A 57,671-nucleotide genomic window follows, 5' to 3' on the forward strand; every position below is an offset into this window, starting at 1 on the left:
TTGTTGGACGGTCATCGTGTGAATGCCGTCCAACTCTTGGTCGGTGGGAAGTTTGCGGTGATCCAATAGCTGGATCCCCACTTGGAGCCCCTGCACGATCACCGCAATCAGTTCCCGACGAACTGCCTCCGTTTGGAGGGAAGTCAACGTCGGGTTGGCACGGGACAGGTGATCTACGAGATCGCTTGCCAGTGGGATGACGTCGTTGACCGCTGTGGAGGCGGGCTTGCCTCCCAACATGAGCGGTCCCGGGTTGTTCAGCAGCGCTGGGGACATGGGTGGCCTCCTCTAGACAGGTGCGTCGCCTGGCACTGGCACCCGGAGGCTCGGCGCGTTACGACGCGGGGTACACGCTGAGGCCTTGTTCGGGGGCATACTCGCCACTGAAATTTGCGGTTCGAATTGCGCCAGGCGTTGTGATTTCTACCACATGAACGATCGTCCAACTGTGAAATGGACAAATGTGAAGATAAGTCCATATGCCCCACGTGCTGCGGACCTAAACAATCGTCCACTTACGGTGTTTTTCGACGTCAGAGCGGAAAACGAATTCGGAGGACGCCACGAGTTCCGTCTGGGATCATTGCCGGCGCCTGCGTTGTCGTCGCGGGCGATTTGCTCGGATCAAGCTCGAGGGCCCTGGGTCCTCGCGGACCCAGGGCCCTCGCGGCCTAGGTATTGATTCGACCAGTCCGATGTACGGGAACCGGTTCAGGGTGAAATCACCCTTTTCTCTGTACTGCTGTCTGTGGTGCGGAAATCTCTAGATGACGCCCAGTGAAATCATGGCGTCGGCCACCTTTACGAAGCCGGCAATGTTCGCGCCGTGCACGTAGTCGCCCGGCTTTCCGTACTCGGCAGCGGTGTTGATGGTGCGCTTGTGGATGCCGCGCATGATTCCGGCGAGACGCTCGTCGGTGTACTCGAAGCTCCAGGAATCACGCGAAGCATTCTGCTGCATTTCGAGAGCGGAGGTTGCAACGCCACCGGCGTTGGCCGCCTTGCCGGGTGCGAAGGCTACGTTCGCGTCACGGAAGAGCTGGATGCCACCGGGGGTGGTGGGCATGTTCGCGCCTTCGGCAACGGCCTGAACGCCGTTGGCGATCAAGGTCTTTGCGGCATCTTCGTCGAGCTCGTTCTGAGTCGCGCAGGGGAGTGCGACGTCGCACGGCACGTCCCAGATGGAACCGTCGGCGATGAACTCGGCATGCGGAACTGCGTCGGCGTACTCGCTGATGCGGCCGCGGCGAACTTCCTTGATCTCCTTGAGGAGGTCGAGATCGATGCCCTTCTTGTCCACGATGTATCCCGAGGAATCCGAGCAGGCGATCGCGACGCCGCCGAGCTGGTGGATCTTCTGGATTGCGTAGATGGCGACATTGCCGGATCCGGAGATCACGACGTTCTTGCCTTCGAGGCCTTCACCCTTTGCCTTGAGCATTTCGGCGACGAAGTACGCGACGCCGTAGCCGGTGGCCTCGGTGCGAACCTGCGATCCGCCCCAGGTGATGCCCTTGCCGGTGAGGACGCCCGACTCGTACGTGTTGGTCAGCCGCTTGTACTGACCGAACAGGTAGCCGATCTCGCGACCGCCGACGCCGATGTCGCCGGCCGGAACGTCGGTGTATTCACCGATGTGACGCTGCAGTTCGGTCATGAAGGACTGACAGAAGCGCATGACCTCTGCGTCGGAGCGGCCCTTGGGATCGAAGTCCGAGCCACCCTTGCCGCCGCCGATGGGCAGGCCGGTGAGTGAGTTCTTGAAGATCTGCTCGAAGCCGAGGAACTTCACGATGCCCAGGTTGACGCTGGGGTGGAAGCGCAGGCCGCCCTTGTAGGGGCCGAGTGCACTGTTGTACTGCACGCGGAAGCCACGGTTGACGTGAACGTTGCCCTGGTCGTCGGTCCACGGCACGCGGAAGATGATCTGGCGTTCCGGCTCGCAGAGCCGCTCGATGAGTCCGGCGTCGGCGTAGCGGGGGTGGCGCTCGAGCACTACGTGAAGAGACTCGAAGACCTCTGCGGCGGCCTGATGGAACTCGGGCTCTCCTGCATTGCGAACCAAAACCTGATCGTAAATCTGCGCTACGCGGTCACGTACGGACACCGCTCACCTACCTCGTTGTGAGAACTCTTTTACATTTCCGTTACATACTAGGCGCCTTTATTGCTGTATCGGACAACTGTCCTGTGAAGGTGAAATCGGACACAGCTGTCACTTGTGTCAGTTGAACGGGCGATTTATAACAATTTGCTCAGCTTTCACTCTCTTAACACAGTCCAAATGGTTTGCTTCTGCGGTCGGGGATCACTGTGCCTGTGGTCCGAACGAGTCGAAAATGATCAGAGGGGCTGCACGTGCGTAATAAACACTCCATGTCGGCGATGTTGTCGATAGGCGTCGTCACGATTGCCGCGACGATTGCCGCAGCACCGTCTGCGTCGGCGATCGGTGGACCGTGTGGTTCGGGAGGAAGTGGTTCCGCCGGATCGATGACGGGTTCGCTCGGCTCGCTGACCGGATCGCTCGGCAGTGGTTCCGCCGGTACCGGCTCCCTCGCCAACGCGCTGCCTTGGATCACCGGCGCCCCCAACGGTGCTCTGCCGGTGCTGACCGGCCGGACCAAGGCGATCGAAATGGTCACTGGCCCAGGCAGTCCCAACAACACCATCGAGCGGTTCAACGTGTCGGGTACCGACCTCGGAATCATGTGGGACAACGGTCTTTCGGGGCCGGATCACGACGTGCTGATGGCATTCGGCGACACGGTGGGCGACTGCGACACCCCGGGTGACGACTGGCGCAGCAACGTATTGTTCCGCAGCAACGACACCGCCATTGCCGACGGGATGAAGATCGACAGTTCTCCTTTGGACGGCCCCAATCATTCCAAGGAGATCATTCCGGGATTCGGCATTCCGGGTGAGTTCACCACCATCCCGACCGCTGGAATCTCTTACGGTGGTGTGCAGTACATCAGATTCATGTCCGTTCGGTCGTGGGACGAACCCGGAGCCTGGACCACCAACTACTCGGCTCTGGCTTTCTCCACGGACAACGGTGAGAACTGGGAACTCGATCCGGCGACAGTTCGCGCCAATACCGAAGGACTTGGCATTCCGGGGATTCCGGCAGTATCGCCGATCAATTCCAACTTCCAGCAGAGCGCCTTCCTCGACGGTCGGGACGGCTACATTTACGAATACGGAACTCCCTCAGGTCGTTTCGGTAAGGCGGTCCTGGCGCGAGTGGCCGGCGCCGACATCAGAAACCTCGGCGCCTACGAATACTGGGACGGCTCCGGTTGGAGTCCGCGAGATACCGATGCCGTTCAGGTCATCAAGGCACCGGTCAGTGAACTCGCAGTGCAGTGGAACGACTACCTGAACAAGTACGTTGCCATGTACACCAGTGCCGAGGGCAACCTGGTGATCCGTCAGGCCGACCAACCGCAAGGCCCGTGGAGTGGTACGCAGACCCTGTTGAGTGGAATCACGTTGCCCGCGTTGTACGGCGGATTCATGCACCCGTGGGCGAGCGGACAGTTCCTCGAATTCGTCGCCACCACGTGGGACCGTTACAACGTCATCTACATGCGGACCGATTTGAACGGACTCCAGATGGCGTCGTCGGATTCGCGCGATCGTCCTGACCCCGCGACCACCGGTGAGGCTCGCGTCCTCGAAGTCACGATGCCGGAAGACCGCTAGCCGAGCAAGATTCGACAACTATGGCCTGCAACTCGATCGAGTTGCAGGCCATAGTTCTGTGGGTAGTGATATTCGGGTGATACTCAGAGAATGAAGAGCATTTCCTGATACGTCGGGAGTGGCCAGTGATCGTCGGCGACGATGGTTTCGAGGAAGTCGGCCGCTGCACGTACCTCTGCCATGGCGGGCAGGAGTGCGTCCTGTGCGTGCTTGGCCTGATCGAATGGCGACTCGCCGGCGTCGGTGTCGATTGCTGCGCGCAGGGCCGCGAGCGCTGTGCGCAGAGCCGCAACGGGCGCCGACACTTCTTCGAGCGGTGCTGAATCCGGTTCGAGGCCGGCAGACTTCAGTGCGACGAAGTTCTGCGCAACTTCCGTCTGGTGGCGCACTGCAGCCGGAAGAATCAGCGTCGTACCGATTTCGGCGGCCAGGCGTGCCTCGACGCCGATGCTCAGTGCGTACTGTTCGAGTCCGACCTCGTAGCGGCTGTGCATCTCCCGGTGGTTGAAGACCTTGTACTTCTCGAAGAGTTCCATCGAGGATTCGGTGATCAGTTCAGGAAGGGCGTCCAGCGTCGTGCGAAGGTTCGGCAGGCCGCGAGACTCGGCCTCGATCTGCCAGTTCTCCGAGTAACCGTCGCCGTTGAAGACAACCGCACCGTGGTTGGTGATGATCTCGGTGAGCAGATTCTGGACGGCGGTGTCGAAATCGGCGCCGTCGGCGACCGCGGCCTCCAGTTCGGTGGCCATGTAGTCCAAGGCCTCGGCCATGATCGTGTTGATGGTGACCATCGGGCCGTTGACTGTTTGCAGCGATCCTGGCGCGCGGAACTCGAAACGGTTGCCGGTGAAGGCAAATGGGCTCGTACGGTTGCGATCGCCCGGGTCGGTCGGTAGGACGGGAAGGGTATCGGCGCCGATCATCATGGTGCCCTTGTCCTTCGACGATGTCGCGGCGCCCTTGGCGATCTGCTCGAAGACGTCGGCCAGTTGATCGCCGAGGAAGATCGAAATGATGGCCGGGGGAGCCTCGTTGGCGCCGAGGCGGTGATCGTTGGTTGCCGATGCGACCGACGCGCGCAGGAGGCCCGCGTATTTGTGGACGGCCCGGATGACTGCGGCGCAGAATACGAGGAACTGGGCATTGTCATGCGGATTGTCGCCGGGGACAAGCAAACTGCCGAGTTCGGAGTTGCCCAGCGAGAAGTTGACGTGCTTGCCGGAGCCGTTGACACCGTCGAACGGCTTCTCGTGGAACAGACATTCCATGCCGTGCTTCTTGGCGATTGTCTTGAAAGTGGTCATCAGCAACTGCTGGTGGTCCGCGGCGATGTTGCCTCGCTCGAACATCGGGGCGATTTCGAACTGGCCGGGCGCAACCTCGTTGTGCCGCGTCTTGGCGGGGATACCGAGTTTGAAAAGTTCCCGCTCGGTGTCCATCATGAATCCGAGCACACGTTCCGGGATCGCCCCGAAGTAGTGGTCGTCGAACTCCTGGCCCTTGGGCGGCTTTGCGCCGAAGAGTGTTCGGCCGGCGTTGAGGAGGTCGGGGCGGGCGAGGAAGAAGTGTCGATCGATCAGGAAGTACTCCTGCTCGGGTCCGCAGAACGACACGATGTGCTCGGGGTCGTCGTGGCCGAACAACTTCAGGATTCTTTCGGCGTGGAAACCCATTGCCTGTTGTGAACGCAGCAGGGGAGTCTTGTGGTCGAGCGCTTCGCCGGTCATCGAAACGAACACGGTCGGGATACACAGTGTGTTGCCGTTGGGGTTTTCGAGAACGTAGGCCGGGCTCGTGACATCCCAGCCGGTGTATCCGCGAGCCTCGAATGTGTTGCGCAGCCCGCCGTTCGGGAAACTCGAAGCGTCGGGTTCACCTTGGATCAAGGTCTTGCCGGCGAACTCCGCCAGTGCACTGCCGTCGCCGACCGGCTCGAGGAAGCTGTCGTGCTTCTCGGCGGTCAACCCGGTAAGCGGATAGAAGACGTGGGCGTAGTGGGTTGCGCCTTTCTCCAACGCCCAGTCCTTCATCGCGGATGCGACCGCGTCGGCGACCATGGGATCGAGCGGTTTGCCTTGCTCGATCGTCGCCATCACCGATTTGTAGACGAGCTTGGGCAGTCGCTTCTGCATGACCACCTTGTTGAAGACGTTGGCTCCGAACACCTCTCCGGGTGTCTCGTCGGTCGTGAAACTGACCACCGGAGGTGTGTAGGCCTCGACGTCCTTGATCGCTTGCAAGCGAACTGCATTTCCACTCATGTGCTTACCCCTCGCCCGGGCCCAGGGCTGCGCTGCTGATTGCGAGCCCGACTTCGGCAAACCCTACGAACCTCCGGTATCGGGGGTGTTTCGTAGATATTGCGCCTGTCCGCAAACTTCGAGTCACAACGGAAATGTCGATCTGTCGGAGGTCTACGGCAGACTTCGAGCCGACGGGCTATTGCAGGACAGTCGAATCGGAGAGTCTTTGTGATCAGGGTGTTGGTGCCAACAACGGTGGAGCAGGGCGATCTCGCGGAAGTGCTTCGGTTGTACGACGAACTTGTCACCGAGACCCGAAAAGAGGACGGCTGCATCAATTACGAGTTACTGCAGCGCACCGAAAATCCCTGCGAGCTCGTGTTGGTGGAGGAATGGGAATCGCAGGAGCACCTCGACGCCCACACCCATACCGAGCACTTCGTCAGGTTGGTTGAGGCGCTGGACAAGCTCGAGACGGCAGCGCCGGCGCAGATCTTCACGAAGGTTCTGTAGCGGCGGAGGCAGGTTTCAGTGCTCGCTAAGGCGTCGAACAAACATTCCGGAGAGCCCCGAGCGTCAACGAGGCGACCCGTTCCGACACACGCGGAAACTGGTTTGCATCGACACGCCAGAATCATCGTAGATCCGTCGAGTCCGATGTAGGACAGCACCTTCGGGCTCCAGCCGGGCGTTGTGCAGGTGTCGGCCGACCTGCACGGGCGCTCTATACGGTGACGTCGGAGTAGGGCATATGCTCTGACACCCAAGGAAATACGAATTCCATGAGTAGCAGCACCACCGCGACCACGAGAACGATCGCCAGCAGGGCCTTCACTGGTCGGGGGCCGGGGAGCGCTCCCCAGAGGTATCCGTACATTCATTGCTCCTGGAATGCCGCGGGAATGGTGCCCGAAGTCTTCGAGATTGTTTCGACGAGAACCGCGTGGACGATCAAGCGTTCGCTGTTCGAGTAGAGCGGATGGCACGTGGTCAGTGTCAACATACTTTCCAGCGTGGCGTCGGGCTCGGCCCAAGGGCTTCCGGGCAGCGGGTTGACGACCGCAACATCCCCGGGCACGGTGATGCGCCGCCCGAGGAGATGGACGTAGTCGCCTTCGGAAACACGATCGGCTTGCTCGGGATTCAAGCAGGCTTTCGCCGCAGCGCGACGTTCGGGCGAGGCCTGGTCGAGTGGGAGCAACCGGTACGTCATCCATTGGAACTCGGTCTCCACGACGACGGCATCGCATGCATCGAGTCGATCCAGGTGCTGGAAGACTGCGCCGGAACCATTGCGGTGCCCGGCGAGCGCGAAGTTTCCGGCTTCGCCGGGCATCTGCGAGTCCGGGTAGTGGCCGGGGCCGGCCCGCAGGTCCTCGTTGCGTGTGCCCTCGACGATTGCGTACGCGGCGCCGAGTGTGGGGAAATGCACGCGCGCGAATCCCTCGCCGAGCACAGGGATCAGCGGGGACACCGGCTGACCATCGATCACTCCTGAGGCTTCGGGGACTTCGGCCCAGGATTCCTCCAGACTGTTGTTGAGCTCGTCCTGCAGCCGCCCCGAGACGATATTGGTCCAGAACGCCTCATAGATGACGAACAGCAGGATGACGACCCCGGCCGTGAGGAGCAGTTCGCCGATTACCTGGCCTGCGCCCGGCCGACGACGCCCTGAAACTTCGGTATCGCTCACGGACCGGGGTCTCCTCTCCACAGATCTACCGAGATAGCTGATGTGTCGAATTGGTGCCGTATCGAACTAGCTGCCCGCGTCGATCGTGGCGCTCCCGGTACCGCCGAGGAGATCGTAAAGGAGTACGGACAGGCGACCGAGGCCGTCGATCGCGGCAGAACCAGTGGTCTCGATGCCTTCGATGACGATCGGGAACGGGAGGAATGACATGGTGTTTCTCCTTCGAGGGGTGGGCCGCGGCGGCGGCCGCGAGATAGATGCGTCGTGACGGTGAAACAGGGCGGGTGCGACCAGGTGTATGTTGCACCCGCCCTGTTTCGGTATTTCTGGTTGGGAGTTACTCCTGGCCGGGTGCGCGCTTGCGGTTACGCAGGGTGAGCCATGCGCCACCGCCGATCAGTGCCAGCGCCAGACCGGCGAGCCAGATGACGTTCGCGCCGGTTACCGGCAGGGACGAGGACTGGTCCGGTTTGGCCTGAGCAGGATTTCCCGGAGCAGGTGTGCCCGGAGCACCGTTGTGTCCACCACCGTTGTTGCCGGGAGTGTTGTTGCCGGGAGTCGAAACGTCAGTGCCTGGTCCTCCGGGTACTTCAGAGCCCGGCCATGTCGGGATTTCCCACGGCGGCAGCGGGATCGGGATCGGGATGATGATCAGCCCATTGCTGCTGGTTTTGTTCTCGAGTCCCAGGACCACCGACTTGTTTGCTTCGCCGGTGAGCTTGACGGAAGTTGCGGTCGGTTCGCCGTCGATCTTCGAGACATCCGCCTTGGCTTCCTTGACGCCCCAGATCACTTCACCCCACTTGACGTTGGTGACGTCGGTGTGAGCACCGGTTTCTGTGAAAGTGATGTCGGTGTTCAGCGGGAACTGGACCCGGCCGTCGATGACGGCTGCGTCGCACTGGGCGGTCGGAGTGACCGAAGCGCCCGGCTTGACATCGAGAACACAAGACCGCGCCTCATTGTCGATGTCCGTCCACGTAGCCGTGACCTGGAAGATCGTGGATCCGTCTTTGGCTACCTGGCTGCCCTTGGGGCCGGTCACGATCTTGTCGATATCCACCTCGGTGGTCGGGATCGGGCGGTTGTGGATCTCCACCACAGCCTTCTCACCCGCCACCGCCTTGACGGTGTCGCGGTAATCGGCGTCACCGGCATCCGCGGAGACGTAGTAGTACGGCCGCGCCCAGTCGATACCGGCCAGTGGCTTGGGGTCGACCTCGGAGAAGGTGATCACGGTGTTCCGCGGCACAACCTCGTCGGACGTCCAGCTCCAGTCGTTTGCGGCATCGAGGGTGATGGTCTGGCCCACTGCCGGGAAATCAGTTCCAGCGGGGAGTGCCGGATCGATCCCGTCGATACGGACCTCGAACGTCGCGCTGTCAGGCAGGTCGGCCTCGGGTGCGCGGACGGGGTTGCCGTCAGCGTCGAGGATGAACTTCGTGAATTCGACCGATCCGAATTTCCACAGCGCCTCGTTCGACAGCGTGATCAGTCGACCGTCGGTCGGGTCGTCGGAGACTATGCCCGTCGCGGTGCCGTCGAGGTTCGAATGCAGCCACGATTCGCCTTCCGGGCTGGTGCCCCAGGAGATCGTGCCCCACTCGACTCCGTCGACATCGGGACGGCCGGTCTCAGTGAAGGTCACCTCGGTGCCGACAGGGAGGTCGACGCCGAGCGGTGTGGTCTGTCCCTGCTTGACGCTCAGCACCTGGGTGCGGTACTCCACACCGTCGCGCCAACGCGCCTCGACCGTGAACTCCACGTCGTCGCCGACGGCCTCGGCGGCCTCACCGCCGACCTGCTTTGCGATGCGCAGAGTGCCGTCGTTGACGTCGACGAAGTTCGACACCTCGATCTTGCGCAGATCCTTGCCGATGGTCACCACGGCTGCGTTGTCCGGACTGATCCTGACATTCCCGGAGTATGCGGGCACGCCATAGGCGAGACCGTCACCGTTTGCCGGAACCAGCTCTGTCAGTGTGACTTCGGTGCCGCCCGGCAGGTTCTCGCCGAACGGAACCGGGGTGCCGTCGGACGGAAGAGACAGCGTCTTGCTCTGCGGGTTGTCGTCCGTATCGAGCCAGGTGGCAATCACGTCGAAGCTCGCCGGTACGGCCTTGTCGGACGCCTTCGGGCCCGTGAGCTTTTTGCTCACTTCGAAGGTGCCTTGCGTGATCGTGGCCTCGTTGGTGACGGAGACCGTGTTCGCCGACGCGTCGGTGCCGATGGTGAGCGTCTTCGGGCTGATCACCGGCAGCGACCACGTCACGAGGTCGGTGTTCGTCGGTTGGACCTCGGTGAAGGTGACTTTCGCTCCGATGGGCAATTTGCCCAGGTCGTAGTGCTGACCGTCCTTCAGGGTGAATTGACGCAGCTCGTTGCCGGCGGCGTCGTCACCGAAGGCGATCTCTGCGTTGACGACGAAAGCCTCGAGCCCCGTGCGCGCTCCGTCACCGATGACGGATTTGGTGATCCTCGCCGATCCCAGGCTCGCTTTGTTGAGCAGTGTGACACCGACATTGCTCTTCGGCGTGATGGTCACCAGCGCCTCGGTGCGGTCCCCGTTGAGCGTCACACCCTCCGACGGGCGGAACGTCCCTCTCTCGAAGTACACACCGTCAACGGTCGGGAGGTTGATCTCGGACAGGCGGATCTGCCAGCCGGTTCCGCGGGGGTTGATCCCACTGACGGGTGTCCCGTCAGCCTTCACCTTGATCTCGTAGGAGCTCACCGGGGCGTCGGTCGCTGGATCTTGCCCGGGGGCGAACTCCTCGACTTTCACAGTGAACTCGGTGTCTTCCGGGAATTTCTCGGAGAAGGGAGCGATCTCCTTCAGAAGCGAGAACGAGCCCCGCGACACACCTTGGCCGGTACCGCCGCCGCCCCATTCCTGCTTGACACTCTGCGTCGACTGAGTCTTGCCGTTGTAGAAGACCGAGTTCCCGTAAACCGTGCCGCGCTGATCCAGCCCACCGCTGCTGGTGCAGAGGGTGTATTCGACGTAATAGCGAGTCTCACGGGTGTAGTCGCCCGCGTCCTTCGGGAGGGTGATGGCAATCCCGTTGTCGCCGCTGCGTGTGACCGTGGTGCCCGCGGTGATGTCCGTCCCGCCCTCTTTTGCAAGGAAGTCGCGCGCGGTGACCTTGAAATTGAGGTCCTTCTTCAGATCGCCGCTGACATCACACACCGCCAAGCTGTCGGAGAACGTGTCGGTGATGACCGCAGGTGCGTCGAGGCCCTCGAGGGTGTGCCCGGAGACCTGCACCTTCCAGTCGATGGTCGTGCCGGCAGGCTGCTTCTCGCCCGCGACGTCCTTCGGTTCGGTGTTGAGCGTGCCGGTCTTGCCGCCCTCGAACTTGGGCCCCGTCACCGAAGCGTCTTTGGAGATGCCGTTGACGACCGCCGTATTGGTGAACACATCAGAGGAGTCCGGCACCTCCTTCTCGATCACACAGGACCGGAACTTCACGTAGTAGTACTGCGTCGAGTCTTGCTTGATCTTTTCCTTCGGCGTGATGGTCATGCTGAAGGATTGGGCACTCGCCGTGGCATCGGAAGCGTCGATGTCGAACTCGGAGGTGACGTTGACGTGGTTGGTTGTTTCACCGTTCAGCCCGGGTAGACGGTTCGCGCGCCAGACCGTCGGGACGAGGCCGCCCTCGCAGACCTCGTGATTGGCGCCGAGAGTCTCCTTGATGATGACTTTCTGGTCGGGGAGGCTCGCGATGAAAGTGCCCGGAACCGTGATGCTCCAGTCGATCTCGCTGTACCGGGTGCCCCCGGCCCAACCGCCGGACTTCGACGGCCCGGTCTCTGGAGCCCAATCCTGGCCGACGCCTTCCGCGCTCACGGTGTTCCCACCGATGGTCACGGAGTTGTCGTAGACAGTGCCCGTGATGTCCACTTCGCCGCTGGTTGTGCACGAGGTGTACTCGATGCGGTAGAGCTTGTTTCTTTCGAAGGGGCCGCCGTTGTCGAGCGCGATGCTGACTGGATCACCAGCGGCACTCTGGGTGACGGTGACGCCGCCTGCGATCGGCTTGAGATCGTTCGGGCGACCGGACAACAGCTTCGCGTCGATCAGGTTACCCGTACACAGCTTCATGTTCTCTGAGAGCGCGTCGCTCAGGGTCACCGAACCGGTGCCGCCCGCGTCCAGTGCGGCCAGATCGGCACCGGGAATGTCGATGGTCCAGCGCACAGACTGCTTGTTGCCCTGGAGTTGGCCGGACTTCTTGGCAGCGCTGATCACGCTGCCGTCGCTGATGCCGCCACCGCCGGGTAGCTCGTGCGTCACGTCGAAACTGCCGTTGATCGTGAAATCAACTTTCTCTTCGGTGGTGTACGCGACAGCCTTGGTGTAGACGAAGAAATCGCCCTTCACCTCGTCCGGGCGATCCGCCACGGCATCGGAGAGAACACACGTCATCAGATTGGTGGAAGCAACCAGATCGCATGTGCCCCAAACCGTCCCGTCGTCGCCCTCGAGCGCGATCGTCGGGTTGGACTGGAGCTTCAACTCGTCAGGGAATCCGATGGTGAACTGGTCGCCCGGTTGCGGGCTCGCGCTTGACGCGTCCCAGGTGCCCTTCACCGTGACGGAGTCCCCGACCGTGATCTGCTGGTCGTTCTTTCCCTCGACCTGGACGTCGGTGATTTTCACATCGATGCCGGGATTGACTCCGCGTGCGGCCAGTCGCTGCGCCGCCACAGAAGTCGTAGACGGGGGCGCCGTGGTTGTGATCGGCGGTTTCGCAGAAGTGGGTGACTCCGACGTGGAAGTAGGCGGCGCCGTCGTTTTCAGTGGCGCCTCCGTCGTAGCCGCGGGCGGCTTCGTTGTGGTCGGAACTGTGGTGGTCGGACCTGTGGTGGTCGAGGTCCCGATGTCATCTGCTGAGGCAACTTGGACGAATGAGAACGACGATATGACCAGCGCCAGGACCGCAACGATCATCCCCAAAGCTGCCCACCGAGACACCACCCCCTCCCCGGCACGGCGTGGGAAGACACGGTTACGCATGACGAACACCTTTCGTTCAGAACACATGGTTTAGGCCCCGTTTCCGGGGCCGTCGAATAGGGAAACGGGACCTTTGAGCCGCTCTGGAGCCTGGTTGCGAGCGTTGGTGATTCTCAGGCGACCTATTGCGGAGCCGAACAGTTGGTAATCGGACCTGGTTGGCGCCAGCGCAGACCGACGGCCGGCTCTGGGTAGGCCAGGAAATTCCAAGAAAAATCGACCGCCGGTATTACCTAACGCGACGACCTACGAGGTACTAAAGGCTGCGGCCGAGGATCTTTCCTGCGCGATTCATTGCAGTTCGAGCATGAGCACCATCCCGGATAGCAAAAGCAACAGTGCGATGGCTCCGAGGGGGGAGTCTTCGTGCTACGTGCTTCGCTGCCGTGACGGTTTTCATGAAATTCCTTTCTTTGGCACAACGTAAAGAAATGTGCGCGGGGCCGTTCGCGAGAAGATGCAAATTCCGCGCAAACAACGCAGAAGGCGCAAACCGGGCGATGCGCAATCAGGAATCTAACACGAGCAAATCGCATAGCTGGACACGCCATGGACGTGCGTCCATGCAAGAAAAACTGCGCTTACCTGGGTATATCTATCTTTCTTTGATTTCTTTCAAGTTAACTGGCTGGTTCATCACAATTCGATCTCGACCATCAGTTGCATGCCTGCCTTGGCACTTGTCGACAATCGGTGAGCGGCCGAGCCGAGTCGGCGCTGCTGTACCGAATGAGCCTTTATGCAGTTCACTGCCCCTTATTTGCTGTCGGAACGACAAGGTGTGGAGCGAATTATCTGTGCACACACGCTCGACATAAATGCAAATCATTTTTCTGTGTATAGGAGCAGGGTGAATTAGGGGGTGAATTCAGTCGCGGGTCATCGAAACCCCTGTTCTGAAATGATCCAGAGATAGGGGTCACATTGGATTCGTTTTTCTTAGCAGATTGGATTCCGGCCTGAGTTAACTGTCGATAATGCTTCGGGGGCCGACATGGCATTTCGAGACAAAGAATCGCCCAGCTTTTCGTAGAAAGCCTTCGGTACGGTTACGTCAGTCCAGCTGATCGCGCGCCGCAGCGACTTTTGGCGACGCTCTTGTGCGCACGGATGAGGCACTGCCTGGGATGTGTGTGGATCTCGGAAAATGCCACGTCGGAGGCTTCTTCGAAGATCGCGAGACCCCACAAGTTCACGTCGTCCTAGCGCACCTCGGGTTCGGTGAAATGGCTTACCTGTCAAGCGCTTTCGAGGTTGGGGGTCGAATCGTGACGGTTGTTGCGTTGCTGCTGGCGGCGGTCGGTATCGGTCGCAGTGATCGATGCGTCAGCATGTGAAGCCTGGCCCGGCGCGGCTGCATTGTTTGCCGCATCCGCTCATGGTTCCGAGGTTGCTGCGCTCGGATAACACGTCGACGACAATCGCGGCCGCAAATCAGGTGGCAGGCGGCACCTCGTCGGGAATATTCGCCTTTGCGGCCGGCGACTTTCTGACGATCAACGTGACGGGTGTCGGCACAACTCCAGGTAAAGGGCTCACTGCCGAACTGAAGGGGCTGTGCTGACGCCTCACATTTACGTTCGGGCAAGTAAAACCGGACCAACACTTCTTGTCGGAGACGACTTTAATCGCGCCGCATCCAACCTTGCGTCACCGTGGATTCGGGCAGTCGACTGGTGCGTCGACAACTATCTGATCACAGCGAGTGGCGCTGTTCAGCGAAGCGGTCCCGGTGGGGCAGATTCCGACAGTGCAGATGGATACATCCACAGCGCTGCATTTCCGGAGCAGAGCCAGATGCGCGAATTCAGATCCTCACCTTTACCGCTACAGGTACCAGCCCCGGTCCGGGCGTCTTCCTAAGGTCGGGCAACCCTAAGGGCACGGTCACTTTAATGGGGCAGATGACCGGCATGCAGTGGCGAATCTTAACGACTGCAGCTTTGGGATCCAACGGGGCAAGAACAGTCCTCGCCAACGGAACCGGAACATTCACGGCGGGGGCTCAGCGCGAGATGACAGCTGTCGGCAACACGGCGACCCTCAAATACAACGGTGTCACGCTAGGTTCGTACACCGGCACTCTGCCAACGGGGCTGTATGGCGGAATTACGACTGGCTCGAGCGACAACCTAATCGACAATTATGCAGCCGGAACACAGTAATCCCTCAAGCGGAACAATCGCAATCGCGCCTGTCTGAATCTGCTCAAAAACGCCCCACCTTGCGAGGTGGGGGCGTTTTTGGTTTCTACCGAATGCGCCGATGGCCAAGCGGAACGCCAAACAGTGGATTCACCAGACAAGAGCTGACTGCAGACCAGAGCAGGGATGCGCCGGCAAACAGCGAGACCGAAAATATTGCAAACTTCTTCAAGGATCCTCCACTCGCAACTTCTCGACAATCACAGATTGCCGCAGCGGGTTTGAAGATTACTACACTTGTGCTTTGGGATTGCTGTGAATCGACTATCTGTATCAGTTCAGATCAAACTTGAACTTATTGCACGTCGAGGTCTCAGAGTCGAAGTTGCTCAATCTTCGCGGATTGCATGCTGCGCGTTGGTGGCGTGGAGCCGTCACCTAGACGAACAACGTCCTCTCACGAATGCTGCCTTGCACCTTGCCTACGAAGAATCCTGCGTGTGTCACCCATTTGCCACGTGGCATCTTCGTGACGGAATGCGGCAAAACCGGATTCAGAAGAGTGAGAGCTGCGATCTCAGTAAGTAGCGCACGCCCGGAAGGCTTCTTGAATCCGTGCCGCTTGTACTTCTTGTGCAGCATGGCTGAAGCGCTGCCGTACATACGCATCTGCTTCCAGGCGCTCGCGATTTCTGACCTGAGTCGGTATGCCACGACAGCTTTGGGCTCGTGCGCAAAAGTCATTCCCGCCATTTGTGCTCGCCAACAGAAGTCGATGTCGTCGCCAGCCGCGGTCATCGATTCGTCACATCCACCGATCGATTGGTACTGGATTTTCCACGCCCCGAAGTTTGCTCCGAATGCGTAGGGGAGGAACGATCCGTAGGAGTGCGGAGTTTCGCTGGGGACGAACTCCCTCCAGCTGTTGACCAGGGGAGTGTTAATCGACGCCGTCTCCAGCCCACCACCGACGACATCGGCGGTTTGAGCGGCGGTCGCCATGTGCTGCAGCCACTCTGGATGGACGCGGTCGTCAGCATCGCAGAAGGCGACGAATTCGCCTGCCGCATGTTCGACCCCGACGTTGCGCGCATGCGAGACGCCGCGCGCCGACGACGAGTCGACCCATCGCAACCGAAGCACTTCACCGAGAGGGTGACTCTCGATGTAGCTGCGTAGGCCATCTGTAGAGCCGTTGTCGCTGACAATGACCTCGAACGCGCCGTTATATTTCTGGGCATCGAGCGCCGCGAGTTGCTCACCGATGAGGTCCACGGCATTGAAAGTGGGGATGACAACGGAGAGAAGACTGATCGTCCGGGACGGTTCGGCTGGCATGCCGTCATCAAACCAGAGAAAACGGTCCCAACGGTCCGGTGGGGTCAAGAAAACGACCGGTCCCTTTCCATGCGATTATGTTCGCATGTCACGAATCCTTGCTGCAGTTCCGGTCTACGGACAGGTCGAGTACACCCACGCACTCGTTCCGGATCTGATTGTGCAAAGCGATGACGCCGACTTCGTGATAATCGACAATCGCGGAGATTACGAGCCACTGGGAGATGAGCGTGTAATTCGGCCAGGAAGGAACCTCGGTTGGGCCGGAGGATCAAACCTGGGTTTTCGAACGGCGTTCAGCGAGGGCTACACGCACGCAATGACGCTGAACAACGACACACGTATCTCAAAGGACTTCTTCAAGGGCCTGCTTGACCCGCGACTGCCCGACGATCTGGGCATAGTGGTGCCTGTATACGACGACGAGATGGCCCATGAAATTGTCAGAACCGACTACCGTGGCCCGGCGGCAGATTACGTTCCCGTGCCGCGATACAGGAAGGCGCCGTATGTCGATGGCACTGCGCTGATTATCACTCGCGCAGCGTGGGTAGCAGCGGGCGACGTGGATACTCGATCCTTCGGAAACTTTGCCTGGGGAGCGGATCAGGATTTGTGCTTTCGGGTGAGACAGGAAGGGTTCAGCGTGTGCATCAGCGAGATGTCCTTCATCAACCATTTCGGACGCAAGACGGCACTCGCAAACCAAAGCCTCCGCTCGTACAAGCGGAAGTCGTCGCGACAATGGGTGCGCGGCATGAAGCGCTTATATGGAAAGAATTGGTTTGACGACAACATGTTTGACCCGACACTGCATGACTTGAGTACCCACGCACTCCTCTAACTGAGCGGCAGATGGACGTGAGCAAAATGCCCCTACAGCCCGGAGGATCTGGGGGTAGGGGCATTTCGTCGTTGCGACCCCCTACGTCACCTTGGGCATCGAAGTACGGCCAGCATTCCCGCCAGAAGTGCTCCGATTCCGATCGGAATACCGAATATCAGCGCGATCCCTACAGTAACCGCCATCACACCAGTGACGAGAGCGAACTGAGCGGGCAGGTGCCACCAGGCTCCGTGCGCGGGCGCACGGGCGGTGTGGCTGCTGATGGGTCTCGGGTTCGAACGTAGACTTTCCAAGTCGACTTCTGAAAATCGATGCAGACGGACAGGTTTCCGAAGATCGTTGCCCCGCTCCCGGCCAGGAGTGGGGCATCTTCGTTCTTGCGGTTCTGATTTTATGTCGCACCACCGCCATCGGCGGTTCGTTGTGGCGCCCTCACTGCCCCGTTGAAAGTTGGTTTCAACGACGTGAATGATGCTCACCGCATGCCCTCTGCCCGGCGGTTGATAGCTTGCAGCCTGCTGCATTGCCTGTCTGGGCAGGTCAAGATCCGCGACACACACCGCTCTGACGTTCTTGACACATACCGTGTCGCGGCGTTGTGGTCGATCGCGACCTCGTCGAACACGACGATGTTGTTGTTGAACTGCGCACCGACGTTGATGTCTGAGACCTCGCGCGCAGAATGGTCCCCACTCCCTTCGCGGGAGTGAGGGCCATTCTTTCTTCTCAGCCTTTGCGTGCCGGCCGACCGCCGTGTCCCGGTCGATCTGCCTGCCATTCGTCGATCGTCTTCTCTGTCCACCCGGCGAATGTTCCGCGAGGTAGAGAACCGTCAGCGTTCACCGGTCCGATCGTCGCATCCGGATCCGGCAGGTTGTACCCGCTCAGCGTCGGATCCTTGGCGCCGATCCGCTCGGCGAATTGACGCTTGGACAGGAAGTGTGCCGACTTACGCTGCGCCATGCCGACGCTTCCACGCCAGTCGACCGTTAAGGCCGATGAACAGCACCAGCAGTGCAACGTAGATTCCGAGCTCGACGCCGCTGCGTCCGTTCCCGATGCCAATCACAAGCGCGATCGCCATGAGAACGACGGCGAGAATGCCGAGGCCTTCCGCTCTGGTCATGAGTTCATCCTTTCCTGTCTGCGTCGATGATGGGATACTGACCGGTGGAACCGGGGGTGCTTCACTCACCCCCGGCTCCGATCAACTACCCATCCTTCCCCTTTCTCCGGTGCTTCCCCGGTAGGGTCTGGCGTTGCAGGTAGAGGCTGTACAGCCCTACGAGAAACGCCACGATGGTGATTCACCGATCAAACCAGTCCACATCATCTCCACTCTGTAATTGTTTGCCTGGCCCCTGTGACCTGACAAGATTTAATATACCGTATCGAACGGATTATTACAACCTTTCTGGACGGATAATTACGAATCGATTGTCAAGTAGCGCAAAAGAATCGGCCCTACCCTCAAAAGGGTAGGGCCGAACTCAACTCGATCGGTGCTGTTTCAGCAACCAGCAGGCTCTGACGGCGCATTCCTGATGACCACCGATACCGGCGTGGTGTTGAGCACGGCCACCGAGAACATGTCGACGCCCGACGCCGTGACCTCGCCTGCCCAGAACCACTCGTACAAGTCATCGAACCTTCGGACATCGCACGGCTTCATTCCATCCACGTCGGAGTTGACGGGCAGACGCGAACCCATCCATTTCGCTGCGTCATCGAGATCCATGCCGGAAAGGTCGAAGCTCACTGAATTTGAGCTAATTTGCTTGCGGTTCCTAGCAGTGCCGGGCACGAGGATCCCGTTCATCCCAGAATCCTGGGTTTCTTCTACCGGCGCGGGCGCAGCGGTCGTGGTCACCTTCGCGCCGCCGTCCGTCTCGCATGCAACGCCATCGCCGTCGCGGTCCCACTCGGCGCGGTAGCTCTGTTCACCTTTGAGGAGGGGAGCGGCGCCGACTTCTCGAGCCTCCGCGCAACTGGCGAAGTTTGACGAATCGACAAGTAGCGCTTGCTTTGACCCATCTTGATCGCTCTCGGCTCTAGAGCATGAAGAAAGGACGAGGGCGGCTGGAATCAGCATTGCCACCAAGGCTCGTTTCATGGTCAGCTCGCGCATTGCTCGGTCCATCCCGTTGTTCCGTCCGTGAACATGGTTGTCCCCGTCTGGTACATCGGGTCAGTCATGCAATGGTCGATCACCTTGCCGGTCAACGGAGCGGGCGCCATTCGGTGCACCCGTATACCCAACGGGGGCATCCGGAGTGCTCTGAACCTTCGGGACTACAACTGTCGTCGGCACATACGGTGCTTCGGTTTGCACCGGTTCAGTTGGAGCTTCGGGACTGACGCGCGGCGCTTCGACGACGATCGACAGATCGGCAACCTGATAACTCGGTCCGCCGAGTGAATACTGCGGACGGTAGATCAATTTGCTCTGCGGATCGGAAACGTCGAGCAGGACCCATCCCTCATATTTTGACGAGGGCGTGAACGGCTGCATGAATTTGTCGCGATCCGCGATGCAGGTGTGGTTGTCGATGCCGACATCCTTCGTGACGCCGGATGATGTCACCTCGGAGAAGTCTCTATCGGTCGTGCGCATGAAGGTTTGCTCGTCGTGGGCTAGCGTCGTCTCGACCCGCAACTGCACTGCCACTGCGGTGCCGTCCGGTTCGGTCGGCGTGCCGTAGCGGGTTGTGCATTCAGGGTCCTTCTCAGCGGCCAGAACCGTCACAGTCCCGAGTGTGGCTCCAACTCTGTCCTCGACCGTGAACGGCGTCCCCATCGATACGACTTCGAGAGCCGGCGCGGCTGTGGTCGTCGCAGATGTGGCGGAGTCGGCTGTGGGCGTCCCGTCCCCGCCTCCGCATGCGGTCAGCAGTAGGGCGCAGATCGCAGATGCAGCAAGCGCTGCCGAGCGGCTCGTCTTCATGCTGGTATCAAACCAGGCCGACTGTTCGCAACGAATGCTGAACAAGGTTTGCGGGGTCCGGCGAGCGTTCCCCCTACCCTTTCCGGGGCGTCATCTTCACTCCGGGCGGCGGAATTGATCGCCCGAACCCGCCGCCTAAACGTTGGACTTTCTGTGGGTTGATGAGCGATGGTTTGTGGGTGCCGCATTGGCCGTTCGTGACGTCGAGAGATGGGGTACTTGGGCCATGAATGAAACCGTGTTCGAAGCGACTGAAATGCAATGCCCGGCGTGCCATGGTGAGTTGGAGTTGGAGCTGGAGACCGACCTTCGACTGGGCGGTTCGGTTGATCGCACACCTAGGGGATACAAGTGCTTGGAGGATGACTGCGGCAGGAAGTTTCACACGAATCAGGTTCCGTAGCGTCCGCCTGGGAGCGCCAACGAAGACTGCTCCCACCCAATGCACGACAAAGCCCCCAACCTCGCGAGGTTGGGGGCTTTTGGTCTTAGTGTCCGAGCACGATCACTTCGAGTCTTTCGCATCCTTGCGTGCAGGTGGAGCGAAGCCAAATGGCTGACGGCGAGTCCTGGCGTAGTACTCCACCGGATCAGTCATCAACAGCTCTATCGCTTTGGGATCCATCGGCTTCCACTTCACTGCCTTCTTCTCAGTCGTGTTGCGCTCCCATCAATCGAGTCCCACACGGAGTGGTCGACTCTGGGTGATGACCCTACTGTAGTCGGTTTCGTGGTCGACGGGTCATGGTTTCGAGGTGTATCACATGCGTAGGTGATGGCGAGAAGTCCTGCGAGTATGGCCATTCGCGGCGTATCCACCTCCTTCTCCAGCTCTCCGGGGTTCAAGCAATCCACGGTCAATGCGCCATAGACTTGGGTCGTTCCCAGCGCAATGGCGGCGGACATATACGTCCCATAGCCAAGCCCCTCATCCGAGACCCTAGCCTCCTGACTCCGCGCTTACTCCGCGCTTTGGTCGAAATAACTTGGCATTTCTCGACATATGTCGAATTGGCGCTAGTCTTTCGGTGCAGGTCAGATGAATATCGTGACCTGCGAGAAGGCAAAGAAAAGTGCCCCCGGCAGGATTCGAACCTGCGACCAAGAGATTAGAAGGCTCTTGCTCTATCCCCTGAGCTACGGAGGCGCGTGGAACATCATACTCGAGGGTTCGGGATGTGACGCGCGCCGCCCAACTCCGACGCGTTGTCGTAGTCGGTTCGCGAAGGTCCTACCCTTGAGGTATGGCTACACCCGACCTCGCGCCGACAGATTCCCCACCGGAGTCCACACAGCACAGCGGTGCACCCGCTTCTTCGACCGCGATATTCGTGGTCAGTGGACTCATCGCAGGGCTCACCGCAGCCATCGTGGTGGGATTCTCCGCGTCGCAGGCACTGACTCTTCTGGGCATCCCGGATCCAGGCCCGATCACCACATACGGCCTGCCCGCGATGCGCGCACTGGGGGAGATCGCCGCGGTCATCGCGATCGGGTCACTGCTTCTGGCCGCGTTCTTCGTGCCGCCGCAGAAGTCGGGTGTCCTCGACGTCGACGGCTATCGGGCAGTCCGAACTGCATCGCACGCCGCGATCGTGTGGGCGATCTGTTCGTTCATGATGGTGCCTCTGACGCTCTCTGACACGTCGGGTCAGCCGTTTGCCGAAGCGATCAAACCGGCGAACCTGTGGTCGGGACTCGATCAGGTCGAGATCGCCGGCGCTTGGCGTTGGACGGCGATCATCGCGGTTGTTCTGGCGATCCTGGCCCGACTGACACTGCGCTGGTGGTGGACTCCGCTCCTGCTGCTGGTCGGTCTCCTCGGACTGATGCCGCTTGCTCTCACCGGTCACTCGTCTTCGGGCGGCTCGCATGACATCGCTACCAATAGTCTGATCCTGCACCTCGTGGCGGCTTCGCTCTGGGCCGGCGGGTTGTTCGCGCTACTGGCACACGCGCGCCGCGGCGGCGATTACACCGACGTAGCAGCCCGACGCTTTTCGACGGTCGCATCCATCTGCTTCGTCGTCATGGGATTCAGCGGCGTCATCAACGCGATTGTCCGTCTGCCTCTCGACGACGTTTTCACCACGACGTATGGACGATTGATCGTCGCGAAAACGGTTGCACTGATCATCCTCGGGTTCTTCGGTTGGGCTCAGCGGAGTCGGGCGCTACCGGCGCTGGCGGAGAATCCGAAGAGTCGCTCTGCCCTGATTCGATTTGCCGGCGCGGAGGGCATCGTGATGGCGGCGACCATCGGTCTCGCGATCGGCCTCGGTCGTACCCCGCCGCCCCCGCCGCTGTCGATTCCCTCGATTCCCGAGGTCGAACTCGGTTACAACCTTCCGGACCCGCCGTCGTTCATGGCTTTCGTGACGGACTGGCGATTCGACCTCATGTTCGGCACCGCCGCCGTTGCTGCGGCGATTCTGTACGGCATCGGCCTTCGCAAGCTGGCCAAGCGTGGGGATTCCTGGCCTGTCGGCCGAACCATCGCCTGGATGAGCGGTTGTGCGGTGCTCCTGATCGCCACGTCGTCGGGCGTCGGCAAATACGCACCGGCAGTCTTCAGCGTTCACATGGGTGCGCACATGGCGCTGTCGATGTTGGGACCAGTCCTGCTGGTTCTGGGTGCGCCGATCACTTTGGCTCTGCGGGCCCTGGATCCGGCAGGCAAGGACGGCGTGCCCGGCATTCGCGAGTGGATTCTGACCGCGCTGCACAGCCCGTTCTCGCGATTCATCACTCACCCGATCGTGGCGGCAGTTCTCTTCGTCGGCGGTTTCTACGCGCTGTATCTCGGCGGAATCTACGGTGCGACGGTCGACTCGCACAGCGCTCACCTGCTGATGAACCTGCACTTCATCCTCAGCGGCTATCTCTTCTACTGGGTGGCGATCGGAATCGACCCGTCACCACGCCAATTGCAGCCGGTGACCAAGCTGGCAATGGTCTTCGGCTCGCTTCCGTTCCACGCCTTCTTCGGCGTGGCATTGATGAGCACTACCGCCGTCATGGGCGGCGCGTACTTCCGTTCGCTCGGCCTCGGCTGGAACAACGACCTGATCGGCGATCAGCAGCTGGGCGGCAGCATCGCGTGGGCGACCGGCGAGATCCCGCTCATGGTGGTCATGCTCGCGCTACTGGTTCAGTGGTCGCGCAGCGATGGCAGGACAGCGCGCCGAACCGACCGTGCGGCCGAGCGTGACCACGACGCCGACCTCGCTGCTCACAACGCTATGTTCGCCGAATTGGCCAGGCGGGACCGCGAAGGGTGGAAACCCCGTGAGGCTGCTGACACGGAGACTACAAGCGGGGACTCTGCGGACGGGACACCCAGCGAGAAGAAATCCGACGAATCCTCCACTAGCACTTAGCTCCGACACTGCCCGGGCCATTCGGTCCGGGCAGTGCTGTTTCTCCACAGCTGTTCCACCGATGCACAGGTGGAAATCGAAGATCCCGAGCCGGGCGTTTGCCGTTCCACAATCGAAACTGCCGACGCAGTGATCGGCCCCGCGGCAGTTGGCGGGTTCTGGAGTTCGAAGGGGGATCGGACATGTACGAAACGCATGCAACGGTTGTCGGAACCGTCATCACCAATCCGGTGAAGTTGCAGACCACCAATGGCGAAGAGGTGCTGAGCTTTCGGATGGCGAGCAACACGCGTCGCAAAGACGCGGTGACCGGAGAGTGGACGGACGGAGCGACCCTCTATCTCACGGTCAGCTGCTGGCGGCGGTTGGTCACCGGCGTCGGCGCATCCATCATGAAGGGTGATCCGGTCATGGTGGCGGGGGAGTTGCGCACCAACGAGTACACGACCAAAGAGGGTGTGCCTCGTTCCGATCTCGAGCTACGGGCGACTGCGGTAGGCGCGGACCTTGCTCGTTGCATCTCGAAGATCGAGCGTCAGAGCAAGCCGACGTCGGCGGAGAATGTCGAGGACGCAGTCGACACCGTCGCTGCGTGAGGACTCAGACCGAAGGTTTCGGGCAGTCGCGGGGCCGCGAGTCGTGCCCCGCGTCCACTCGCTCGAGAAGTTCGGTGAGAGTTGCTCGCTCCGATTCGTCGAGGTCGTCGAACACATCCGAAGATTCGCGTCGTTGAGCTTTTGCGACGTCGGCAGCGAGGGTAGCGCCGGCGTCGGTGAGCTCGAGTAACACGGCTCGCCGATCGTTCGGATCGGGAGTGCGGCGCACCCATCCGGCCTCTTCGAGGGAATCCACGACGTCGGTCGCCGACCGCGGAACGATGCGCAATCGCTCGGCAAGAAACCCGAGTCGAACCGGCTCGCCCACTCGGGTCAGTACTCGCAGCGCTCGGCTTTGCGACGGCGAGAGACCGAATGGTTCCAGCGCTGCCACCTGACGTCGGCGGATGAGCCGTGCCACGGACATCACGACGTCGGTGAGTTCGCGCTCTCGGGAATGCATGGCGTCAGTCTAGCGTTGTTGGTGTCAGCCTTATAGTGAGGTAACCTCATCAATATGAAACTAGGGTGAGAAAGCCTCCAGGAGGTAGAACGTGAAACCAGATCACATGCGAAACATCGAACGATCCGCTGTCGAGATCACTCCGGCGGAATCCGTACCGGCAAAACGCGTACTCGGACTGTTCGCGCCGTATCGAACTCAGATCGCCATCGTCACCGCGGTCATCACACTCAGCGCGATCGTGGCGCTGGGCAGCCCGCTGCTCCTACGCGAAATGCTCGACAAGGCGATCCCGGACAAGAACCTCGGACTCGTGAGCGTTCTGGCCATCGGCATGATCGCCATTGCCGTGATCACGAGCTGTCTCGGCGTGGCACAGACCTGGATGTCCAACAGCATCGGCCAGAAACTGATGCACCAACTGCGCGTGCGGGTCTACTCGCATCTGCAGAATCAGTCGCTCGGATTCTTCGCTCGAACCCGAACCGGAGAAGTTCAGTCGCGTATTGCCAACGACATCGGCGGTATGCAGTCGGTGGTCACCAACACGGCAACATCCATCGCGCAGAATGCAACGACCGTGGCAGCCACCATTGTTGCTCTGTTCCTTCTGGATTGGCGGCTTGCCATCTTCTCGCTGGCGATCTTGCCGGTGTTCATCCGTATCGCACGCAAGATCGGTGACGAGCGCCGCAAGATCTCTGGTAAGCGGCAGAAGCTACTCAGTGATCTGTCGGTCCAGGTGGAGGAATCTCTCTCCGTCAGTGGCATTCTCCTCGGCAAGACGACCGGCGCGAAGTCGGCTCTGACGGATCGATTCACCGAGCGTTCAGCGGAAGTCGCAGACGTCGAACTCCGAGCCATGATGGCCGGCAAGTGGCGCATGGCGACCATGTCGATCACCTTCGCAGCCATGCCTGCACTGGTCTACTGGTTTGCCGGTTTCACTCTCGATCACGGCAACACCATCACCGTCGGCACCCTCGTCGCATTCACCACGCTGCAAACACAATTGTTCCGCCCCACCATGATGCTGCTCAACACGGGCGTCGAGGTGCAGAGCTCGATGGCACTGTTCAGTCGCGTGTTCGAGTACCTGGATCTGCCGATCGACATCGCGGATCCGGAAGAGTCGAAGAGCTTCGACCGCACCAAGATGTCCGGCGAACTTCGGTTCGACCACGTCGACTTCTCGTATCCAGGAACCGACAGCAAGACCCTCGACAACATCGACCTCACGGTCCCGGCCGGCGGAACCTTGGCGCTTGTCGGCTCCACGGGTTCGGGCAAGACCACTCTCGGATACTTGGCCGCACGTCTGTACGACCCGACTGCGGGATCGGTGAGAATCGACGACGTCGATCTGCGGGACCTCGATCTGGCGACGGTCTCCGACCTGGTAGGTGTGGTGTCGCAGGAGACGTATCTCTTCCACACGACGATTCGTGAGAACCTTCGGTTCGCGAAACCCGACGCCACGGACGCCGAGATCGAGCAGGCAGCGCGCATCGCGCAGATCCACGAGTTCATTTCCGGTCTCGACGACGGGTACGACACCATGGTCGGCGAGCGCGGCTACCGATTCTCCGGCGGTGAGAAACAGCGCATAGCGATCGCGCGCACAGTCCTGCGGAATCCGCCGATCCTCGTCCTCGACGAGGCGACGAGCGCCTTGGACAATCGCACTGAACGTGCGTTGCAGGACGCGCTCGACGAGCTGATGGTCGGACGCACCACTCTTGTTGTGGCGCACCGACTCTCCACGGTTCGAGATGCGGATCTCATCGCGGTCCTCGACCAGGGCGTGGTTGTGGAAAAGGGCACCCACGACGAACTGGTGAAGCAAGGCGGGCGGTACGCGCAGCTGCTTGCGGCTTCGGGTAGCGACGCGGTCGAACTGCCTGCGGAATTGCAGACTGTGTGACAGTGCATCCATCGCGTTGGCGAGTCACCGAGCACCGACCAGAGGTGGCATGGATGTTCGTCCAGGCCACCTCCGCGTGGTTGTACGTCGTGCCGACGGGAACGGGAACGACTCCGATCTATCGCGGGTCCTGTCGGCGGTCAGCTGCGTGGCGCGCCGCGATGTATCCGAAAACCATCGCCGGCCCGATGGTCGCGCCTGCCCCGGCGTAGTCGTTGCCCATGACCGCGGACGAGGTGTTGCCCGTCGCGTAGAGACCTGCAATCGGTTCACCGGAACAGTGCATGACCTGTGCATGTTTGTTGTAGACGAGCCCGCCTTTCGTTCCCAGATCGCCGGTTCGTAGTCGAATCGCGTAGTACGGACCTTCGTCGATCATGTCCATCGAGGGGACTGGCAATGTCGGGTCCCCGTAGTAGTTGTCGTACGCACTTTTTCCACGCTCGAAGTCTTCGTCTACACCGTTGTGCGCAAACCTGTTGTATCGATGCACAGTGAGAGCTAATTGTTTCTTCGGAAGTCCGAGGCGGCCGGCCAACTCGTCGAGCGTGTCGCCGGTGTAGAGGAGTTCGTTGTCGAACCAGGATTTCGGGAACTTCTGCCCCGGCATGATCGCTCCGATCTGATAGCGACTTTTGGCCTTCGCGTCGAAGATGAACCACGCTGGGTCGTGACCCCCGGCAATCTGGTTGTGGACGAATGTCACGTAGGGAGCGGATTCATTGGTGAACCGAACTCCGTTCTGGTTCACGATGATCGATCGGGGAACCGACCGTTCGGAGACCAATCCGTGCATGATCCCGTCAGGTCTCTTGAACGAGGGCATCCACCACGCGTCATCCATCAGGTCAACTGCGGCACCGATTTGTTGTCCCGCGCGGATGCCGTCTCCAGTGTTGTCGACCGAACCGAGGCTGTAGTTGGCGCTGGCGTTTTCCGGGAGATACTGCCGACGCATCTCGTCGCTCTGTTCGAAACCGCCGCAGGCGAGCAGTACGCCTTTGGAAGCTCGGATTCTGACAGTGCGGCCGTTGCGCTCGGCCACCACACCCACCACGCAATCATCGTCGTCCGTGATCAGCGATTCCATCGCAGTGTTCAGCCAAAGCGGAACGCCGGCTTGTTTGATCGCCAGGCGCAGACGGCCGACCAGGGCCTGCCCGAGTGTTTCCATGTGCCTTCTGGTCAGAACACTCTTCGCTGCACGCCACCCGGTTGCCAGCGCGGCACGTCGCCCTGCCCAGGTACGCATGACCATGTTCAGTTTCACGAACTCTTTGGATGTGATGTACAGACCGGCGGGAGTCGGAAGTGCGCCGGGGCGCAGACCGGACTCGTCGGTGCCGAGCATTTTCAGGTCGAAAGGAAGCGGTTCGATAGTACGTCCACGTGGGCGACCGCCCGGCTTCTCCGGGTGATAGTCCGAATAGCCCGTACACCATTGGAATCGCATGAGCGGGCTGGTCTTCTCGAGGAACTCGAACACGCGTGGACCTTCGTCGACGAACGCGTCGATGTTGTCCTCGGGAACTCCATCACCAACGACAGCTCGCATGTACGCCCGGACGTCGTCACGGCTGTCCGAGAGCCCTTCACGGGTGAGAGTTGGATTGTTGGGCACCCAGATGTTGCCGCCCGACAGCGCGGTGGTGCCGCCATAAACGTCTGCTTTTTCGATGACGAGGGTGTTCAGACCATTGGCGGCGGCTGCCAACGCCGCGGTCAACCCACCGGCACCGCTGCCGACAACGAGGAAGTCCACTTCGTGATCGAAGGACACTTCCCTTGATTTTGACGCGCGAGGCATTTGCCTCTCCTATTCAATTGGTTGAGGTTTTCTCTTCACGGGCCGCAGCCCGAAGGGGTTGACCGAGGTCAACCATGCGCTCGAGTGGACGAAGGCTGATGATTCAGCAATACAACGGCTTTCGCGGGCCTCGAACACCGATCGCCGTCAGCGGTGCTTGCGCAACTCGTGGCGTGCGACGCTCCTGATATGCACTTCGTCTGGTCCGTCGGCGATACCGAGGATCCGGGCACTCGCCCACATTCTCGCGATCGGGAAGTCGTCGGTGACACCGCCACCCCCGTGGCACTGGATCGATCGATTCAGGACGTTGCGCGCCACACGAGGACCGATGACTTTGACTGCCGCGATCTCGATCTGAGCGCCCTTGGCTCCGACCTGGTCGATGAGCCATGCTGTCTTCAGCACCAGAAGGCGGGCCTGCTCGATTTCCATTCGCGATTCGGCGATCCAGGTCCGGACAACTCCCTGATCCGAGATCGGCCCGCCAAAAGCGTTACGAGACTGGGCACGTCGAACCATCAAGTCCAATCCGCGCTCCGCCATGCCGATACAGCGCATGGCGTGGTGAATTCTGCCTGGACCCAGGCGCGCCTGTGCGATGGCGAACCCGTCTCCTTCGGACGCAAGCATATTTGTTGCCGGTACTCGAACGTTATCGAACCGAATTTCACAGTGGCCGTGTTGGTCGTGGTATCCGAATATCGGTAAACTGCGCACGATTTCGACTCCAGCGGTGGCGACGGGCACCAAGATCATCGATTGCTGCTTGTGGGGCTCTGCCTCGGCATTCGTCTTCCCCATGACTACCAGAATTTCGCACCTTGGGTCTGCTGCACCGGTCGTCCACCATTTTCGACCGTTCACGATGTATTCGTCGCCGTCCCGAACAATCGACGTCGTGATGTTTCGGGCATCGGAGGACGCAACATCGGGTTCAGTCATGGAGAAGCCCGAACGCATTGTGCCGTCGAGCAGTGGTTGAAGCCATCGCTCCTTCTGCTCGCGGGTTCCCACCAGGTGCAGGATCTCCATGTTTCCGGTATCGGGCGCCGCGCAGTTGAGGGCTTCGGGGGCAATGTAGGGCGAGCGTCCCGTCACCTCGGCGATGTGGGCGTAGTCGAGGTGAGACAGTCGTGAGAGCGCCGGCATGAACAGATTCCACATGCCCTGGCGTCTCGCTTCCAACTTCAGCGACTCGACCACGGGTGGCAAGACGTGACTGCGAGGTCCTGCGGCCTCGAGTTGTTCGGAGTAGACCGACTCAGCTGGGTAGACGTGTTCGTCCATGAATGCTTCTAGACGCGCGATGATTTCGCGCGCGGCGGGGCTCGGAGCTAAGTCCATTGACGGCACCTTTTGTCGTGAATTGTCATTCGGGGTTGGTTGAGAGGATGACTTTGCCCAGCGCTCGTCGACTCATGACTTCCTCGAGTGCGGTAGGAGCATTGATCAGCGGGTGGATGCTGTTCACATGAGGAGACAGAGCGCCACCGTCGTACATGTCGAAGAGCGCTCGCATGTTGTCCGCGTTGCACTCCGGATTACGCTTCGCCCATGCGCCCCAGAGAACTCCATGTAGCGCCCCGCCAACGACGAGGAGGCGATTCATGCCGATCTTCGGAATCTGCCCCGAAGCGTAGCCAACCGTCAAATATCTTCCTGCGGTGGATAATGCGCGCACCGCTGTAGCGGCGTGATCTCCACCGACCGGGTCGTACACCACGTCTACACCGGACGGTGCGACCTGTGCGACTCGTTCGCGAAGGTTGCCCGTTGTGTAGTTGATCAACTCGTCTGCTCCATGTTGCTTACAGACCTCGAGTTTCGCTTCGGAGGACGCCGCCGCCACCACGCGTGCACCCAATGCTTTGCCGATCTCGATTGCGGTGAGCCCGACGCCCCCGGAGGCACCCAGGACGAGCAATGTCTCTCCTGGTTGGATCGCAGCTCGGTCGACGAGTGCGTGGTAGGACGTTCCGTAGGTAACCACGAATCCGGCAGCGTCGGAGAAACTCATGGAATCAGGGATGACAAAGACCTTGTCACTGGTGACCGCCACGAGTTCCGCGTATCCGCCCATGCCGCAGAAGGCCATGACTCGCATCCCCGGGGTGACCCCTTGGACGTCCGAGCCGACACTGTGCACTACACCCGCGACTTCCGACCCGGGAATGAAGGGGAGTGGGGGTTTAGTTTGATACGTTCCGGCGACGATCAACCCGTCGGGAAAATTGACACCCGCCGCCTTGACCGAGACGAGAACTTGGTTCGGTGTCGGCGTGGGATCGTCAATTTCTGTGAACTGCAGTTGATTCGGCAACCCCAGCTGGGTACATACGTGCGCCTTCACGGCCGCTCCGACGGTACGAGGGGCGTCCGCACGAAGGTTGCCCACGCCTTGACCGCCAATCCGCCGGTCTGCCGCGTGCAGGCGAGTTCGACGTCGATCTTGTCACCTTCGTCGTCCGCATAGGTTCGTTCGACAAGCGCTGAGCATGTCAGAGTGTCATCGGGCCAAACCTGTTCGAGGAACCGAACTCGTATCGCTCGGATGTTCTCTGCACCCAGCCAATCGGTGGCGAAGGTGGCCAGGAGCCCAGCTTGGAACATCCCGACCGAAAACGGACTCGGGTACCCCGCCGCCTCGGCGAAAACCTGGTCGTGATGAATCGGATTCATGTCTCCCGACGCACCTTGGTACCTGACGAAATCGGTGCGGGATACCGGACCGACAACCCACGGGGTCGGGACTGACACTGTGTTGATCAAGATTCCTCCACAGTCGGTCGAGCAGTTTCCACTCCGGTCATAGTTGCCCGAGCAATGAGATTTCCCTGTTCGTCTTCGAAATCCGTTGTCATCACGGCAAAAGTCATCTCGCCGCCCTTCCGTCCCTGCTTCGTGTAGATGTCGACGATCCGCGAAGTGCAGTTCAGACGAGTACCTGCGCGGGGAGGTGGACCGAAGAACTCGTACTTCTGTTCGGCATGGAGTCCGCGTTTGCCGTCGAGCTCTACCTTCCGCCACGGATCCGAGCCCTCTGTCTGCCAGAGGAGGGTCGTGGTGAGAAACGTCGGGGGCACTACCGGGAACTCGTCTTCGACATAGTTCCGATTGCTCGAATACGTGGCAACGGCGAACTCACGAATCTTGCCGCGCTCGATGTCCATACGGAACGGGGTGCCCGTGATACCTAGTGACTCTTTGTCGACCACAGCTTCTCCTTCAGACCCCATGGGTGGCTATGCATGTTGGCTACTTACCGAAACGACTTCGCCCGTCATGTACGACGAGTAGTCGCTTGCAAGAAAGACCATGACGTTTGCGACCTCCCACGGCTGTGCCGCACGACCGAAAGCCTCACTCTTGCTGAGCTGTTCGAGCAGTTCGTCGCTGGTCACCTTGGCAAGGTGAGGATGCATCGCGATGCTCGGTGCAACCGCGTTGACCCGGATTCCGTGCGGTGCCACGTCGAGGGCAGAGCATCGTGTGAGCGCCATGACGCCGGCTTTCGCTGCGGCGTAGTGCGACTGCCCTTCCTGCGCACGCCAGCCGATGACCGACGCGTTGTTGACGATCACCCCCGACCCTCGTGGAATCATGACTCTCAACACTGATCGTGTGGTGCGGAAAGTGCTCGTCAGGGTCACATCGAGTACCGAACACCACTGCTCGTCGGTCATACTTTGAATGCTCGCCGTCCCGCCGAGGCCTGCGTTGTTGATGAGGACGTCGATGGATCCATACTCGGCAACCACCCGATCGACCATTGCGTCGATCTGCTGATTGTCCGTGACATCGCAAGGAACAGTGAGTGGGCGGGTGCCGAACTCGGACTCGATGCGGTCGGCGGCCGCGATCAATCTGCGCTCATGCCGGTCACTGATCGCCAGTCGGGCGCCTTCGGCAGCAAAGCGTTGTGCCGCTGCGAATCCGATTCCAGTTCCCGCTGCTGCTGTCACCAGAACGGATTTGCCTTGAGCAAGGCCGTGTCCCGGACCAGGGATCGGCGCAGTCGTCTCAGACAATTTCACTCATCGCCTCTGTCAACTCTTCCACCGTCCATCGCGAGTCTCTGGCGATGGTCTTTCCGTACTGCCACCCGAGAAACTGGCGGACTTCGCCGCCTTTGGCGTAAAACACCTGACCAGTGGCGGGGCACTTCTCGGTGAGCAGATAGGCCACAACTGGCGAGACGTTGCCTGGATGATAGGTGTCGAATGCACTCGGATCGTCAGGTGCTGCAACAAGTTCCTTGATACCGGGAACGTTCTCGGTCATCCGTGTCCTGGCCACAGGCGTAATTGCGTTGACTCGCACACCGTATCGGGCGACCTCCTGTGCGAGGATCGTTGTCAACGCTGCGATCCCGGCCTTCGCGGCGCCGTAGTTGCTCTGACCGACGGCACCGAGCAGTCCGGAGGTGCTCGATACGTTCACGATCGACGCCGCGACGGTTTCGCCCGACTTCGAACGCTCGCGCCAGTAGTTGCCGAATACAGTGCAGGGCGCGAATGTAGCGCGTAGTTGTCCCGAGATCACGTCGTCCCAATCGGCCTCGGGCATGTTCAGAAACATTCGATCACGCAGGATGCCGGCATTGTTGACCAGGCCGTCGACCGAGCCGAATGCCTCGAGGGCCAGGTCCAGGAGTTCGCTCGCGCCGTCGATCGTCGTGACGTCCGCGACACTGGCAACTGCGATTCCTCCGGCCGCGACGATTTCGTCGACGACCGATGCCGCAATACTGATGTCGTTTCCGTGCCCGTCCGGTCCGGCGCCGGTGTCGTCGACAACCACTTTTGCGCCTTCGGCCGCAAGTAGCAGGGCGTGCTCCCGGCCCAAACCACGACCGGCGCCGGTTACTATGATTACTCGATCTTTCAGCTGATTCATTTCAGTTCGTTGTTCCTTTCACGTTTTCAGTTGACAAGACTCGACTGTCCAATTCGGGTGCGGGTGCGGGTGTGAGTCGAGCAAGGACGGCCTCCGCGTCCTGCATGATGCGTTCGACGAGTTCTGCGCTACTGGGGATGTCGTCGATCAGTCCGACGACCTGCCCGGTCGCCATGACTCCGATATCCGTGCGGCCGTCGAGGAGTGCGGATCGGTACAGCATCGGTGCGTTGGCGGCCATCACAACTTGCCGCCAGCCGAGTTCGTGGCTCTTCCGCATTTCCAGGCCTTCACGTATCAACTTCGACCAGGGTGTTCCCGAGAGACGTTGGAAAGCAACAGCATTGCGGGCAGCACGTAACATGCGCGTCGGTCCGTGGCTTGATTCGAGTTGATCGATCGTTCCTGCGCGCAGCACACGCTGAGGAACCCCGTCGATCTCGAGTGTGACCACGGTGTCGTTGACCGACTTCGAGAGATAGACATCTTTGACTGCCTGAGACACCGGTGAATCGCTGGTGAGCATGAAGCGAGTCCCCATCGCGATTCCGTCCGCACCGTAGGCGAGTGCTGAGACGAGACCTCGGCCGTCGAAATATCCGCCTGCCGCGATAACGGGGATGTCGACGGCGTCGACTACCTGTGGCAGAAGCAAACTCGTGGGGACTGCGCCTGTGTGTCCGCCGCCCTCGCCGCCTTGAACGACAACTGCGTCAACTCCCCACGCTGCAACTTTCTCGGCATGTCTGCGAGCTCCGATCGACGGCACGACAACAAGGCCTGCATCTTTGAGTCGGCCGATCAGCGCCTGGTTCGGTGCGAGCGCAAAGGAGGCGATCTTGACCCCCGATCGAATGAGAAGTTTGATTCTGCGATCGATGTCGTCCTGGTTGGCTCGCAAGTTCACGCCGAATGGTTGGTCGGTGCGGTCTTTGACGTAATCGATGGCGCTGACGAGTTCGTCGTAGGTCAGCATCGCCCCGGCGATGATTCCCAAACCGCCGGCTTTGGTTGTGGCCGCCGTAAGTCGGGCGTCCGAGACGTACCCCATGCCGGTCTGCACAATCGGATACTTCACACCGAAGAGTTCGCAGATACGGGTGTGCAGTGGCCCGGTACCTGAGTTCAGCACGGTCATGCCGGTACTTCCTTGTCACGTAGGTTCCGTGGATCGATGACGTTGCGAATCAGGTCGAGTTCCTCGCTTGTGGGGGTTCGAGTAGTGGGTACGGCTTTGGGCAGGTGGAGTTCGAACCCGGTTGCGGCTACTACTTCGTCGACGGTTACGCCGGGGTGAGTCGACACCAGACGCAACTGTCCGCTATCCGGCTCGAAGTCCAGAACTGCGAGATTTGTGACAACTCGTCGTAACTCGTGGTATCGGCTGGCCGACGGTCCGGCCTTGCGTGCATTGTCGTTTCCGACACCGGAAACCATGTCGACCTGTGAAGTGAGAACGCGTGCACTGTGTTTCGGCACCCAGTAACTTGTCGGGTGATGCACGGTATTGCTCGGCGCTCCGCGGACTCCCAAGAGTTGCACTGTCGGCCGCGAATGATCACCTATCGCGGAGATGTTGCAGTTCCCATAGGAATCGAGCTGCGTGGGAATCATCATGATGTGCCGTTTGCCATTCCAGACGAGATTGAAGATCTGGTTGAAGGGCAACCACGATTCGACCTCGCCTGCCGGAGTTCGGTCGACGGCCCACGTGCCGCGCACGGCTGACGCTTCTCCGTCGGACAAAACGAGATCGGGTTCGAAAGTGTGACGCGCCAATCGCACACCGATTGCAGGTATCACGCCGAATGCGCTCGCGATCACTTCACCGTTGCCTCGGTACGCCTCGGCGCACGCGATCGCGCAGACCTCTGCCCGAGTGGCGTCACTCATGCCGGCACTCCTTCGAATTCCGCAGCGACGAGTCTCTGGTAGTCGGCCTCGGAGCCGGACAGATATCGGTCGACGAAGCGTTGCCAAGCTTCTGGATCTTTTGCTGCAGTGGCATATTCGAGTTGGAAAGCCTCGTCACGATCGTAGTCGGGTACGCAGGATGTGAAATGCGCACCACCTGGAGCGTGAACGACTCCCGATACAAGCAACCGGGGAATTCGAATCGTCGACGGATGTGCATCCGCGGTCAACTCCGCAGTGGGAACCACTTGTTCGCAAGAGACATAGACCGATTCGGCAGCTAGGCAGAACAGGTCGTCGAAGTACAGGTCCGGCCCGAGGTATTGGGCGTTGCCATGCATGTCCGCGCGGTTCATATGTACCAGCGCGGCATCGAGGGGGAGCGCCGGCATCGCAACCAATGATTCGCCCGCATAAGGATCGACGATCGTCTGCAGTTCCGGATTCACACGGAGGACGTCGGAACCGAGTCCCGCGCGAGTCGGCAGGTAGGGCATACGGATCCCGGCCGCGTACAGGCCCCATTGGAGCATGCCCTCGTCGTATTCGCTGACCTCGATACGACCAGCCTGTCGGGCTGCTCTGAAGTGAGGGTCCAGGGGTATCGAGTCCAGCGAGACGAAACCGAACACAACCTTTCGAACCTTTTCGGCTGCGCACAACAACCCCACATCAGCTCCGCCGTACGACACAACGGTCAGATCGGTCAGTTCTGACTTGAGGATCTCTCGGATGAGTGACATCGGCTTCCGGCGCGAACCCCACCCGCCGATTCCGATTGTCATTCCCGATCTCAGTCGACTTACGACATCTGCTTCCGACATTGTCTTGTCCGACACGCGTCCGTCCTCTCCTGGTATTTCACGAGCGCTCAAAGTCTCGTATCAAACGTTTGCTACGCGGTACGGAGCGACTGTAGCAAACGTTTGATTCGCGGTATAGAGTCAAAATTGCAACCTCGTCAGAGGTGACACGTGAAGACTCGTCAGGAGGACTTGAATGGAATGGTCGGATCGTCACGACTTGATACTCGAACAGGCTGCAGAACTGTTCGCCACCAAGGGGATCGCGGGCACCAAAGTTCGCGATATCGCTGATGCGGTTGGAATTCTGTCCGGAAGCCTTTATCACTACTTCCCGTCGAAGGATGCAATCGCGAATACGATTGTCACACAATATCTTCAGGCGCTCACGAGCGCATACGGGTCGATCCTGGAATCTGCCGGTGACCCACGTACTCGCCTCGGTTCGCTGGTTCGAGCTTCGTTTCAGGTCAGTCAGGCGCACCCACACGCCTCCGAGATCTATCAGAACAACAGCACCTATCTCCGGAAACTTGACTCCTATCACGACATCCGTGAGGCCGCCCGTAGCACCAAGGACGCCTGGATCGCTGTTATCGAATCCGGAATGAGCGCAGGCGAGTTTCGATCGGACCTGCCGGCGGAGATTCTCTACGGACTGATTCGCGACGCTGTGTGGTTGTCGCTCCGATGGTTCAGCCCCACAGAGGAGTTCGGTCTTTCAGAGCTCGCCGATGCCGTCGTTTCGGTGTTTCTCGACGGCATCGATGCGCCGCTGAAATCAGCATCTGTCGGAAGTGGTCCCGCGCGTGAGGGTGTGAGGTCGTGAACCTGGCACCGCAGGGCGACAACGGTTTGTGTGAGCCCCTGGTGGCGGCGTGGTTCCGTGAGTATCTGCCCGATGCCACGCAAGGATTGCTCGAATTCGAACGGATCGCCGGTGGACGCTCGAACCTGACTTACTCGGTGAGCGACGAGGCAGGTTCTCGATGGGTGCTACGTCGACCCCCGCTCGGAATCAGGCATGCATCCGCCCATGATGTAATTCGCGAAGCTGACATTCTCGAGCGACTGCAGAACGTGCCGGTTCCGTCACCGATCGTTGTAGGCAAGTGCATTGACGAATCTGTGACTGGTGCTCCGTTCTTTGTCATGGACTTCATCGACGGCGCAGTCCTGCGTGATCCGGAGGTAGTACGCGCGAAAATCCCGTACGAAACGCGAGCCGGATTGGCCGCGGAACTGGTTCGCAATCTTGCCGCCCTGCACTCGGTCGACCCTCGTGAGATCGGATGGAATGCTCTGGCCGATCGGACGGACTACATCGATCGTCAGTTGAATCGGTGGTTGCGGAACTGGAAGGGTGATCGTGTGCGAGATAGCCTCGACCTCGAACGCACACATGCCAAGTTGTCTCGAAATATTCCCCCTCAGTGCAGTAGCAGCGTCGTGCACGGTGACTTTCGCCTTGACAACTGCATTGTCGGCGCCGACGGCGTGATCGCCGGAATACTGGATTGGGAACTGGCCACGGTGGGTGACCCCTTGGCAGACCTGGGTCAACTGTTGGTCTATTGGGCCGAACCCGATGACGATGTTTGTGCATTGGAGAATGCTCCGACTCGAATCGAAGGGTTCCCGTCGCGCGATGAGCTGTTGGACGTCTATATCTCTGCGGCCCAACAAGATGCGGACTTCAATATCGACTTCTACATTGCGTTCAACTGGTGGAAGATCGCATGCATTGTCGAGGGTGTGTACAGCCGCACGCTACGTGGCGCGATGGGCGAAATCGAGCGGTCGGCGGAATCGTTCGGCGCCCAGGCGGACAGGCTTGCGGCACAAGCGTGGCGAATGGCCCAACGGATTTGACGGAAATCTTCCGTGCGACTTTCTGGTCTAGTGGAATATGCCTCCGGGGCAACGTATTTCGCCCTTCTCTGTTCATGTTGCGGCGTTAACGTCCACCGTGATCCTTCTGTGAATGCTCCTGAGGTTTTTCTCTTCACACCCGATGTCAACATGGCACAATTTGTCACACTGAGATCGTTCGAACATCCGACGGTGACGGACGGCCTGGTGTCGCGGTGCTGTTGCAGCGGGCCGTAACCAGTAAGCCCGGTAGCGCTTTTCGGCTCCACGTGCCCCACATGCACCATAAATTGTGGGAATGACTTCAAGGAATTCGCATGCAAGCTTCCGCTCGTGCAGACGCTACGACCCCGGCGGGGTTCCTGGATCGACTGGCGTCGGTCATGGATGCTTTCGAAGTGTCCGGACAGCTCACTCTCAGTCAAGTTTCGCGAATTACCGGCTTGCCTCGTTCGTCGGTGCATCGCATGCTCGAGCAGCTCGTCGCCAAGAAGTGGCTCCGGCGGGATGGCACTGATTACTGCCTTGGAATCAGATTGATGGAGCTGGGAAGCCTTGCAATACAACAGGATCGATTGTATTCGGTCGCTTTGCCCTTCCTCCGCGAGTTGCATCGAGTGACCGGACTGGTAGTGCAGTTCGGAGTGCTGGACGCGCCGGATGTCGTTTACCTCGACAAGATCGGCGGAATGCTGTCCGGTGTAGTTCCTACTCGTGTCGGCGAACGTTCTTCGGCCGACAGGTCGGCTCTTGGACGTGCGCTCCTTGCGTTCGGAGGCTCCCCTGTGGGCGCTGAAGCGCCGATGACTCTAAGGCAGGAACTCAGTCGAATACGTGATACCGGCGTAGCGTACGGCGCGGGGCTGTTGAGTCCCGGCCTCAATTGCGTTGCTGCACCGGTTGGGCCGCAAGGAAACGCGATTGCTGCCGTTGCTGTTTCCGGTCCGTCCGCGATGCTCAAACTCGACTACCGAAGTGCGGTACCTGTCCGCCTTGTAGCGTCATCGATTTGGGGGGCGGTTGGCCAAACTGCGACACATTTCGATGTTCAACGCACCATGCGTGAACTGCGAGCGTTGCCGTCGGCGGGGCCCAGGCGTATGCGTTCGTGAACGTCGATGATCCGTAGACTTGGTCCTGCGCTGCCGCCTCGAATCGCGGCAAATGGCGATGGGGGTGAGACGAGGCTGGCCTGGCGTCTCGATGTCCAGTCGGTGGCGGAACTGATCGAAGGCGAAGTGGACGGTTCATGGCTTCCGCAGCCGATGCCAGGGTTCTTCCTGTTCGACTCCGAAGCACGGTGGCGCACCGTGCGATACTGGCATGAGCATGGTTCAGTGTCTAACTCCCCGTCGCTCACCCAACGGCGGAAGGAGCAGGCAAAGTTGGAGATATCACGTTGTGCTGCAGAGCTTTTTGTCCTTCGCGGCGAGAATCCGGTGACTGCCGAGGGCATTGCACGCGCAGCTGGAATCGGACTTCGCACGTTCTATCGATACTTCGGACGAAGGAAGATGCGGTGAGGCCGATACTCGCCGACGGGATCGACGAATGGCTCGGGTATATCGCGTCCAGTTCGCCGGGTACGCCTGTTGTTCAGGTGCTGGCATCCGCCGCCCGCGTCGCACTGAATTCACCTGCTGCAACACCCGATGCGATTGCGTTGATTCGCCGACTTCAAAGGACTGTTCCTGGCGATCCGGCGATCCGGCGCTTCGGAACGCGTGGTGAGCTTGGTCAACGACACCGAGACTGCATTGGTGCTCGTACTGCGTGATTTGATGGGACCCGGCGCAGACCCACTGGAAGTGCGTTTGCTTGCAATTGCAGCGAACACGGCCCAGCGGATGGCCGTTGTCGCGTGGGTTGACGGGGACTCCCCGGCGTATGGCGACGGCTCGCCTGCGGAAGTTGCGATGAGGTGTATTCGCATTCTGACCGCGGGACTGGGGCACGTGTCGACCTGAGCGCCACTGGCCTTGTCGCATTCGTATTGATCGGCGCTGAACGAACTGGCCGTTCTACTTCCGCATTTTTCTAGAACGTGTTCTACTTTATTGAAGGTTGGCGGGCTATCAATGGAGGCGGAAGATCATGGGTCAGGTTCTGGACAACATCTCACAGTTCGCCGACGAGATCCGCGCCGACGGGGTCGAGGGCGACAAGCTGATGCGCTTGACGGACGGCAGCGCGAAGCGTTTGCGCGACGCCGGCGTCATCCGGATGTTGCAGCCGAAGGAGTTCGGAGGCCTCGAGGCGCATCCGCGTGAATTCGCCGAGACGGCAATGGCTATCGGTGCGATGGATGGTGCCACGGGCTGGGTCAGCGGCATCGTCGGTGTGCATCCGTGGGAGCTTGCGTTCTTCGACCGCAAGGCTCAGGAAGAGGTGTGGGGAACCGATCCTGATACGTGGATGGCGTCGCCGTATGCGCCGATGGGTGTGGCGAGGCCGGTCGAGGGTGGGTACATCCTCAACGGTCGTTGGTCGTTCTCGTCCGGTACCGATCATTGTGACTGGATCATGATCGGTGCGATGGTCGGTGACGAGTCCGGTAAGCCGTTGATGCCGCCGAAGATTCTGCACGTGTTGTTGCCGCGTTCGGATTACGACATCGACCAGGACAGCTGGAATGTCGTGGGTCTGCGCGGTACGGGGTCGAAGGATCTGATCGTCAAGGATGCGTTCCTGCCGACGTACCGCACGATCGACGCCGGAAAGGTTTTCGACGGGACGGCGTGGAAGGAAGCGGGCCGTACGGAGACGTTGTACAAGTTCCCGTTCTCGTGCATTTTCCCGTTGGGGATCACTTCGTCGTTGATCGGTATCGCCGAAGGTGCGTTGGCGTGCAACATGGCGGCGCAGCGTGAGCGTGTGACGGTCAGTGGTGTTCCGATCAAGGAAGATCCGTACGTGCTGTTCGCGATCGGTGAGGCGGCGGCCGAGATCGCTGCTTCTCGGGCTGCGATCTTGGAGACGGTGGATCGTTTCTGGGACATGACGGAGAAGGGGCAGGAAGTTTCGTTCGAGCTTCGCGCGATCGGTCGGCGTACGCAGACTGCTGCGGCGTGGCGGGCGGTGCGGGCGGTGGACGAGATCTTTGCTCGTTCCGGTGGTGGGGCTTTGCAGTTGAGCACGCCGATGCAGCGGTTCTGGCGTGATGCGCATGCCGGTTTGGCGCACGCGATCCATGTACCCGGTTCCATTTTCCATGCGTCGACGCTCTCGCAGCTCGGTGGCGAGCCGAAGGGCATCCACAGGGCAATGATCTGAGCCGTCCTGGGGACACCCGGAGGTGTCCCCATCGCGGTTTTCGTGGGGGTCGATGAGCATGTCGGTGAATCTGGTCGATGACCTCGGACTGTCCGCAGAACCCGCATCGGAGTGACGGCCAACGCGCAATGTGGGTTATAGGGCAAACACCGATAGGCTGGCGGTCATGGCTGAGTTCATTTACACGATGAAGAAGGTGCGCAAGGCGCACGGTGACAAGGTCATCCTCGATGACGTCACGATGAGCTTTTACCCCGGCGCGAAGATCGGTGTCGTCGGACCGAACGGCGCTGGTAAATCCAGCATCCTCAAGATCATGGCCGGACTGGACCAGCCGGGCAACGGCGAGGCATTCCTGGCTCCGGGCGCGACCGTCGGCATCCTCATGCAGGAGCCGGAGCTCGACGAGACCAAGACTGTTCGCGAGAACGTCGAGGACGGTCTCGGAGAGACGATGGTCCAGCTCAAGCGGTACAACGAGATCGCCGAGCTGATGGCTACGGATTACTCCGACGAGCTCATGGAAGAGATGGGCGAGCTGCAGGAGAAGCTCGATCACGCAGATGCGTGGGAGATCGACTCGCAGCTCGAGCAGGCTATGGACGCCCTGCGCTGCCCCCCGCCGGAAGAGATGGTCACCCACCTCTCCGGTGGTGAGAAGCGACGCGTTGCGCTCTGCAAGCTGCTGCTGAGCAAGCCCGACCTCCTGCTCCTCGATGAGCCCACCAACCACCTCGACGCCGAATCTGTCCTGTGGCTCGAGCAGCACCTCGCTGCTTACCCCGGCGCAATCCTCGCCGTGACTCACGATCGTTACTTCCTCGATCACGTCGCGCAGTGGATCTGTGAAGTAGACCGCGGACGCCTGTACCCGTACGAGGGCAACTACTCCACCTACCTGGAGCAGAAGGCTGCACGCCTCGAAGTTGCCGGCAAGAAGGATCAGAAGCTGCAGAAGCGCCTCAAGGACGAGCTCGCATGGGTTCGTTCCGGCGCCAAGGCCCGCCAGGCCAAGAACAAGGCTCGTCTCGATCGCTACGAGGAAATGGCGAACGAAGCAGAGAAGACGCGCAAGCTCGACTTCGACGAGATCCAGATCCCGGCACCGCCGCGCCTGGGTGACGTGGTCGTGGAGGTCTCGAACCTCGACAAGGGCTTCGACGGTCGCGTTCTGATCAAGGATCTCTCGTTCACGTTGCCGCGCAACGGAATTGTCGGCGTCATCGGCCCCAACGGCGTCGGTAAGACGACGCTGTTCAAGACCATCGTCGGTCTCGAGGAGCCTGACGCCGGTGAGGTCAAGATCGGTCAGACGGTCAAGCTGAGCTACGTCGACCAGAACCGTTCCGGAATCGACCCCAAGAAGACGGTCTGGGAGACCGTGTCCGACGGGCTCGATTTCATCGTCGTCGGCCAGACCGAGTTCCCCTCGCGCGCGTACATCAGCTCGTTCGGTTTCAAGGGCCACGATCAGCAGAAGCCGGCCGGCGTCCTCTCCGGTGGTGAGCGCAACCGCCTGAACCTGGCGATGACGCTCAAGCAGGGCGGCAACCTGATCCTGCTCGATGAGCCCACCAACGACCTCGACGTCGAAACCCTCGGCTCGCTGGAGAACGCTCTCGAAGAGTTCCCCGGCTGCGCCGTCGTGATCTCGCACGATCGCTGGTTCCTGGACCGGACTTGTACCCACATCCTCGCGTGGGAAGGTGGCTTCGGCGACAACGAGGCAGCTTGGTACTGGTACGAGGGCAACTTCGAGGGCTACGAGGCGAACAAGGTCGAGCGACTCGGCCCCGACGCCGCACGCCCGCACCGCGTGACTCACCGCAAGCTCACCAGGGACTGATCCGGTGTCCGACGTATACACAGCGCAGATCCAGGTCCGGTGGGGCGATTCCGACCGGTTGGGTCACGTCAACAACACGCGTTACGTCGAGTACATGCAGGAAGCGCGCATCCAGTTCCTGGAAGCGAAACTGGCGCCGCTCGGCGGCCGGCCGGGATACCTCGTGGTTCGAAAGATGACCGTCGAGTTCCTCAAGCCGGTCACCGATCGGTCCGGTCCCTTGAACGTGGAGATCTTCACGACTCACGTCGGGACTTCCTCGTTCACGGTTCGGCACGTCATCCGTGACAACGCGGGTGTCGAATGCGCTTTCGGCGACGCGTTGATGGTCGGATTCGACACGGTGTCCGAAAAGTCCAGACCGCTGGCGGACAGCGAACGCGCGGTGCTCGAAGCATCGCTTGTTCAGATGACGACATCGTAGATTTCGTTTCTCAGTTCACCCTAGGTACTGGTTGCCGCGGCTAGTCTCGAGTCAGAGATTGGTCGCGGCGATCAGAACCCACAAGGATGTGAGCCAGGAATGACAGACCGTGTACGGCAGCAGGGCACAGGCCTCGACGAAGCGACGTTGTTGACGCGTCTTCGCGAGGCCTTTTTCACGCATATCGACGAGGGTGACAGCGACGACGTCATCAACGGTCGATCGGATCGAGTCCTGCTCGCGCATCTTGCGCTCGGGAGGCAGCGGACCCCGGGCACGGCCGTATGGCGTGTGTACCGCCCGTCAGGATCCGAGGGTCTCGGCGCTGCCGTCCAGATCGTCACCGACGACATGTCGTTGCTCGTCGAGTCCGTTACCGCGATGCTCAACCGACAAGGTGTGGGAATCAGTCAATTCGCCCATCCGATCCTGACAGTTGAACGCGATGACTCGGGCAATCTGATGTCCTTGGGCGACAGCGGTATCCAAGAATCCTGGATGCACGTCCAGTTGGACTCCGAAGTCGAGGATTCCGCTCTCGACGCGATCGAAGCACACCTCGGCAAGGTGCTCGCGGACGTCCGCCAGGTGGTTGGTGACACCCCGGACATGAAGGCATTGCAACTGCGCGTTGCCGACGAGTTGGAGAGCGCCGCAGAAACTGCCTCCGGGAGGATCACCCCCGAAGAATTCTCCGATACCGCTCGGCTGCTGCGGTGGATGGCGGACGGAAACTATGCCGTGCTCGGATACCGGCGATTCGAGGGTACGAAGGACGGTTCACGCACGGTCGCCGGCAGCGGGCTCGGCGTGCTGCGCTCCGATGCGGTCACCGAAGGCCCGATGAGTTTGCCTCCCGTCGCAGATCTCCCGGATCGACCGCTTCTGGTCCTGACGCAGGGATCGTTCCCCGCCACGGTGCACCGCGCTGTCTACCCGTACTTCGTGGGTGTCTCGATCCTCGACGACGAGGGAAACATCGTGGGGGAGCACAGATTCCTGGGTGTGTTCACCGTGGTCGCACTCCACGAGAACGTCCTCGCGATTCCTCTGATCGAGCGCCGCGTTCGCGAAGTCATCGCGCGTGCCGGTGTCGACCTGCATTCGTACTCCGGTCAGGCGATGCTCGAGGTCATCCAGTCGTTCCCACGCACCGAGTTGTTCTCGAGCGACGCCGAGACCTTGTTCGAGACCGTCCACGCCGTGCACAGCATCGGGCTGCGTCGACAGGTGCGACTCTTTGTCCGCGAGGACACGTTCGGACGCTTCGTGTCCTGCTTGGTGTATCTACCCCGCGACCGGTACACGACGCGGGTGCGACTGGCGATGCAAAACCTGTTGTGGCGCGAATTCGGACCAGGCACAGTCGATTACACCGCCCGGGTTACCGAGAACGATCTTGCGCTGTTGCACGTGACGATCCGGCGCGATCCGGACAGTGAGCCGGTTCATCTGGATGTCTCCGAGTCGAACCGCGAGCGAGTTCAGGCTCTCTTGACCGAAGTCAGTCGTAGTTGGGACGACCGCATCAACGACCTTGTTCGTGAAAGTCCGGGTGTGGATCCGGAACTGGTGCAGCGGTATTCGCGGGTGCTTCCCGATGGATACAAGGAGGACTTCGAACCGTCACGCGCGTTGGCCGACATCGCCCGACTCGAGGCGTTGGCGCCAGGCGCGATCGACGTACTGCTCTATCGTGCTGTGGACTCCGCGCCCGGTGCCTGGCGCTTCACGCTCTTCGTCGGCGGCGACGGTATCTCGTTGAGCCAGGTGCTACCGGTGCTGCAGTCACTCGGCGTCGAAGTTCTCGACGAGCGGCCGCACGTCGTGCAGCGACTCGACGGCGTTCAGTGCTGGATCTACGATTTCGGATTGTCGGTACCGGCGGATCTTCGGGCGTCGGTCGAGATCGACCTCGATGCGCAGGTGCCGCTCGAGACCAGTACCGCCCCGCTGACCGAGGTCCAGAAGCGATTCACGGCTGCATTCGGCGCAGTCTGGTTCGGCCGGGCCGAAGCTGACCGATTCAACGAGTTGGTGCTGCGGGCCGGAATGTCCTGGCGGCAAGCCGTGGTGCTGCGTGCTTACGCAAAGTATCTGCGCCAGGCCACATTTCCGTACAGTCAGTTCCACATCGAAGGAATCGCGCTTACACACCCGCAGACCGCGTTTGCATTGGTGCAGTTGTTCGAGGCGATGTTCGACCCCGAGAAGCAGGACGACATTCGCGTCGCCGAATTGGACGAGCAGTTGCGTGCGTCCATCGACGAGGTACTCAGCTTGGATGCCGATCGCATTCTGCGCGGAATGTTCTCCTTGGTGAAGGCGACCTTGCGTACTAATTTCTACGTCGTCGACGCCGATGGCCGCCCGCGCGACTACCTGTCGGTCAAGCTCGATCCCTCACGGATCAGCGAGTTGCCCAAGCCGCGGCCGGCTTTCGAGATCTACGTGTACTCGCCCGAGGTCGAAGGCGTCCACTTGCGATTCGGCGCAGTCGCGCGCGGCGGGCTCCGCTGGTCCGACCGGCGCGAGGATTTCCGCACCGAGGTGCTCGGCTTGGTGAAGGCTCAGGCCGTCAAGAACGCGGTGATCGTCCCGGTCGGCGCCAAAGGCGGCTTCGTCGTCAAGAATCCGCCTTTGCCCACGGGTGATCCGGCCGCTGATCGAACGGCGACGCTGGAAACCGGCAAGGCCTGCTACACCACGTTCATCTCCGGATTGCTCGACATCACCGACAACGTGCACGCGGCTACCGGCGAAGTTGTGACGCCGGATCGAGTGGTGCGCAAGGACGATCAGGATCGCTACCTGGTGGTCGCCGCGGACAAGGGCACGGCGACGTTCTCGGATCTCGCCAATTCGGTTGCCGCCAAGTACGACTTCTGGCTCGGCGACGCGTTTGCCTCCGGTGGCTCCGTGGGATACGACCACAAGGGCATGGGTATCACCGCTCGCGGCGCCTGGGAAAGCGTCAAGCGGCACTTCCGCGAACTCGGGGTCGACACGCAGACGCAGGATTTCACGACGGTAGGCGTCGGCGACATGAGCGGAGACGTGTTCGGCAACGGAATGCTCCTCAGTCGGCACATCCGTCTGGTGGGCGCGTTCGACCATCGACACATCTTCCTCGATCCGAACCCGGATGCAGCGAGCTCGTTCGTCGAACGTCAACGACTTTTCGAGTTGCCACGGTCGTCATGGGCCGACTACGACAAGAGCCTGATCAGTGAAGGTGGCGGCGTCTGGGACCGCACGGTCAAGTCGGTTCCGATCGCCGAAAGCGTCCGGATCGCACTGGGTCTGGCCGAGGGGGTCACGAAGCTCTCGCCGCCGGAATTGATGCAGGCGATTCTGTCGGCACCGGTGGATCTGCTGTGGAACGGCGGAATCGGTACATACGTCAAAGCGTCGACCGAGACCAATGCGCAGGTTGGCGACAAGAGCAACGACGCCGTGCGTGTCGACGGTCAAGATCTGCGGGTCAAGGTGATCGGGGAGGGCGGCAACCTCGGCGTCACTGCTCTGGGAAGAATCGAGTTCAGCGCCAGCGGCGGTCACATCAACACCGACGCCATCGACAACTCGGCCGGCGTCGACTGCTCCGATCACGAAGTGAACATCAAGATTCTTCTCGATTCGCTCGTGCGTTCGCAGTTACTGCCCACGCAGGAACGGAATCCGTTGCTGGCGTCGATGACCGACGACGTGGCGGCGCTGGTGTTGGCGGACAACATTGCTCAGAACGCGCTGCTCGGAATCTCCCGCGTGACCGCTTCTCAGATGCTCGGTGTTCACCGCCGTCAGTTGACGGATCTGACCAAGGCACGTGGCCTTGACCGCAAGCTCGAGGCGTTGCCGACCGACAAGGAGATCGAGCGTCGACTCGAGGCCGGTGTGGGTCTGACGTCGCCGGAATTGGCGACGCTGACGGCGCACGTCAAGCTTTCACTCAAGGACGATCTGCTCGCAACCGAGTTGCCGGACAACGATTTCTTCGCCCAGCAGATCCCGCAGTACTTCCCGACCGCTGTTCGCGATCGGTTCGAAACGGAGATCAAGGCACACCCGTTGCGGCGGCAGATCGTCGCGACGATGCTCGTGAACGAAGTGATCGACAACGGCGGAATCACGTACGCCTACCGCTTGGCCGAGGAGACCGGAGCGAGCAGTACCGACTCGATCCGTGCCTACGCCGCTGTGCGAGAGGTGTTTGCGCTCGACGAGGTGTGGTCGCGAATCCGCTCGGCGGGCGTCAGTGCAGAGATCGAAAACGAGCTGATTGTGGAGTCGTGCCGCTTGCTCGACCGCGCGTCGCGGTGGTTCCTGGCCAATCGGCCCCAGCCGATCGCCGTCGGCGCCGAGGTAGCGCGTTACTCGGCGGCGTATCGGGCGACGGCACCTCTGGTTCCGGGGCTGCTTGCGGGCCATCAACTCGACGATCTGCTGGTGCGGGCTCAATCGGTGATCGATCGCGGGGCTCCGGAAGCGTTGGCGCTGGACGTGTTCCGACTGCTCGACGTCTACTGCCTGCTCGACATCGCGGATATCGCCGACATCGCAGATCACGACATCACCGAAGTCGCGGAGCTGTACTACGCCTTGGACGCGCATCTGGGAATCGACTGGTTGCTGAGCGCGGTCTCGGGACTCGAGCGCGGCGATCGATGGCACTCGCTCGCGAGGCTCGCGTTGCGAGACGACCTCTACAGTTCGCTTCGGCAGCTGACGATGGAGGTTCTGGCCGGCGGCGAGCCGGGGGAGTCGCCGCAGGAGAAGATCGACGAATGGGAGTCGACCAACGCCTCGCGTCTGAGCCGGGCGAGGGCAGCTCTCGTCGAGATCTTCGAGTCTGGGACGCTTGACCTCGCGACGCTCTCGGTGGCGGCGCGTCAGGTTCGTAGCATGGTGCGCAGCATGGGCACCCGATCGGAGGTAGGACGTTGAGCGAAGGATTCCACGCCGAAGTTGTGGTTCGGTGGTCCGACATGGATGCCTTCCAGCACATCAACCACGCACGGATGGTGACGTTGCTCGAAGAGGCGCGGATTCCTTGGTTGTTCGAAGACTCGCGCCCGACGGTCACCCTGCGTGACGGGGCCGTGATTGCCGATCTCCATGTGCGGTACCGCGGCCAACTGCGGCACGACGATTCGCCGCTCGACGTCTTCATGTGGGTGGAAAAGGTGCGCGCGGTGGACTTCACCATCGCGTACGAGGTTCGCCCCCGCGGTGCGGATCTCAGTGTCCCGCCGTCCATCGTGGCGTCGACTCAGATCGCGGCCTTCGATATCGACACTCAACGTTTGCGTCGCCTCAGCGGGCCCGAGCGCGAGTACTTGGAGAGCTGGCAACGTGCATGAACGTGTACTGACCGTGCCCGAGGAGGCCGAGCGAAAGAACTTGGCCGGCTTCATCGGTCATGCCTTGCGTTTGGACGAGTCCACGGTCATCCGGATGCGTCGACGCGGAGATGCTCACCTGAGCGTTTGGGCGTCAACGGGTTTCGACGCTCTCGCTACGCGAACCGTGGCGGGCACCATCAACCCTGACGACACCTCGGCTGCCGGCGATCAGTTGCTCTCGGCGGTGGAGCAGGCGACAAGTGAGCTGATCGATCCGGGGTTCGCCATGGATTCGGCGTGGCGTGGGGCGTTGCCGCCGATGGACGGCTTCGAGCACCTGGACGACGTACCCGCCCGGGTGCTGATCGAACTGGCGCAGCGGGGCAACGCCTTGGCACTGGAGCATGGAAGTAGTCACGGTCCGCCGGCGTCGTTGCTCGATCAGGACGTGCTCGAGGTCAGTGGTCCGTCCGGCACGGTCGGGATCTCGATGCGGGTTGTTTTTGCCTTGACCGCAATGGGATTCGTTCCGCACGCCGGGTCCGAGGCGATGACCGCCGACATCGACCTCGAGCAGATCGACGCCTCGGAACTGGTTCGGGTGCGGGCGAGCAAATCCTGGGTGCGGCTCGATGCACGGTTCGGTTCGATCTACCGTCACCGCGGTGGTTCGATACCGCTGATGGTCGCACGATAGGAGTTCAGGTGGCGGGTGCGGTGTTCTCTCAGATCAGCCACGCCGCAGCGTTGACGGGTAGTTGACCGTCGACGAGTGGTGCGCTGCTCAACAGTAGCTGCCCGCTCGGCAGTGCGATCGGCACCTCCGTGGTGTTGAGAGCACAGATCAGACCACCGCGTCGACGGAAAGCGAGGCAGCCGGGGGGACTGCCGTACCAATCGATGTCGGCGCCGGAGAACTCCGGCCTGGCGCTACGAAGTTCGAGGGCGGCGCGATAAAGCGAGAGCATCGAGTCGACGTCCTCGATCTGCGCCTCCACCGTGAGCGTCGACCACTCGCGTGGCATCGGCAACCAGGTGCTCGCGCCGGTCGTGAATCCGAACGGGGGTTCGCTTCCTTCCCACGGAAGGGGCACTCGGCAGCCGTCGCGTCCTCGCTCGGCATGTCCGGATCGTTCCCAGACCGGGTCCTGTAGTGCCTCGTCGGGCAGGTCGACGTTCGGCAGGCCGAGTTCGGCTCCGTTGTAGATGAAGCTCGCGCCCGGAAGCGCCAGTTCGACGAGGATCATCGCCCGTGCGCGTTGGGTTCCGATCTCACCCCCGCCGTAGCGCGTGACTTCACGTTCGACGTCGTGATTCGACAGCGTCCACGTGGGCACACCCCCGACCTCGGCGACGGCCGCAAGAGAGTTCTCCACGGCCTCCCGGACGGACTCGGCGGAGAATTCGGTTTCTGCAAGTCGGAAGTTGAATCCGAGATGCAGTTCGTCTGGCCGGATGTATTCGCCGAACTTCTGGTTGTCCTTCACCCAGATCTCGCCGACGGTCATCGCCTCCGGGAACTCGTCCATGACCTTGCGGATGCCGCGGTGGATTTCGTGAACTGCCGGGTTGTTGAACCGCGGGTCGTCGTCGGAATTGCGCATGAGCTCGTTGAGCTCCCAGTCGTGGTCCGGCAAACCGTCGGGCTTGGCCATTCCGTGGGCCACGTCGATGCGGAATCCGTCGATTCCGCGCTCGAGCCAGAACCGCAGAGTCTTGGCGAGGTCGTCGAAGACCTCGGGGTTGTCCCAGTTCAGGTCGGGCTGTTCCTTGGCGAAGATGTGCAGGTACCACTGGCCGGGTGTTCCGTCGGCTTCGGTGACGCGGGTCCACGCCGGGCCGCCGAAGATGCTCGGCCAGTTGTTCGGCGGTTCGTTGCCGTTCTCACCTTTGCCGTCTCGGAAGATGTAACGGGATCGCTCCGCAGAACCGGGCGCCGACGTCAGGGCTGCCTTGAACCACTCGTGCTGATCACTCGTGTGGTTCGGGACCAGGTCCATCGTGACCTTGATTCCGCGTTCGTGGGCTGACGTGATCAGCGAATCCATCGTCGCCAGATCGCCGAACAAGGGATCGATGTCGCGAGGATCCGAGACGTCGTAGCCGTGGTCTGCCATCGGTGACTTCATCACCGGGCTCAACCAGATTGCATCGATGCCGAGCAGTTCGAGGTAGCCTAGTTTCTCCTCGACTCCGCCGAGGTCGCCGATACCGTCGCTGCCCGAATCGGCAAAAGAACGCGGATAGATCTGATAGAAGACCGCCTCGTTCCACCACGGGGCTTCGGGCCGGCTTACAGAGGACGAATCCGCGGGGGTGCTCACAGCAGTTCATAGTGCCAAACGTCTGGCACTCTCACGACTTGGACACGGCAAAAGCGTGACTCTTTACCTAGCCTTGGTGTACTTTGCATTCACGCGGTGACACCATGTGGCAACTTTGGTGTTACTGCCGGGGGAGAAGTATTCGGGAATTCAACCAAGGGGGCTTGGCCTTGACTTTGTCGGCAATCGAAGCGGTCAGTTTGGATCATGTACTGCTCGAAGATGATCCCATCAACCGCGACTGGATAATCTTCGGCACACCGGTTGCACGGTCGGCGCAATGGTCGGCGAGTAAAGACGGGACCACGACTACACACGTCTGGGATTGCACGAAGGGGCGCTTCCGCTGGTACTTCCACGCGGACGAAATCGTGCACATCATCGAAGGGTCGGTCACCGTTCAGGCCGACGGAATCGCCGAGCGAACCCTGAGTGTCGGCGATGCCGCACTCTTCCGTGCGGGCAGTTGGTCGGAGTGGGAGGTCGAAGAGTACGTGCGCAAGCATGCAATCTTGAGTTCGCCCCTGCATCCCACGGTGTCGTTCGGGGTACGAGCAGTCCGCCGGGTCGCGCGCGTGTTCAGGCCGAAGGCTAGGTAGACGGTCAGATAGCGGAGTTCACCATGGACGCGGCAGCCATCTCCATGTAGTCGATCAACTGCTTGCGGTGCACCGGGCTCAGAGTCTTCTCGTCGATGGACGCGATGGCGACGTGCATGCACCGCAGCCACGCATCACGCTCGATCGGGCCGATCACGAATGGATTGTGGCGCATCCGCAGACGCGGGTGTCCACGCTCCTCCGAGTACGTGTGCGGTCCGCCCCAGTACTGCTCGAGGAACATCCGCATCCGCCGCTCGGCCGGGCCGAGGTCGGCCTCGGGGTAGAGCGGGCGTACAACCTCGTCCTTCGCGACTTCTTCGTAAAATCGCGCGGTGAGCTTGTGAAACGTCTCGGCTCCGCCGACGGCGTCGTAGAAGGTCTGCTGCACGTCGTGCTGTACGTCATTCATGGCAAGTTCCATTGTGCCTGACGGCCGTAGTGGTCGGTTTCCGGGTCGACGACGGTTGTATCGCGTCGGAGTGCGTACCCATTCACCGGAAATTCACCGGCCGTCCTGGCAATTTTGTTCGAAATGGGAGTGCGTAACGCGATCATCCGTGGTCAACTTGGGGGCAGTCTCCCGGAGGTCGTATGAAGAACCGACATGCTGCACGCAATCACCGACAACTCCAGCCCACTAGCGCGCGGAACGACCACGCGTTAGGGGCTGTTCTGGAAGTTGTTCCTGACGGGTTCGCGCACACTGCCGACCCACTCTTTTCCGACGAGCATTCTCACCTCGAGATGTTCCCCCCCGATCGCGTACTCCCCGAGTGGGTAAAACGTCGGGTGCTACTGCTCAACGTCACGTACGAACCGCTGACCGCCCTTCCTGCCAGGCGCGCGGTCGTACTGATGGCCTGCGGCAAGGCCGATACCGTCCACGAGGACGAACAGGGCCCGGTAGTCCATTCCGCGGACTGGTCGGTGCAGGTTCCCTCGGTCATTCGATTGCGCACCTACGTGCGCGTTCCGTATCGCGCCCGGATCCCCATGACTCGTGCCGCGCTGATGCATCGTGACCACTTCCGATGTGCGTACTGCGGAGCCAAAGCCGAAACCATCGACCACGTCGTTCCTCGCAGCAGAGGTGGCGGGCATTCGTGGGAGAACTGCGTCGCGTGCTGCGCCCCCTGCAATCACCGCAAGGCCGACAAGATGCTCAGCGAACTCGGATGGACCCTCCGTGCGGAATTGGTCCCGCCGTCCGGACCTCACTGGCGTCTGCTCGCGGCGACCAAGGAATTGCATCCGGCGTGGATGCCGTATCTCGGCGTGGGCGCAGCCTGAGCTATGTGTCGGCGTGGGCGCAGCCTGAGCAATGTGTCGGCGTGGGCGCAGCCTGAATTGAGTTCTAGCGTCACCGAAACGAAATTGCCCGAGAATTTGTGGCCCTGACGCTTTCCTTCCTGGCGTTCTGGGCTACGTTATCTGGTGTGAGCATTCTCGAGGTAGTACTGATATACGTTGGGATTCCGGCCTTGATCACCGCGTTCTTCGCGGCTGCGTCCTTCCTCGGGAAGAAGACGCCGGGACCGGTTCCGCCGGCGTTCCATCTCGGTGAGTCGTGGGATCACGCTCCCGTGCTGTGGAGTGCTGTCGACGAGGTCACCGTTCGCGGTGGCCATCACGGCAGTGCACACGCAATCGAAGCCGGTTCGGCTGATCTGATCGGAGGGTCCGCAAGTGGCAAGTGGTGATCATTCGACCGCGCTCGCAGTAGCGCCCGAGGACCTGCCCGTCGGCAGCGTCGTCACGTCCAGTGGACGCGTATCCGGTGTGCATCGCATCGGCGAGCCGTTCACCGACGATCTTCCGTTCGAGACCATGGATCTGGTCGCGCTCGACGTCGCGATGACCGAAGCGACGCGGGCCACCAAGGTGCGGTTCAACGCGTACGTCGGTGATCTCGGTTCTGATCCGGCAGCGGGTGCCGACGCATTGTTCCCGACCACGCCTGAAGCCGAGCGTTCCGTCCTGATCGCCGTTTCGCCCAACCAGCGCACCGTCGAGGTTCGCAGCGGTCGGGCAATCGCCGATCGGGTCACCGATCGTGTTACCCAGCTCGGAGCAACGGCAGCTGTTGCATCCTTCAGTGAAGGCAACCTGATCGACGGACTGATCAGTGCCATCCGCGTTATGGCAGCCGCAATTTCAGCGCCGTAACTGTTTGTCAGACACAGGCCGGTGCCCGCGTCGATTCGTGAGAATCGACGCGGGCACCGGCCTTTCGCATGTCAGCTCGCGTCGAACTTTCGTGCTGCGAGTGAACGAACCACGCCGGCCTGGCCTTCGACGACCAGGCGACGCAACGCGGGAGGGATGTCGCCTTCGAGGAACCGGTCTGCTGCCGCTACGGATTCGTCCGAGATCGACCACGACGGGTACAGCCCGATGACGACCGTCTGTGCCACTTCGCTCGAGCGTCGTTCCCACACCGCCGCGATATCGGCGAAGTAGCGGGAGACGAAGGGCTCGAGCAATTCGTCCTGGCCTTCGCGAGCGAACCCGGCGATGATCGATCGCGCGGTGATGTTGGGCACGGAGTCGTCGCCGACGACCTTTGCCCAGACCTCTTCCTTGACAGCGACCTGCGGACGTCCGGCCGCGGCCGCCGCGGCTTGACGAGCGCCCGCAGCGGTCGGGTCACGCTGAGCTTCGGCGTCGATGAATGGAGTTGCGGTTCCTTCGGCGTCGATCTCACCGGCGGCCGCGAGTGCCCCGACGATGCGCCAGCGCAGGTCCGTGTCGACGATCAGGCCGTCGAGCCCAACGGTGGAGGGATCGGCGTCGAGCAATTCGCGCAGTACCTCGGTGTGCCACGGGGAGAGTGCTGCGCCGGTGAGTGCGTTGACGAATGCCAGCTGGTGGTCGGACCCGGCCTCTGCCTCACGTGCGAGTTCGAGCAACCGATTGGCGAAGCTCGCCGCGCCTTCGGCCTCGGCCCAGGCCGGATCTGCGTAGGAGCCGATGGCGGTTTGGGCTTGGAGCAAGAGACGTTGCACCACACCGACTTCGGTCTCCGAACTGATGCCGCGCTCGACCAGCGCGACGAAGTCGCGTGCCTTCAGTTCGGCTTGACGGGTCATTTCCCACGCCGCCGACCAGACCAGGGTGCGGGGGAGTGAGTCGGTGATGTCGCCGACCCGCTCGATCGCCGTCGCCAACGATTCGGGATCGAGTCGCACGGAGCCGTAGGTGAGATCGTCGTCGTTGACCAACACGAGTGCACCGCGGGCGACGCCGACAAGTTCGGGGACATCCGTGCTTTCCACAGCATCGAGGTCGAGTTCGACGCGATGGCTTCGTACCAACTTGCCGTCGACGTCGTCGTAGATGCCGATGGCGATCCGGTGGATTCGCCGCTCGCCGGCGCCTGGTGCAGCACCGTCCTGCAGGACGGCGAAGCGGGTGAACTTTCCGTCTGCGTCGACATCGAAGTCGGGGCGCAGGATGTTCAAACCGGTGGTCTTGAGCCACTGCCGACCCCAGTCGGAAAGATCACGGCCCGAGGACTTTTCGAGTGAGCCCAGCAGATCGTCGAAGGTTGCGTTTCCGAATGCGTGCTCACGGAAGTACTCACGCAGTCCGGCGAGGAACGGCTCGAGTCCGACGTATGCCACCAACTGCTTGAGGACGCTGGCGCCCTTGGCGTAGGTGATGCCGTCGAAGTTCACCTCGACGGCGGCCAGGTCCGGAATGTCCGCGGCAATCGGGTGCGTCGACGGCAACTGGTCCTGGCGGTACGCCCACGACTTCTCGACGTTGGCGAACGTCGTCCAGGCGTTCCTGTACTCCGTGGCCTCGGTCTGACACAGGACCGAAGCGAAGGTCGCGAACGACTCGTTGAGCCACAGGTCGTCCCACCACGCCATCGTGACGAGGTCGCCGAACCACATGTGCGCCATTTCGTGCAGGACCGTTTCGGCACGACGTTCGTACGAGTAGCGGGTCACCTTGGAACGGAAGACGTAGTCCTCGAGGAATGTCACGGCGCCGGCATTCTCCATCGCGCCCGCATTGAATTCGGGGACGAAGAGCTGGTCGTACTTGCCGAAAGCATAGGGAACACCGAAGTTGCGGTGGTAGAAGTCGAATCCCTGCTTGGTCTCGGTGAACAGTCGCTCCTCGTCCATGAACTCGGCCAGCGAAGCGCGGCAGAAGATTCCGAGCGGGATGTCGCCGTGCTCGTCGGAGTAGTTGTCGGTCCACTGCGCGTAGGGACCGGCGATGAGCGCCACCAGGTACGTGCTCATCTTCGGGGTGGTCCTGAAGACGTGCTTGCCGGGATCGGCGGCAAGGGTCTCGACGACCGCGGAGTTGGAGATGACCTTCCACGACGTGGGAGCGGTGACGCGGACGTCGAACGTGGCCTTGAGATCAGGCTGATCGAAGCACGCGAACATGCGCTTGGCGTCGGCCGTCTCGAACTGTGAATAGAGGTAGACGGAGTCATCGGTCGGGTCGACGAATCGGTGCAGTCCCTCGCCGGTGTGGGAGTAGATGCAATCGGCCTCGATGACCAACTCGTTGTCGGCAGCGAGATCAGGCAGGCTGATGCCAGTCGACTCGTCGTAGCCGGAGACGTCGAGCGCGGTGCCGTTGAGGACCGCGGAATGGACTCTGGCCGCGACGATGTCGATGAAGCTGCTTGCTCCGGCCGTGGCGGTGAACGTGACGGTGGTCTTCGAGGAGAACGTCTCCTCGCCGGGTGCGTCTTTGCCGTCGGTGAGATCGAGTTCGATCAGGTAGTTCTCGACGGTCAGGATTGCTGACCGTTGCGCTGCGGTTTCGCGTGTCAGGTTCGGTGCGACCACAAAGATCTCCTCGTAGATGGTGCGGATCTATTACGTCCATCCCATCACGAAGAGAACGACTTCACTCAAGCGGACACTTCTGCCAGCGGAATCTCCGGATCGGCCAACCGCTCCGGATCGACGGGACGCGAAGACGCGACCAATTCCTTGATGGCGTCACCGGCATCCCAGATGTTCACGTTCATGCCGGCGAGCACCTTGTTCGCGGAATCGAGCCAGAATGCCAGGAACTCGCGCTTGTCGACGTCGCCGCGAGTGACGACACGGGAGTAGCCGCCGTGCGGTGCGTGACCTACGTATTCCATTCCGAGGTCGTACTGATCGGTGAAGAAATACGGCATGCGGACGTACTCGGCGGGCCGTCCCAACATGGTCTCTGCGGCCGTCTCGGGTTGGTTGAGTGCGTTTGCCCAGTGCTCCACCCGAATTCGTGCATTCAGAATCGGATGCTGTGCGGCCGCGATGTCACCCACTGCGACCACGTCGGGGTCGCTGCTCTGCAGACCGGCGTCGACGAGAACCCCGTTCTCGACGTCGATACCCGCCTCCGATGCCAACTCGGTGTTCGGCAATGCGCCGACAGCGATCAACACGGCGTCGGCCGGAATCACGGTTCCATCACTCAAAGTGACACCCGAGGCGTGACCGCCGTCGACAGAGATTGCGGTGACGTCCGTGCCGGTGCGTAAGTCCACCCCGTTCTGGCGGTGCAGCGCGGCGAAGACCTCACCCATTTCCGGGCCGAGGGTCGATTCGAGCGGAAGGCCGGCATGTTCGAGCACGGTGACCTCGACGTCGAAACCGCGAGCCGACGCGGCAATTTCGAGGCCGATCCAGCCGGCACCGACCACGACGAGCTTCTTGTCGGCGGCCAGGGTGCGCAGCAGCGCGGCGGCCTGATCGACTGTTCGCACGTAGTGAACACCCTCGGCGTCGGACCCCGGGATGTCGAGGCGCCGCGACCGCGAACCGGTGGCCAAGGCGAGCTTGTCGTAGCTGATCGTTGAACCGTCCGGAAGTGACACGGTGTGCGCAGCGGGGTCGATGGCCGTTGCCGTCGTTCCCGGGCGAAGATCGACGCGATGGTCGCGAAACCACTCGCCGTCGTGGACGGTGAATTCGGGGAGTGTCTTCTTGCCTGCGAAGAACTCTTTCGACAGCGGCGGACGCTCGTACGGGAGGTGGTCTTCTTCACTCAATACGGTGATCTCACCGTCGAAATCTCTGTCACGCAGGGCTTCTGCGATCTTTGCGCCCGCGAGCCCGCCGCCGACGATCACGAATCTCCGGTTGGTGCTCATTACTGAACCACTCCTTCGTACTCGTTTCTTTTCGACACTACTGCGATCGGGAGGTGGTTCGGGGGAAAGCGCGGGAAGGATTGCGGGTTCATGATTGTTGGCAGAACGGGAGTATGTCCCCGAACTGATATGACCTGA

General features: G+C 61.0%; 49 protein-coding genes and 1 tRNA gene (1 of these 50 only partly in view). 22 read left to right on the plus strand and 28 right to left on the minus strand.

Annotated elements, in window-relative coordinates; translation table 11 throughout:
- Nucleotides 1-276, minus strand: partial view of a CdaR family transcriptional regulator gene (locus M1L53_RS22685; RefSeq protein ID WP_003945374.1) — the beginning only. The gene continues 984 nt to the left of window position 1, outside the view; the window shows 276 of its 1,260 coding nt (coding positions 1-276); its start codon is at nt 274-276; its stop codon lies off the left edge, out of view.
- 487 nt (nt 277-763) lie between these two features.
- Nucleotides 764-2,107: an NADP-specific glutamate dehydrogenase gene (gdhA, locus tag M1L53_RS22690; protein ID WP_003945368.1), complete on the minus strand. Its 1,344-nt coding sequence runs from the start codon at nt 2,105-2,107 to the stop codon at nt 764-766.
- A gap of 269 nt (nt 2,108-2,376) precedes the next feature.
- On the opposite strand from gdhA, the gene M1L53_RS22695 reads away from it, so the two are divergent.
- A complete protein-coding gene (locus tag M1L53_RS22695; RefSeq protein ID WP_021344745.1) occupies nt 2,377-3,711 on the plus strand; it encodes a DUF4185 domain-containing protein in 1,335 nt (444 codons plus the stop codon).
- An 83-nt stretch (nt 3,712-3,794) separates the two neighbouring features.
- On the opposite strand, the gene M1L53_RS22700 is transcribed toward M1L53_RS22695, so the two are convergent.
- Nucleotides 3,795-5,972, minus strand: coding sequence for a glutamine synthetase III (locus tag M1L53_RS22700; protein ID WP_019749120.1), 2,178 nt, complete (start codon nt 5,970-5,972; stop codon nt 3,795-3,797).
- A gap of 225 nt (nt 5,973-6,197) precedes the next feature.
- On the opposite strand from M1L53_RS22700, the gene M1L53_RS22705 reads away from it, so the two are divergent.
- Nucleotides 6,198-6,467, plus strand: a complete 270-nt coding sequence (locus M1L53_RS22705) for a putative quinol monooxygenase (protein WP_230358829.1) — start codon at nt 6,198-6,200, stop codon at nt 6,465-6,467.
- A 211-nt stretch (nt 6,468-6,678) separates the two neighbouring features.
- On the opposite strand, the gene M1L53_RS22710 is transcribed toward M1L53_RS22705, so the two are convergent.
- The 4 genes from M1L53_RS22710 to M1L53_RS22725 form a co-directional block, all read right to left on the minus strand.
- Nucleotides 6,679-6,831 (minus strand): hypothetical protein, encoded by a 153-nt coding sequence (locus tag M1L53_RS22710; RefSeq protein ID WP_003945315.1) that lies wholly within the window; start codon nt 6,829-6,831, stop codon nt 6,679-6,681.
- Entirely contained in the window at nt 6,832-7,647 is an 816-nt protein-coding gene (locus M1L53_RS22715; protein ID WP_007733340.1) for a class E sortase, read from the minus strand. It lies immediately after the preceding gene.
- A 66-nt stretch (nt 7,648-7,713) separates the two neighbouring features.
- Entirely contained in the window at nt 7,714-7,857 is a 144-nt protein-coding gene (locus M1L53_RS22720; RefSeq protein ID WP_007733341.1) for a hypothetical protein, read from the minus strand.
- A gap of 127 nt (nt 7,858-7,984) precedes the next feature.
- The gene (locus M1L53_RS22725; protein ID WP_054187157.1) at nt 7,985-12,604 is read right to left on the minus strand and encodes a DUF5979 domain-containing protein; all 4,620 of its coding nucleotides are present in this window, start codon (nt 12,602-12,604) and stop codon (nt 7,985-7,987) included.
- 1,444 nt (nt 12,605-14,048) lie between these two features.
- Here M1L53_RS22725 and M1L53_RS22730 point away from each other — a divergent pair.
- The gene (locus M1L53_RS22730) at nt 14,049-14,234 is read left to right on the plus strand and encodes a hypothetical protein (RefSeq protein ID WP_054187156.1); all 186 of its coding nucleotides are present in this window, start codon (nt 14,049-14,051) and stop codon (nt 14,232-14,234) included.
- A 1,018-nt stretch (nt 14,235-15,252) separates the two neighbouring features.
- On the opposite strand, the gene M1L53_RS22735 is transcribed toward M1L53_RS22730, so the two are convergent.
- Nucleotides 15,253-16,152, minus strand: coding sequence for a glycosyltransferase family 2 protein (locus M1L53_RS22735; protein ID WP_054187154.1), 900 nt, complete (start codon nt 16,150-16,152; stop codon nt 15,253-15,255).
- Between the two features lie 85 nt (nt 16,153-16,237).
- On the opposite strand from M1L53_RS22735, the gene M1L53_RS22740 reads away from it, so the two are divergent.
- A complete protein-coding gene (locus tag M1L53_RS22740; protein WP_083471150.1) occupies nt 16,238-16,996 on the plus strand; it encodes a glycosyltransferase family 2 protein in 759 nt (252 codons plus the stop codon).
- 729 nt (nt 16,997-17,725) lie between these two features.
- On the opposite strand, the gene M1L53_RS22745 is transcribed toward M1L53_RS22740, so the two are convergent.
- From M1L53_RS22745 to M1L53_RS22765, 5 genes are all read right to left on the minus strand, one after another.
- Complete coding sequence (locus M1L53_RS22745) at nt 17,726-17,962, minus strand: hypothetical protein (protein ID WP_054187153.1); 237 nt, start codon at nt 17,960-17,962, stop codon at nt 17,726-17,728.
- Nucleotides 17,949-18,125 carry a hypothetical protein gene (locus M1L53_RS22750; RefSeq protein WP_157092616.1) on the minus strand — a complete coding sequence of 59 codons (177 nt, stop codon included), beginning with the start codon at nt 18,123-18,125 and terminating at the stop codon, nt 17,949-17,951. The genes M1L53_RS22745 and M1L53_RS22750 overlap by 14 nt, the downstream gene beginning before the upstream one ends.
- 384 nt (nt 18,126-18,509) lie before the next feature.
- Nucleotides 18,510-19,127, minus strand: coding sequence for an excalibur calcium-binding domain-containing protein (locus tag M1L53_RS22755; RefSeq protein WP_054187152.1), 618 nt, complete (start codon nt 19,125-19,127; stop codon nt 18,510-18,512).
- A gap of 60 nt (nt 19,128-19,187) precedes the next feature.
- Nucleotides 19,188-19,943, minus strand: a complete 756-nt coding sequence (locus M1L53_RS22760) for a hypothetical protein (RefSeq protein ID WP_054187151.1) — start codon at nt 19,941-19,943, stop codon at nt 19,188-19,190.
- A 1,074-nt stretch (nt 19,944-21,017) separates the two neighbouring features.
- Nucleotides 21,018-21,090 (minus strand) — tRNA-Arg (locus M1L53_RS22765).
- A 97-nt stretch (nt 21,091-21,187) separates the two neighbouring features.
- Between M1L53_RS22765 and M1L53_RS22770 the strand changes: the two genes are divergently transcribed.
- Nucleotides 21,188-23,323 carry a cytochrome c oxidase assembly protein gene (locus tag M1L53_RS22770; protein WP_054187149.1) on the plus strand — a complete coding sequence of 712 codons (2,136 nt, stop codon included), beginning with the start codon at nt 21,188-21,190 and terminating at the stop codon, nt 23,321-23,323.
- A 182-nt stretch (nt 23,324-23,505) separates the two neighbouring features.
- A complete protein-coding gene (ssb, locus tag M1L53_RS22775) occupies nt 23,506-23,919 on the plus strand; it encodes a single-stranded DNA-binding protein (protein WP_054187148.1) in 414 nt (137 codons plus the stop codon).
- Nucleotides 23,920-23,923: 4 nt separating this feature from the next.
- Here ssb and M1L53_RS22780 read toward each other — a convergent pair whose 3' ends face one another.
- On the minus strand, nt 23,924-24,382 hold the full coding sequence (locus M1L53_RS22780; RefSeq protein WP_003945320.1) for a MarR family winged helix-turn-helix transcriptional regulator: 459 nt from the start codon (nt 24,380-24,382) through the stop codon (nt 23,924-23,926).
- Nucleotides 24,383-24,488: 106 nt separating this feature from the next.
- Between M1L53_RS22780 and M1L53_RS22785 the strand changes: the two genes are divergently transcribed.
- Nucleotides 24,489-26,306, plus strand: a complete 1,818-nt coding sequence (locus tag M1L53_RS22785) for an ABC transporter ATP-binding protein (protein ID WP_007733348.1) — start codon at nt 24,489-24,491, stop codon at nt 26,304-26,306.
- A 118-nt stretch (nt 26,307-26,424) separates the two neighbouring features.
- Here M1L53_RS22785 and M1L53_RS22790 read toward each other — a convergent pair whose 3' ends face one another.
- The 10 genes from M1L53_RS22790 to M1L53_RS22835 all read right to left on the minus strand — a co-directional run bounded on the left by M1L53_RS22790 (nt 26,425) and on the right by M1L53_RS22835 (nt 35,765).
- Nucleotides 26,425-28,113 carry an FAD-dependent oxidoreductase gene (locus M1L53_RS22790; RefSeq protein ID WP_054187147.1) on the minus strand — a complete coding sequence of 563 codons (1,689 nt, stop codon included), beginning with the start codon at nt 28,111-28,113 and terminating at the stop codon, nt 26,425-26,427.
- A 147-nt stretch (nt 28,114-28,260) separates the two neighbouring features.
- Nucleotides 28,261-29,460 (minus strand): acyl-CoA dehydrogenase family protein, encoded by a 1,200-nt coding sequence (locus M1L53_RS22795; protein WP_007733351.1) that lies wholly within the window; start codon nt 29,458-29,460, stop codon nt 28,261-28,263.
- A 25-nt stretch (nt 29,461-29,485) separates the two neighbouring features.
- Nucleotides 29,486-30,466, minus strand: coding sequence for an NADPH:quinone oxidoreductase family protein (locus M1L53_RS22800; protein ID WP_039973333.1), 981 nt, complete (start codon nt 30,464-30,466; stop codon nt 29,486-29,488).
- Nucleotides 30,463-30,885 carry a MaoC/PaaZ C-terminal domain-containing protein gene (locus tag M1L53_RS22805; RefSeq protein WP_007733354.1) on the minus strand — a complete coding sequence of 141 codons (423 nt, stop codon included), beginning with the start codon at nt 30,883-30,885 and terminating at the stop codon, nt 30,463-30,465. The genes M1L53_RS22800 and M1L53_RS22805 overlap by 4 nt, the downstream gene beginning before the upstream one ends.
- Nucleotides 30,882-31,331: a MaoC family dehydratase N-terminal domain-containing protein gene (locus M1L53_RS22810; RefSeq protein ID WP_003945322.1), complete on the minus strand. Its 450-nt coding sequence runs from the start codon at nt 31,329-31,331 to the stop codon at nt 30,882-30,884. The genes M1L53_RS22805 and M1L53_RS22810 overlap by 4 nt, the downstream gene beginning before the upstream one ends.
- Before the next feature lie 27 nt (nt 31,332-31,358).
- Nucleotides 31,359-32,144, minus strand: a complete 786-nt coding sequence (locus M1L53_RS22815) for an SDR family oxidoreductase (RefSeq protein WP_260457118.1) — start codon at nt 32,142-32,144, stop codon at nt 31,359-31,361.
- Nucleotides 32,137-33,012 carry an SDR family NAD(P)-dependent oxidoreductase gene (locus M1L53_RS22820; protein ID WP_007733359.1) on the minus strand — a complete coding sequence of 292 codons (876 nt, stop codon included), beginning with the start codon at nt 33,010-33,012 and terminating at the stop codon, nt 32,137-32,139. The genes M1L53_RS22815 and M1L53_RS22820 overlap by 8 nt, the downstream gene beginning before the upstream one ends.
- 1 nt (nt 33,013) lies before the next feature.
- A complete protein-coding gene (locus tag M1L53_RS22825) occupies nt 33,014-34,150 on the minus strand; it encodes a nitronate monooxygenase family protein (protein WP_007733360.1) in 1,137 nt (378 codons plus the stop codon).
- The gene (locus tag M1L53_RS22830; protein ID WP_042446091.1) at nt 34,147-34,905 is read right to left on the minus strand and encodes a CoA-transferase subunit beta; all 759 of its coding nucleotides are present in this window, start codon (nt 34,903-34,905) and stop codon (nt 34,147-34,149) included. The genes M1L53_RS22825 and M1L53_RS22830 overlap by 4 nt, the downstream gene beginning before the upstream one ends.
- Nucleotides 34,902-35,765 (minus strand): CoA transferase subunit A, encoded by an 864-nt coding sequence (locus M1L53_RS22835; protein ID WP_007733364.1) that lies wholly within the window; start codon nt 35,763-35,765, stop codon nt 34,902-34,904. The genes M1L53_RS22830 and M1L53_RS22835 overlap by 4 nt, the downstream gene beginning before the upstream one ends.
- Nucleotides 35,766-35,925: 160 nt before the next feature.
- Here M1L53_RS22835 and M1L53_RS22840 point away from each other — a divergent pair, with 160 nt between their 5' ends.
- The 11 genes from M1L53_RS22840 to M1L53_RS22890 all read left to right on the plus strand — a co-directional run bounded on the left by M1L53_RS22840 (nt 35,926) and on the right by M1L53_RS22890 (nt 49,186).
- On the plus strand, nt 35,926-36,558 hold the full coding sequence (locus M1L53_RS22840) for a TetR/AcrR family transcriptional regulator (RefSeq protein ID WP_007733365.1): 633 nt from the start codon (nt 35,926-35,928) through the stop codon (nt 36,556-36,558).
- Nucleotides 36,555-37,601 carry a phosphotransferase family protein gene (locus M1L53_RS22845; protein WP_042446088.1) on the plus strand — a complete coding sequence of 349 codons (1,047 nt, stop codon included), beginning with the start codon at nt 36,555-36,557 and terminating at the stop codon, nt 37,599-37,601. The genes M1L53_RS22840 and M1L53_RS22845 overlap by 4 nt, the downstream gene beginning before the upstream one ends.
- Nucleotides 37,602-37,918: 317 nt before the next feature.
- Nucleotides 37,919-38,713: an IclR family transcriptional regulator gene (locus tag M1L53_RS22850; protein ID WP_007733367.1), complete on the plus strand. Its 795-nt coding sequence runs from the start codon at nt 37,919-37,921 to the stop codon at nt 38,711-38,713.
- 6 nt (nt 38,714-38,719) lie between these two features.
- The gene (locus M1L53_RS22855; RefSeq protein WP_230691720.1) at nt 38,720-39,124 is read left to right on the plus strand and encodes a TetR family transcriptional regulator; all 405 of its coding nucleotides are present in this window, start codon (nt 38,720-38,722) and stop codon (nt 39,122-39,124) included.
- A 204-nt stretch (nt 39,125-39,328) separates the two neighbouring features.
- Nucleotides 39,329-39,568: a hypothetical protein gene (locus M1L53_RS22860; RefSeq protein WP_007733370.1), complete on the plus strand. Its 240-nt coding sequence runs from the start codon at nt 39,329-39,331 to the stop codon at nt 39,566-39,568.
- 127 nt (nt 39,569-39,695) lie between these two features.
- Nucleotides 39,696-40,874, plus strand: coding sequence for an acyl-CoA dehydrogenase family protein (locus M1L53_RS22865; RefSeq protein ID WP_042923855.1), 1,179 nt, complete (start codon nt 39,696-39,698; stop codon nt 40,872-40,874).
- A gap of 166 nt (nt 40,875-41,040) precedes the next feature.
- Nucleotides 41,041-42,720 carry an energy-dependent translational throttle protein EttA gene (gene ettA, locus M1L53_RS22870; RefSeq protein ID WP_007730925.1) on the plus strand — a complete coding sequence of 560 codons (1,680 nt, stop codon included), beginning with the start codon at nt 41,041-41,043 and terminating at the stop codon, nt 42,718-42,720.
- Between the two features lie 4 nt (nt 42,721-42,724).
- Nucleotides 42,725-43,144, plus strand: coding sequence for a thioesterase family protein (locus M1L53_RS22875; protein WP_003944475.1), 420 nt, complete (start codon nt 42,725-42,727; stop codon nt 43,142-43,144).
- A 99-nt stretch (nt 43,145-43,243) separates the two neighbouring features.
- Nucleotides 43,244-48,091, plus strand: a complete 4,848-nt coding sequence (locus M1L53_RS22880; protein ID WP_054187694.1) for an NAD-glutamate dehydrogenase — start codon at nt 43,244-43,246, stop codon at nt 48,089-48,091.
- Nucleotides 48,088-48,507 (plus strand): thioesterase family protein, encoded by a 420-nt coding sequence (locus M1L53_RS22885; protein ID WP_003944573.1) that lies wholly within the window; start codon nt 48,088-48,090, stop codon nt 48,505-48,507. Before M1L53_RS22880 ends, M1L53_RS22885 begins: the two co-directional genes overlap by 4 nt.
- The gene (locus M1L53_RS22890) at nt 48,500-49,186 is read left to right on the plus strand and encodes a hypothetical protein (protein WP_030536651.1); all 687 of its coding nucleotides are present in this window, start codon (nt 48,500-48,502) and stop codon (nt 49,184-49,186) included. The genes M1L53_RS22885 and M1L53_RS22890 overlap by 8 nt, the downstream gene beginning before the upstream one ends.
- A 28-nt stretch (nt 49,187-49,214) precedes the next feature.
- Here the strand turns inward: M1L53_RS22890 and M1L53_RS22895 are convergent, their stop codons facing one another.
- Nucleotides 49,215-50,813, minus strand: coding sequence for a glycoside hydrolase family 13 protein (locus M1L53_RS22895; RefSeq protein ID WP_054187693.1), 1,599 nt, complete (start codon nt 50,811-50,813; stop codon nt 49,215-49,217).
- A 170-nt stretch (nt 50,814-50,983) separates the two neighbouring features.
- On the opposite strand from M1L53_RS22895, the gene M1L53_RS22900 reads away from it, so the two are divergent.
- Complete coding sequence (locus tag M1L53_RS22900; RefSeq protein ID WP_228401110.1) at nt 50,984-51,412, plus strand: cupin domain-containing protein; 429 nt, start codon at nt 50,984-50,986, stop codon at nt 51,410-51,412.
- 4 nt (nt 51,413-51,416) lie between these two features.
- Here the strand turns inward: M1L53_RS22900 and M1L53_RS22905 are convergent, their stop codons facing one another.
- Nucleotides 51,417-51,824 (minus strand): globin, encoded by a 408-nt coding sequence (locus M1L53_RS22905; RefSeq protein WP_003944464.1) that lies wholly within the window; start codon nt 51,822-51,824, stop codon nt 51,417-51,419.
- 182 nt (nt 51,825-52,006) lie between these two features.
- Between M1L53_RS22905 and M1L53_RS22910 the strand changes: the two genes are divergently transcribed.
- The 3 genes from M1L53_RS22910 to M1L53_RS22920 all read left to right on the plus strand — a co-directional run bounded on the left by M1L53_RS22910 (nt 52,007) and on the right by M1L53_RS22920 (nt 53,581).
- Complete coding sequence (locus tag M1L53_RS22910) at nt 52,007-52,705, plus strand: HNH endonuclease (protein ID WP_232319034.1); 699 nt, start codon at nt 52,007-52,009, stop codon at nt 52,703-52,705.
- A 146-nt stretch (nt 52,706-52,851) separates the two neighbouring features.
- Entirely contained in the window at nt 52,852-53,115 is a 264-nt protein-coding gene (locus tag M1L53_RS22915; RefSeq protein ID WP_007730943.1) for a hypothetical protein, read from the plus strand.
- The gene (locus M1L53_RS22920) at nt 53,102-53,581 is read left to right on the plus strand and encodes a DUF5130 domain-containing protein (protein WP_003944512.1); all 480 of its coding nucleotides are present in this window, start codon (nt 53,102-53,104) and stop codon (nt 53,579-53,581) included. The genes M1L53_RS22915 and M1L53_RS22920 overlap by 14 nt, the downstream gene beginning before the upstream one ends.
- Nucleotides 53,582-53,652: 71 nt before the next feature.
- Here M1L53_RS22920 and pepN read toward each other — a convergent pair whose 3' ends face one another.
- Together pepN and M1L53_RS22930 are read right to left on the minus strand one after the other, a co-directional pair.
- Nucleotides 53,653-56,232, minus strand: coding sequence for an aminopeptidase N (gene pepN, locus M1L53_RS22925; protein WP_054187690.1), 2,580 nt, complete (start codon nt 56,230-56,232; stop codon nt 53,653-53,655).
- Nucleotides 56,233-56,297: 65 nt separating this feature from the next.
- On the minus strand, nt 56,298-57,533 hold the full coding sequence (locus tag M1L53_RS22930; RefSeq protein ID WP_054187689.1) for an NAD(P)/FAD-dependent oxidoreductase: 1,236 nt from the start codon (nt 57,531-57,533) through the stop codon (nt 56,298-56,300).
- Nucleotides 57,534-57,671: the final 138 nt, after the last annotated feature.

The organism is Rhodococcus sp. T9N, from assembly GCF_024436645.1.
Classification (GTDB): domain Bacteria; phylum Actinomycetota; class Actinomycetes; order Mycobacteriales; family Mycobacteriaceae; genus Rhodococcus_F; species Rhodococcus_F qingshengii.

What these genes read in the sequence shown, in the direction of transcription:
- M1L53_RS22755 (WP_054187152.1), bottom strand. Translation starts at nt 19,127, where the DNA reads ATGCGCGAGCTGACCATGAAACGAGCCTTGGTGGCAATGCTGATTCCA.
- M1L53_RS22700 (WP_019749120.1), bottom strand. Translation starts at nt 5,972, where the DNA reads ATGAGTGGAAATGCAGTTCGCTTGCAAGCGATCAAGGACGTCGAGGCC.
- M1L53_RS22865 (WP_042923855.1), top strand. Translation starts at nt 39,696, where the DNA reads ATGGGTCAGGTTCTGGACAACATCTCACAGTTCGCCGACGAGATCCGC.
- M1L53_RS22745 (WP_054187153.1), bottom strand. Translation starts at nt 17,962, where the DNA reads ATGGCGCAGCGTAAGTCGGCACACTTCCTGTCCAAGCGTCAATTCGCC.
- M1L53_RS22720 (WP_007733341.1), bottom strand. Translation starts at nt 7,857, where the DNA reads ATGTCATTCCTCCCGTTCCCGATCGTCATCGAAGGCATCGAGACCACT.
- M1L53_RS22795 (WP_007733351.1), bottom strand. Translation starts at nt 29,460, where the DNA reads ATGGACTTAGCTCCGAGCCCCGCCGCGCGCGAAATCATCGCGCGTCTA.
- M1L53_RS22725 (WP_054187157.1), bottom strand. Translation starts at nt 12,604, where the DNA reads ATGATCGTTGCGGTCCTGGCGCTGGTCATATCGTCGTTCTCATTCGTC.
- M1L53_RS22695 (WP_021344745.1), top strand. Translation starts at nt 2,377, where the DNA reads ATGTCGGCGATGTTGTCGATAGGCGTCGTCACGATTGCCGCGACGATT.
- M1L53_RS22840 (WP_007733365.1), top strand. Translation starts at nt 35,926, where the DNA reads ATGGAATGGTCGGATCGTCACGACTTGATACTCGAACAGGCTGCAGAA.
- M1L53_RS22780 (WP_003945320.1), bottom strand. Translation starts at nt 24,382, where the DNA reads ATGCATTCCCGAGAGCGCGAACTCACCGACGTCGTGATGTCCGTGGCA.
- M1L53_RS22735 (WP_054187154.1), bottom strand. Translation starts at nt 16,152, where the DNA reads ATGCCAGCCGAACCGTCCCGGACGATCAGTCTTCTCTCCGTTGTCATC.
- M1L53_RS22850 (WP_007733367.1), top strand. Translation starts at nt 37,919, where the DNA reads ATGCAAGCTTCCGCTCGTGCAGACGCTACGACCCCGGCGGGGTTCCTG.
- M1L53_RS22880 (WP_054187694.1), top strand. Translation starts at nt 43,244, where the DNA reads ATGACAGACCGTGTACGGCAGCAGGGCACAGGCCTCGACGAAGCGACG.
- M1L53_RS22830 (WP_042446091.1), bottom strand. Translation starts at nt 34,905, where the DNA reads ATGAGTGACGCCACTCGGGCAGAGGTCTGCGCGATCGCGTGCGCCGAG.
- M1L53_RS22740 (WP_083471150.1), top strand. Translation starts at nt 16,238, where the DNA reads ATGTCACGAATCCTTGCTGCAGTTCCGGTCTACGGACAGGTCGAGTAC.
- M1L53_RS22930 (WP_054187689.1), bottom strand. Translation starts at nt 57,533, where the DNA reads ATGAGCACCAACCGGAGATTCGTGATCGTCGGCGGCGGGCTCGCGGGC.
- M1L53_RS22790 (WP_054187147.1), bottom strand. Translation starts at nt 28,113, where the DNA reads ATGCCTCGCGCGTCAAAATCAAGGGAAGTGTCCTTCGATCACGAAGTG.
- M1L53_RS22750 (WP_157092616.1), bottom strand. Translation starts at nt 18,125, where the DNA reads ATGACCAGAGCGGAAGGCCTCGGCATTCTCGCCGTCGTTCTCATGGCG.
- M1L53_RS22825 (WP_007733360.1), bottom strand. Translation starts at nt 34,150, where the DNA reads ATGACCGTGCTGAACTCAGGTACCGGGCCACTGCACACCCGTATCTGC.
- M1L53_RS22855 (WP_230691720.1), top strand. Translation starts at nt 38,720, where the DNA reads ATGATCCGTAGACTTGGTCCTGCGCTGCCGCCTCGAATCGCGGCAAAT.
- ssb (WP_054187148.1), top strand. Translation starts at nt 23,506, where the DNA reads ATGTACGAAACGCATGCAACGGTTGTCGGAACCGTCATCACCAATCCG.
- M1L53_RS22785 (WP_007733348.1), top strand. Translation starts at nt 24,489, where the DNA reads ATGCGAAACATCGAACGATCCGCTGTCGAGATCACTCCGGCGGAATCC.
- M1L53_RS22710 (WP_003945315.1), bottom strand. Translation starts at nt 6,831, where the DNA reads ATGTACGGATACCTCTGGGGAGCGCTCCCCGGCCCCCGACCAGTGAAG.
- M1L53_RS22905 (WP_003944464.1), bottom strand. Translation starts at nt 51,824, where the DNA reads ATGAATGACGTACAGCACGACGTGCAGCAGACCTTCTACGACGCCGTC.
- M1L53_RS22730 (WP_054187156.1), top strand. Translation starts at nt 14,049, where the DNA reads ATGGTTCCGAGGTTGCTGCGCTCGGATAACACGTCGACGACAATCGCG.
- ettA (WP_007730925.1), top strand. Translation starts at nt 41,041, where the DNA reads ATGGCTGAGTTCATTTACACGATGAAGAAGGTGCGCAAGGCGCACGGT.
- M1L53_RS22910 (WP_232319034.1), top strand. Translation starts at nt 52,007, where the DNA reads ATGAAGAACCGACATGCTGCACGCAATCACCGACAACTCCAGCCCACT.
- M1L53_RS22820 (WP_007733359.1), bottom strand. Translation starts at nt 33,012, where the DNA reads ATGAATCAGCTGAAAGATCGAGTAATCATAGTAACCGGCGCCGGTCGT.
- M1L53_RS22760 (WP_054187151.1), bottom strand. Translation starts at nt 19,943, where the DNA reads ATGAAGACGAGCCGCTCGGCAGCGCTTGCTGCATCTGCGATCTGCGCC.
- M1L53_RS22770 (WP_054187149.1), top strand. Translation starts at nt 21,188, where the DNA reads ATGGCTACACCCGACCTCGCGCCGACAGATTCCCCACCGGAGTCCACA.